Source organism: Actinoplanes sp. NPDC051861 (assembly GCF_040681145.1).
GTDB lineage: Bacteria > Actinomycetota > Actinomycetes > Mycobacteriales > Micromonosporaceae > Actinoplanes.
In genome coordinates this window covers 1-56,732 of sequence record NZ_JBFAYE010000012.1, presented here as the reverse complement: position 1 = coordinate 56,732, position 56,732 = coordinate 1, and the positions used below count along the sequence as shown (strand labels likewise).

53 protein-coding genes (1 of these 53 running past the window's edge) are annotated in these 56,732 nt (G+C 71.2%); 27 read left to right on the top strand and 26 right to left on the bottom strand.

The features are described from left to right. The 3 genes from AB0M02_RS27830 to AB0M02_RS27820 form a co-directional block, all read left to right on the top strand. Positions 1-101: the 3' end of a hypothetical protein gene (locus tag AB0M02_RS27830; protein WP_364231788.1), read on the top strand. Its footprint begins 292 nt before the window's first position; 101 of the gene's 393 nt are visible here — the last part of the coding sequence; its start codon lies off the left edge, out of view; it ends in the stop codon at positions 99-101. A 2-nt stretch (positions 102-103) separates the two neighbouring features. Continuing rightward, the gene (locus AB0M02_RS27825; RefSeq protein ID WP_364231787.1) at positions 104-2,209 is read left to right on the top strand and encodes a hypothetical protein; all 2,106 of its coding nucleotides are present in this window, start codon (positions 104-106) and stop codon (positions 2,207-2,209) included. A gap of 191 nt (positions 2,210-2,400) precedes the next feature. Further along, a complete protein-coding gene (locus tag AB0M02_RS27820) occupies positions 2,401-4,665 on the top strand; it encodes an EAL domain-containing protein (RefSeq protein ID WP_364231786.1) in 2,265 nt (754 codons plus the stop codon). Here AB0M02_RS27820 and AB0M02_RS27815 read toward each other — a convergent pair. Then, positions 4,591-5,187: a dihydrofolate reductase family protein gene (locus tag AB0M02_RS27815; protein WP_364231783.1), complete on the bottom strand. Its 597-nt coding sequence runs from the start codon at positions 5,185-5,187 to the stop codon at positions 4,591-4,593. The genes AB0M02_RS27820 and AB0M02_RS27815 overlap by 75 nt on opposite strands. Positions 5,188-5,241: 54 nt before the next feature. Here AB0M02_RS27815 and ligA point away from each other — a divergent pair, with 54 nt between their 5' ends. The 3 genes from ligA to AB0M02_RS27800 all read left to right on the top strand — a co-directional run bounded on the left by ligA (position 5,242) and on the right by AB0M02_RS27800 (position 8,212). Continuing rightward, on the top strand, positions 5,242-7,212 hold the full coding sequence (gene ligA, locus AB0M02_RS27810) for an NAD-dependent DNA ligase LigA (protein WP_364231782.1): 1,971 nt from the start codon (positions 5,242-5,244) through the stop codon (positions 7,210-7,212). Positions 7,213-7,276: 64 nt separating this feature from the next. Next, positions 7,277-7,834 carry a dihydrofolate reductase family protein gene (locus AB0M02_RS27805; RefSeq protein WP_364231780.1) on the top strand — a complete coding sequence of 186 codons (558 nt, stop codon included), beginning with the start codon at positions 7,277-7,279 and terminating at the stop codon, positions 7,832-7,834. A 15-nt stretch (positions 7,835-7,849) separates the two neighbouring features. Next, positions 7,850-8,212, top strand: a complete 363-nt coding sequence (locus AB0M02_RS27800; RefSeq protein WP_364231777.1) for a VOC family protein — start codon at positions 7,850-7,852, stop codon at positions 8,210-8,212. Between the two features lie 2,066 nt (positions 8,213-10,278). Here AB0M02_RS27800 and AB0M02_RS27795 read toward each other — a convergent pair. Continuing rightward, on the bottom strand, positions 10,279-10,887 hold the full coding sequence (locus AB0M02_RS27795) for a TetR/AcrR family transcriptional regulator (RefSeq protein ID WP_364231773.1): 609 nt from the start codon (positions 10,885-10,887) through the stop codon (positions 10,279-10,281). Between the two features lie 95 nt (positions 10,888-10,982). On the opposite strand from AB0M02_RS27795, the gene AB0M02_RS27790 reads away from it, so the two are divergent. Then, positions 10,983-12,011 (top strand): hypothetical protein, encoded by a 1,029-nt coding sequence (locus AB0M02_RS27790; RefSeq protein ID WP_364231770.1) that lies wholly within the window; start codon positions 10,983-10,985, stop codon positions 12,009-12,011. Between the two features lie 3 nt (positions 12,012-12,014). Here the strand turns inward: AB0M02_RS27790 and AB0M02_RS27785 are convergent, their stop codons facing one another. Continuing rightward, on the bottom strand, positions 12,015-12,812 hold the full coding sequence (locus tag AB0M02_RS27785; protein ID WP_364232232.1) for an AraC family transcriptional regulator: 798 nt from the start codon (positions 12,810-12,812) through the stop codon (positions 12,015-12,017). Between the two features lie 123 nt (positions 12,813-12,935). On the opposite strand from AB0M02_RS27785, the gene AB0M02_RS27780 reads away from it, so the two are divergent. From AB0M02_RS27780 to AB0M02_RS27770, 3 genes are read left to right on the top strand one after another with little or no spacing between them, the layout of a single operon-like run. After that, a complete protein-coding gene (locus AB0M02_RS27780; RefSeq protein WP_364231768.1) occupies positions 12,936-13,565 on the top strand; it encodes a class I SAM-dependent methyltransferase in 630 nt (209 codons plus the stop codon). Between the two features lie 19 nt (positions 13,566-13,584). Then, entirely contained in the window at positions 13,585-14,979 is a 1,395-nt protein-coding gene (locus tag AB0M02_RS27775) for a hypothetical protein (RefSeq protein WP_364231766.1), read from the top strand. A 23-nt stretch (positions 14,980-15,002) separates the two neighbouring features. Then, positions 15,003-16,430, top strand: a complete 1,428-nt coding sequence (locus AB0M02_RS27770) for a phenylacetate--CoA ligase family protein (protein ID WP_364231763.1) — start codon at positions 15,003-15,005, stop codon at positions 16,428-16,430. 241 nt (positions 16,431-16,671) lie between these two features. Here the strand turns inward: AB0M02_RS27770 and AB0M02_RS27765 are convergent, their stop codons facing one another. The 3 genes from AB0M02_RS27765 to AB0M02_RS27755 are packed head-to-tail and all read right to left on the bottom strand — an operon-like array spanning position 16,672 to position 21,261. Then, positions 16,672-20,310, bottom strand: a complete 3,639-nt coding sequence (locus AB0M02_RS27765) for a hypothetical protein (protein ID WP_364231761.1) — start codon at positions 20,308-20,310, stop codon at positions 16,672-16,674. Further along, positions 20,297-20,932 carry a hypothetical protein gene (locus tag AB0M02_RS27760; RefSeq protein ID WP_364231758.1) on the bottom strand — a complete coding sequence of 212 codons (636 nt, stop codon included), beginning with the start codon at positions 20,930-20,932 and terminating at the stop codon, positions 20,297-20,299. The genes AB0M02_RS27765 and AB0M02_RS27760 overlap by 14 nt, the downstream gene beginning before the upstream one ends. Continuing rightward, on the bottom strand, positions 20,929-21,261 hold the full coding sequence (locus tag AB0M02_RS27755) for a hypothetical protein (RefSeq protein WP_364231755.1): 333 nt from the start codon (positions 21,259-21,261) through the stop codon (positions 20,929-20,931). Before AB0M02_RS27755 ends, AB0M02_RS27760 begins: the two co-directional genes overlap by 4 nt. A gap of 65 nt (positions 21,262-21,326) precedes the next feature. Here AB0M02_RS27755 and AB0M02_RS27750 point away from each other — a divergent pair, with 65 nt between their 5' ends. Then, a complete protein-coding gene (locus AB0M02_RS27750) occupies positions 21,327-21,686 on the top strand; it encodes a response regulator (RefSeq protein ID WP_364231752.1) in 360 nt (119 codons plus the stop codon). Further along, positions 21,683-23,119, top strand: coding sequence for an ATPase domain-containing protein (locus AB0M02_RS27745; protein ID WP_364231749.1), 1,437 nt, complete (start codon positions 21,683-21,685; stop codon positions 23,117-23,119). Before AB0M02_RS27750 ends, AB0M02_RS27745 begins: the two co-directional genes overlap by 4 nt. Before the next feature lie 2 nt (positions 23,120-23,121). On the opposite strand, the gene AB0M02_RS27740 is transcribed toward AB0M02_RS27745, so the two are convergent. Then, positions 23,122-23,817: an SDR family NAD(P)-dependent oxidoreductase gene (locus AB0M02_RS27740; protein ID WP_364231746.1), complete on the bottom strand. Its 696-nt coding sequence runs from the start codon at positions 23,815-23,817 to the stop codon at positions 23,122-23,124. An 83-nt stretch (positions 23,818-23,900) separates the two neighbouring features. Between AB0M02_RS27740 and AB0M02_RS27735 the strand changes: the two genes are divergently transcribed. From AB0M02_RS27735 to AB0M02_RS27725, 3 genes are read left to right on the top strand one after another with little or no spacing between them, the layout of a single operon-like run. After that, complete coding sequence (locus AB0M02_RS27735) at positions 23,901-25,097, top strand: NAD(P)/FAD-dependent oxidoreductase (RefSeq protein ID WP_364231743.1); 1,197 nt, start codon at positions 23,901-23,903, stop codon at positions 25,095-25,097. A 23-nt stretch (positions 25,098-25,120) separates the two neighbouring features. Then, a complete protein-coding gene (locus AB0M02_RS27730) occupies positions 25,121-25,570 on the top strand; it encodes a nitroreductase family deazaflavin-dependent oxidoreductase (RefSeq protein ID WP_364231740.1) in 450 nt (149 codons plus the stop codon). Then, positions 25,567-26,139 (top strand): DinB family protein, encoded by a 573-nt coding sequence (locus tag AB0M02_RS27725; protein WP_364231737.1) that lies wholly within the window; start codon positions 25,567-25,569, stop codon positions 26,137-26,139. Before AB0M02_RS27730 ends, AB0M02_RS27725 begins: the two co-directional genes overlap by 4 nt. A 490-nt stretch (positions 26,140-26,629) precedes the next feature. On the opposite strand, the gene AB0M02_RS27720 is transcribed toward AB0M02_RS27725, so the two are convergent. Together AB0M02_RS27720 and AB0M02_RS27715 are read right to left on the bottom strand one after the other, a co-directional pair. Beyond that, positions 26,630-27,769 (bottom strand): DUF6745 domain-containing protein, encoded by a 1,140-nt coding sequence (locus AB0M02_RS27720; RefSeq protein ID WP_364231734.1) that lies wholly within the window; start codon positions 27,767-27,769, stop codon positions 26,630-26,632. A gap of 12 nt (positions 27,770-27,781) precedes the next feature. Next, positions 27,782-28,099, bottom strand: a complete 318-nt coding sequence (locus tag AB0M02_RS27715) for a hypothetical protein (RefSeq protein ID WP_364231731.1) — start codon at positions 28,097-28,099, stop codon at positions 27,782-27,784. A 70-nt stretch (positions 28,100-28,169) separates the two neighbouring features. On the opposite strand from AB0M02_RS27715, the gene AB0M02_RS27710 reads away from it, so the two are divergent. Further along, entirely contained in the window at positions 28,170-28,817 is a 648-nt protein-coding gene (locus AB0M02_RS27710; protein ID WP_364231728.1) for an HAD hydrolase-like protein, read from the top strand. 141 nt (positions 28,818-28,958) lie between these two features. Continuing rightward, positions 28,959-29,873, top strand: coding sequence for an SDR family oxidoreductase (locus AB0M02_RS27705; protein ID WP_364231726.1), 915 nt, complete (start codon positions 28,959-28,961; stop codon positions 29,871-29,873). Here the strand turns inward: AB0M02_RS27705 and AB0M02_RS27700 are convergent. Beyond that, on the bottom strand, positions 29,864-30,826 hold the full coding sequence (locus AB0M02_RS27700) for a YafY family protein (protein ID WP_364231723.1): 963 nt from the start codon (positions 30,824-30,826) through the stop codon (positions 29,864-29,866). The genes AB0M02_RS27705 and AB0M02_RS27700 overlap by 10 nt on opposite strands. 27 nt (positions 30,827-30,853) lie before the next feature. Here AB0M02_RS27700 and AB0M02_RS27695 point away from each other — a divergent pair, with 27 nt between their 5' ends. Together AB0M02_RS27695 and AB0M02_RS27690 are read left to right on the top strand one after the other, a co-directional pair. Next, positions 30,854-31,351, top strand: a complete 498-nt coding sequence (locus tag AB0M02_RS27695; protein WP_364231720.1) for an HAD domain-containing protein — start codon at positions 30,854-30,856, stop codon at positions 31,349-31,351. 197 nt (positions 31,352-31,548) lie between these two features. Continuing rightward, positions 31,549-32,046 carry a hypothetical protein gene (locus tag AB0M02_RS27690; RefSeq protein ID WP_364231717.1) on the top strand — a complete coding sequence of 166 codons (498 nt, stop codon included), beginning with the start codon at positions 31,549-31,551 and terminating at the stop codon, positions 32,044-32,046. Between the two features lie 128 nt (positions 32,047-32,174). Here AB0M02_RS27690 and AB0M02_RS27685 read toward each other — a convergent pair whose 3' ends face one another. From AB0M02_RS27685 to AB0M02_RS27635, 11 genes are all read right to left on the bottom strand, one after another. Beyond that, positions 32,175-33,767, bottom strand: a complete 1,593-nt coding sequence (locus AB0M02_RS27685) for an ATP-binding protein (RefSeq protein WP_364231714.1) — start codon at positions 33,765-33,767, stop codon at positions 32,175-32,177. A gap of 7 nt (positions 33,768-33,774) precedes the next feature. Next, a complete protein-coding gene (locus AB0M02_RS27680) occupies positions 33,775-33,915 on the bottom strand; it encodes a hypothetical protein (protein WP_364231711.1) in 141 nt (46 codons plus the stop codon). A gap of 342 nt (positions 33,916-34,257) precedes the next feature. Beyond that, positions 34,258-37,488, bottom strand: a complete 3,231-nt coding sequence (locus AB0M02_RS27675; RefSeq protein WP_364231709.1) for an NB-ARC domain-containing protein — start codon at positions 37,486-37,488, stop codon at positions 34,258-34,260. A 35-nt stretch (positions 37,489-37,523) separates the two neighbouring features. Beyond that, complete coding sequence (locus tag AB0M02_RS27670) at positions 37,524-38,381, bottom strand: STM4011 family radical SAM protein (RefSeq protein WP_364231706.1); 858 nt, start codon at positions 38,379-38,381, stop codon at positions 37,524-37,526. After that, positions 38,378-39,667, bottom strand: a complete 1,290-nt coding sequence (locus AB0M02_RS27665) for an STM4012 family radical SAM protein (RefSeq protein WP_364231704.1) — start codon at positions 39,665-39,667, stop codon at positions 38,378-38,380. Before AB0M02_RS27665 ends, AB0M02_RS27670 begins: the two co-directional genes overlap by 4 nt. Further along, complete coding sequence (locus tag AB0M02_RS27660) at positions 39,664-40,455, bottom strand: STM4013/SEN3800 family hydrolase (protein ID WP_364231701.1); 792 nt, start codon at positions 40,453-40,455, stop codon at positions 39,664-39,666. Before AB0M02_RS27660 ends, AB0M02_RS27665 begins: the two co-directional genes overlap by 4 nt. Then, positions 40,443-41,546, bottom strand: a complete 1,104-nt coding sequence (locus tag AB0M02_RS27655; RefSeq protein ID WP_364231698.1) for an STM4014 family protein — start codon at positions 41,544-41,546, stop codon at positions 40,443-40,445. Before AB0M02_RS27655 ends, AB0M02_RS27660 begins: the two co-directional genes overlap by 13 nt. Further along, a complete protein-coding gene (locus AB0M02_RS27650) occupies positions 41,546-42,463 on the bottom strand; it encodes an STM4015 family protein (protein WP_364231695.1) in 918 nt (305 codons plus the stop codon). The genes AB0M02_RS27655 and AB0M02_RS27650 overlap by 1 nt, the downstream gene beginning before the upstream one ends. Positions 42,464-42,512: 49 nt before the next feature. Then, positions 42,513-43,307 carry an MBL fold metallo-hydrolase gene (locus AB0M02_RS27645; protein ID WP_364231693.1) on the bottom strand — a complete coding sequence of 265 codons (795 nt, stop codon included), beginning with the start codon at positions 43,305-43,307 and terminating at the stop codon, positions 42,513-42,515. Next, positions 43,304-43,711, bottom strand: a complete 408-nt coding sequence (locus AB0M02_RS27640; RefSeq protein ID WP_364231690.1) for a VOC family protein — start codon at positions 43,709-43,711, stop codon at positions 43,304-43,306. The genes AB0M02_RS27645 and AB0M02_RS27640 overlap by 4 nt, the downstream gene beginning before the upstream one ends. A gap of 17 nt (positions 43,712-43,728) precedes the next feature. Next, positions 43,729-44,280, bottom strand: a complete 552-nt coding sequence (locus AB0M02_RS27635; protein WP_364231688.1) for a CGNR zinc finger domain-containing protein — start codon at positions 44,278-44,280, stop codon at positions 43,729-43,731. Positions 44,281-44,349: 69 nt separating this feature from the next. Here AB0M02_RS27635 and AB0M02_RS27630 point away from each other — a divergent pair, with 69 nt between their 5' ends. Beyond that, the gene (locus tag AB0M02_RS27630; RefSeq protein WP_364231687.1) at positions 44,350-45,303 is read left to right on the top strand and encodes a DMT family transporter; all 954 of its coding nucleotides are present in this window, start codon (positions 44,350-44,352) and stop codon (positions 45,301-45,303) included. A gap of 100 nt (positions 45,304-45,403) precedes the next feature. Here the strand turns inward: AB0M02_RS27630 and AB0M02_RS27625 are convergent, their stop codons facing one another. Beyond that, the gene (locus AB0M02_RS27625) at positions 45,404-46,546 is read right to left on the bottom strand and encodes an MFS transporter (protein WP_364231684.1); all 1,143 of its coding nucleotides are present in this window, start codon (positions 46,544-46,546) and stop codon (positions 45,404-45,406) included. Between the two features lie 42 nt (positions 46,547-46,588). Between AB0M02_RS27625 and AB0M02_RS27620 the strand changes: the two genes are divergently transcribed. The 5 genes from AB0M02_RS27620 to AB0M02_RS27600 all read left to right on the top strand — a co-directional run bounded on the left by AB0M02_RS27620 (position 46,589) and on the right by AB0M02_RS27600 (position 50,755). Then, complete coding sequence (locus tag AB0M02_RS27620; RefSeq protein ID WP_364231683.1) at positions 46,589-47,263, top strand: FCD domain-containing protein; 675 nt, start codon at positions 46,589-46,591, stop codon at positions 47,261-47,263. A 95-nt stretch (positions 47,264-47,358) separates the two neighbouring features. After that, the gene (locus AB0M02_RS27615; protein ID WP_364231680.1) at positions 47,359-48,393 is read left to right on the top strand and encodes an agmatine deiminase family protein; all 1,035 of its coding nucleotides are present in this window, start codon (positions 47,359-47,361) and stop codon (positions 48,391-48,393) included. Then, on the top strand, positions 48,390-49,310 hold the full coding sequence (locus tag AB0M02_RS27610; RefSeq protein ID WP_364231677.1) for a nitrilase-related carbon-nitrogen hydrolase: 921 nt from the start codon (positions 48,390-48,392) through the stop codon (positions 49,308-49,310). Before AB0M02_RS27615 ends, AB0M02_RS27610 begins: the two co-directional genes overlap by 4 nt. 2 nt (positions 49,311-49,312) lie before the next feature. Further along, positions 49,313-49,930, top strand: a complete 618-nt coding sequence (locus tag AB0M02_RS27605; RefSeq protein ID WP_364231674.1) for a TetR/AcrR family transcriptional regulator — start codon at positions 49,313-49,315, stop codon at positions 49,928-49,930. A 57-nt stretch (positions 49,931-49,987) separates the two neighbouring features. After that, a complete protein-coding gene (locus AB0M02_RS27600; RefSeq protein WP_364231672.1) occupies positions 49,988-50,755 on the top strand; it encodes a hypothetical protein in 768 nt (255 codons plus the stop codon). On the opposite strand, the gene AB0M02_RS27595 is transcribed toward AB0M02_RS27600, so the two are convergent. Further along, positions 50,752-51,774 carry a hypothetical protein gene (locus tag AB0M02_RS27595; protein ID WP_364231670.1) on the bottom strand — a complete coding sequence of 341 codons (1,023 nt, stop codon included), beginning with the start codon at positions 51,772-51,774 and terminating at the stop codon, positions 50,752-50,754. The two genes, AB0M02_RS27600 and AB0M02_RS27595, sit on opposite strands and share 4 nt — an antisense overlap. Positions 51,775-51,853: 79 nt before the next feature. Beyond that, on the bottom strand, positions 51,854-52,063 hold the full coding sequence (locus AB0M02_RS27590; RefSeq protein WP_364231668.1) for a dodecin: 210 nt from the start codon (positions 52,061-52,063) through the stop codon (positions 51,854-51,856). Positions 52,064-52,133: 70 nt separating this feature from the next. On the opposite strand from AB0M02_RS27590, the gene AB0M02_RS27585 reads away from it, so the two are divergent. After that, positions 52,134-53,288: a PP2C family protein-serine/threonine phosphatase gene (locus AB0M02_RS27585; RefSeq protein WP_364231666.1), complete on the top strand. Its 1,155-nt coding sequence runs from the start codon at positions 52,134-52,136 to the stop codon at positions 53,286-53,288. Here the strand turns inward: AB0M02_RS27585 and AB0M02_RS27580 are convergent. Beyond that, positions 53,241-54,491 (bottom strand): MFS transporter, encoded by a 1,251-nt coding sequence (locus AB0M02_RS27580; protein ID WP_364231664.1) that lies wholly within the window; start codon positions 54,489-54,491, stop codon positions 53,241-53,243. The genes AB0M02_RS27585 and AB0M02_RS27580 overlap by 48 nt on opposite strands. Positions 54,492-54,564: 73 nt before the next feature. Here AB0M02_RS27580 and AB0M02_RS27575 point away from each other — a divergent pair, with 73 nt between their 5' ends. Further along, entirely contained in the window at positions 54,565-55,569 is a 1,005-nt protein-coding gene (locus tag AB0M02_RS27575) for a LacI family DNA-binding transcriptional regulator (protein WP_364231661.1), read from the top strand. 94 nt (positions 55,570-55,663) lie between these two features. Here AB0M02_RS27575 and AB0M02_RS27570 read toward each other — a convergent pair whose 3' ends face one another. Further along, positions 55,664-56,572, bottom strand: coding sequence for a WD40 repeat domain-containing protein (locus tag AB0M02_RS27570; RefSeq protein WP_364232229.1), 909 nt, complete (start codon positions 56,570-56,572; stop codon positions 55,664-55,666). Positions 56,573-56,732: the final 160 nt, after the last annotated feature.

Below are 56,732 nucleotides of genomic sequence, written 5' to 3'. Positions count from 1 at the left end.
TCCGGGCGATGCGCAGGCTCGGCGGGATGCTCGACGGTGTCGCCGGGCTGGGCGGGCTCGCCGGCGCGGTGATCGCCGCGATCGAGGGCCTGTCCTCGTGAACATGTACCACAACTCCGCCGACGGCGACGCGCACGTCGGGCTGCAGGTCGGCGTGCTGCACGGCAACGCCTACGTCTATCAGGCCGCGCCGGCCGCCCCGCCCGAGCAGAAGCTGCGGGTGGCGATCCACTACCTGCAGGGCGGCTCGCCGGGTGAGGCCCGCCGCCGGCTGCAGGCGCTGGTCGCCGAGGACGGGATGAGCTCGGCCGAGATCGCGTACTACTGGGTGCTGTCGCTGCTCAGCGGGCGGTCGCTGACCGGCCTCGGCGAGAGCGACGTGCGCCTGCTCGACGAGGCGTTCGCGATGGCCGACCGGCATCCGAGCGGGCGCTGGTGGCGGTGCGTGGCGATCCTGCGGATGCTGGTGAACGCGCTGCTCGACGTCGGGCCGGACGGTCAGCCGGCGGCACACGCGCTGAGTGCGGCGCTGCACGAGTACGCGGGCCTGCCGGACAGCGACCGGCAGGACATCGAGCGCCACCTGAGCCACACGCTGTCCGGGATGGCCCAGGACCACGTGGAGGGGCTCAACGCCGAGCACGTGCGGGTCGAGCGGATGGCCTACGAGCGGGCGGTCCGCGTACCCAAGTTCTTCGAACCCGACCCGGTGCCGCCGGTCGCCAAGATCGCCCGTCCGGCCGCCGCCGAGTCGACCTGGCTGCAGCTCGCGGGTGGCGGCGCGATGGTGCTGGCCGGTGCGGCGATGCTGATCCAGGCCGCCGCGGCGACCAGCGTGATCGCCGCCATGGTGGTCTTCGCGCTGCTCGCCGGCGGTGGCTGGGCGGTGATCCGGCACGGTCTGGAGCGGGCGTTCCTGAGCCGGCGCCGGGCCGCGAAGGAGGCCGAGTTCGGTCAGGGCAGCCGGCCGGCGTTCCTCGGGCCCGGCGGCGACTCGCTGCGCCGCGACTTCGCCGGCTCGATCACCGAGATGATCGACGCGGCCTTCTCCGGCCAGCAGCCGCGCGAGCAGCATCTACGGGACGCTTTCTGGCGGGACACGCATGGACTCCGGGTCGCCCTTCAGGGCGACATGATTGATTTGTACGGAGTACGCGGCACCCGCGCCGACGCGGTGCGATGGCTCGTGCACCACCACGCCGACGAGATCGCGTGCCGGTGGCGCGAGGGCACCCTCGACGACTTCCGGCGGCGTCACCAGCCGGGGAGCATGTCACCCGCGCTGCTCGGTGGCCTCGCCGCGCTGGGCGCCGCCGCGGTCGTGGTGCTGCTGACGATGAACGCGCTGACGGTCTGCTCGCTCGTGGTGGCCGGCCCGCTGCTCTTCTTCGGCGGCCGGTACGCGCATCGTGGCGGCATCGCGCTCTACGGCGAGCGCCGCCGGATCGCGCTGGACACCGCCGAGTTCGACGAGCGCCACCGGGGCGAGTGCGCGGCACACGAACGCTGGACCCAGTGGCTGGCCGACCGCCCGACCGACGTCGAGATGGGCCGCTGGCTGAGCCTGGACATCGCGTTCTGGAAGCGCGCGGTGATGGGCGACTACCGGCTCACCAACCGCGACATCCTGGCCCACCTGGCGCTCACCGAGGCGGCACCGCGCAGCCGGCGGGCCCGCGACGTGGGCGGGCCGTTCCGGCACTCCGCGTACACGGTGCTGCTGTTCCTGCTGACCGAGGGCGGGGTGCGGCAGGTGCAGGCCCGCATCGACTTCGCCACCGGTGTCTTCTCCGCGGAGCGGCGCACCACGTTCCGCTACGACGCGATCGGGTCGGTCCAGGTGACCGAGGTGGGCCTGCGGTTCGACGACGGGCGGGAGACGCCGGTGGTCGACGACTACGGCCGCCCGCTGCCCCAGAAGATCGTGACGCGGCAGGCGTTCCAGCTGGCACTGGTGAACGGCCAGACGATCCGGGTCCTGCTCGACGACTTCGGGGACGAGCCGATCGATCACGTACGGGAGAGCGCCGAGCGCCTCGCCGAACTCGCGTCGGACGCGGCCGGGGTGACCAGCGCGCTGCGGATCCTGGAGGCGGTCGCGGCGGACGGGCGGGACTGGATCGCCCTGGAACGGCAGCGGATGTACCGGCGGCTGCCCCGCCAGCAGCGTATGCCCGCGCCGGTGACCTACCCGCAGCTGCCGACGTAGCCGGCGGCTGCGATGCGGCCTTGACCACCCACGATGAACGACGGCCGGGACCACCGACTGGGCGCGTGAGCCGCGCTGCGGCCCGGACCCGGCAGGTGGTCGCGAGTCGTTCCGGAGCGGGACGCGATCTCGCGTACCCTTGCATGGGTTTTATGCCTTAGGTCCGGGAAGATCGGACCGATGAGACCGCGGTGATACGTCAGCAGCGGCTGTTGATCGCGCTGGTTGCGTTGTGCCTCGCGACCGGTGTGCCGATCGTCGTGCTCGCCGGTGGGCCGATGGCGCCCTACACGCAGCTGGTCAGCAGCGCGATGGCGTGCCTTGCCGCGATACCGTGTCTCGCGGCAGCACGCCGCGCCGCCGGAACCGGGCGTCCTGGCTGGGCGTTGCTCGCCGGAGGCAGTCTGAGCTGGGGTCTCGGCAACCTCTATTGGTCCTGGAACGAACTCGTCGCCCACGCCGAGGTGCTGTTCCCCTCGATGGCCGACGTCGGCTACCTGCTGTTCCCGGTGCTCGCGACGGCCGGGCTGTGGCTGATCTCGGGCTGGACGTCGATGGGCTCGCGGCTGACCGTGCTGCTCGACGGCATGGTCGCCGGGTGCGCGCTGTTCGTCGTGGGCTGGGCGCTGACGGTGCGGCAGGTGTGGGAGGCCGGCGCCGACTCGAAGCTGGCGTTCGTGGTGTCGCTGGCCTATCCCGTCAGCGACATCGTGCTGGCGACGGTGGCGGTGCTGCTGGCCGCGCGGACCCGGCGGGGCGGGCGCGGAATCGGCCTGCTGCTGATCATGGGCGTGCTGGGGATGACGGTGGCGGACACGCTGTTCGCCCTGGACACGTCGGCCGGTACGTACGTCACCGGCCAGCCCTCGGACAGCGGCTGGTTCATCGCGTTCGCGTCGCTGGCGGCGGCCGGCTGGCTGGCGTCGCGGCGCCCGATGGCGTTCGACGACAGCGGTGTGATGGCGGTCTGGCAGATCGTGCTGCCGTACGTGCCGTTCGGGCTGGCCGCGACGGTCATCGCCGTGCTGACGGTGGCCGGCGTGCACATCGACGCGGCCGAGGCGGTGCCGCTGATGGCCGGCATGATCCTGATCCTGCTGCGGCAGCTGTCGACGCTGCTGCACAACTCCACGCTCACCCGGCGGCTGCGGCACCAGGCGTACCACGACCCGCTCACCGGGCTGGGCAACCGGGCGCTGTTCACCGAGCGGCTGGACGGGGCGCTGAGCTCGGGGGAGCCGGCGGCGATCCTCTACCTCGACCTCGACGACTTCAAGATGATCAACGACTCGCTCGGGCATGACGCGGGTGACGTGGTGTTGCGTACGGTCGCCGGCCGGCTTCGGGCCTGCTTCGCCGAGCCGGACACCGTTGCGCGGCTGGGCGGGGACGAGTTCGCCGTGCTCACGTCCCGTGTCGACGGGCTGCCCGAGCGGGCGCACCGGCTGCTGACCGGGTTGCACGAGCCGTTCCCGGTGGGCGCGCGGACAGTCCAGGTGCGGGCCAGTGTCGGCATCGCGGTCGCCGACGGGCCGACCCGGTCGGAGGAGCTGCACAAGAACGTCGATCTGGCGATGTACGCGGCAAAGGCGCGGGGGAAGAACGCGTACGCGGTGTTCGAGCCCTCGATGCGGCAGGGCTTCGACCGGGAGCTGCTGCTGCGGGCGTCACTGCAGCAGACCGTGGCCGAAGGTGCGATGGACGTCGCGTTCCAGCCGATCGTCCGGCTCGGCGACCACGCGGTGGTGGGTGTGGAGGCGCTCGCCCGCTGGAACCATCCTTCACTCGGCGTGGTGGCTCCGGAGGTGTTCATCCCGGTCGCCGAGCGTGCGGCGCTCATCGGCGACCTCGGCATGCTGGTGCTGCGGCGGGCCTGCGCGGAGTTCGCGACGTGGCCGGGGAGCCGGGAGGCGTACCTGTCGGTGAACGTCTCGGCGCTCCAGCTGGCCGACCCGCAGTTCCCGGGCCTGGTCGCGGCGGCGCTGGCCGAGGCGCGGCTGCACCCCCGCCAGCTGGTCCTGGAGGTGACCGAGAGCGCGATCGCCGACGAGTCCGAGGTGATCGCCACCCTGGTCCGGCTGCGGGCCGGCGGGGTGCGGATCGCGATCGACGACTTCGGCACGGGCTACGCGTCGCTGCGGCACCTGCACCGGTTCCCGGCGGACATTGTCAAGATCGATCGGACGTACGTGCAGGACATCGCGCGCGACCCGGCGGCGGTGCACATCCTCGGCACGCTGTGGCAGCTGTTCGCCGCCGTCGGGCTGACCGCGGTGGCGGAGGGTGTCGAGGACCCGGCGCAGGCGGAGATGCTGATGGAGCTGGGCTGCTCGGTGGGGCAGGGCTTCCTGTTCGGCTATCCGGGCGCGCTCGACGCGATCTCAGCGCACCACGCGGTAGGTGATGTGCGTGGCCAGGCTCACGGGGCGGACCTTGATCTGCTCGAGTCGCAGTGACGGGACACCCTCGAACAGGCGCTGCCCGGCGCCCAGGGTGACCGCCGTGACGGTGAGCGTCAGCTGGTCGACGAGCCCCGCGGCGAGGAACTGGTTGAGGGTCGCGGCGCCGCCGGCGATGGCGATGGTCCCGTCGCCGGTGGCCGCGCGCGCCTGATCGAGGGCGTCGTGGATGCCGCCGGTGACGAAGTGGAACGTGGTGCCGCCGGCCATCGCCAGGTCCGCACGCGCGTGGTGGGTCAGCACGTAGACGGGCTTGTGATACGGCGGCTCGGGTCCCCACCAGCCCTCCCAGGACAGGTCCCACTCGCCGCGGATCGGGCCGAACATGTTGCGGCCCATGATGAACGCGTCGGCCCCGACCAGCTCGTCGATGATCTCCTTGTTCTCGTCGGGAGTCTCGAACATCCATCGGTGCAGCTGGTCGACCGGGCCGTCACCGAACGGCTTGTCGGCGCTCAGGTTGATCCCGGCGGCGTAGCCGTCGGCGGAGACGGATATCGCGGCGGTTACGAAGGCCATGTCGCTCCCCTGACTGGTGGTGAAAGTGTCGCACCCCGGTCGTAGTCTCCCGGCATGACACTCTCCACGCGCGAGGAGTTCGACAAGGCTGTCGACGAGGCTCGCCGGGCCGCCCAGGCCTACTACGACACCGGCGACGCGCTGATGACCGACGCGGACTACGACGCTCTCGCCGACCGGATCGCGGCCGCCGTCGCGGCGCATCCCGACTGGGACGACCAGGGCATCACGACCGCGGTGGCGGCCGGGGCGTCGGCGGGTGGGGACGTGCGGCACCCGACGGCGATGCTGTCCCTCGACAAGATCAAGACTCCGGAGGAGATCGCGGCGTTCGTGGCGACCCTCGGCGGTGACGGCTGCCTGGTCGAGGTGAAACTGGACGGCCTGGCCATCCGCGCAGAGTACGTGGAGGGCCGCCTCGCCCTGGCCGCGCTGCGCGGCGACGGCACCACCGGCGAGGACGTGACACCGCAGGTCAGACGGGGTGTCGCGGGCCTGCCGGCGTCGCTGGGCACGTCGTGGAGCGGTGAGGTGCGCGGCGAGGTCTACATGACGGTGGGCGACTTCGAGACGGCCAGTGCCAACCGGGTCGAGGCCGGCGGCAAGGCGTTCGTCAATTCGCGCGGAGCGGTCGCGGGGGCGATCCGGGCGATCGACCGGAACTACGAGGCGCCGATGACGTTCGCGGTCTACGAGATCAGCGGGACGTTCGGCAGCCACGTGGCGGCCATGGATCAGGCGGCGGCGCTGGGGTTCCCGCCGGCGAGCACGCTGGTGGCGGACGCGGCGGGCGAGTGCTTCACGGCCGAGGAGGTGATCGCGGCCGTCGAGACCATCGGGGCGCACCGGTCCGACCTGGAGTTCCCGATCGACGGCGCGGTCATCAAGGCGAACGCGGAGGGCACCCGGCGGCGGCTGGGCCTGGCGAGCCGCACGCCGTATTGGGCGGTCGCCTTCAAGTACCCGCCGGACACCGCGTCGACCGTGCTGCGCGACATCGAGGTCCGGGTCGGGCGGACCGGGCGGATCAGCCTGCGGGCGATCATCGACCCGGTCATGGTGGGCGGGACCACGGTCACCAGGGCCACGCTGCACAACCCGCAGTGGGTGTCGGAGCAGGGCCTGGCCATCGGTCAGACGGTCGCGGTGTGGCGGGCCGGTGACGTGATCCCGCGGGTCACCTCACCGATCGGCGAGCAGCCGCACGGTCTGACCCCGTGGGTGGCACCCGAGGTCTGCCCGCAGTGCGGCGAGCCGTGGGACAGGACGAGCCTGCTTTGGCGCTGCCACACCGCGTCCTGCGCCGCCGCCAACGCGCTGGCGTATTGGTGCAGTCGCGACGCCCTCGACGTCGACGGCGCGGGTGACGCGTTCTGCGACGTGCTGGTCGAGCAGGGGATCGCGCGGACCGTGGCCGACCTCTACGACCTCACCGTGGACGGGATCGCCGAGCTGGCGGTGGGCAAGACCGTGGCGGGCGGGACGGTGACGCTGGGCCGCTCCAACGCGGAGCGGATCATCGCGGGGCTCGAGGCGAGCAAGAGGCAGCCCTTCAACCGCGTGGTGACCGGGCTCGGGATCCGGATGACCGGGCGCAGCGTGGGCCGGTGGCTGGCGGCCCGGTTCAAGTCGATGGACGCGCTGCGGGCGGCGACCGTCGAGGAGATCGCGCAGATCGACAAGATGGGCACCATCAAGGCGCAGCACGTGGTGGACGGCCTGGCCGCGATGGGCGACGTGATCGACCGGCTCGCGGCGAGCGGGCTGACGATGCGGGTCGAGGACGACGGCGGCGAGAAACCGCTCGCCGGCAAGACCTATGTGGTGTCGGGCTCGGTGCCGGGCTACACCCGGACGACCGTGAGCGAGCGGATCGAGGCGCTGGGCGGTTCGGCGAGCAGCAGCGTGTCGGCCAAGACCACGGCGCTCGTGACGGCGGAGACCACGACCACCAAGGCGAAAAAGGCGGCGCAGCTGGGCATCCCGGTCATCGGCCCGGAGGAGTTCGCGAAACTGCTGGCGTGACCGATGAGTTCGCGGCGGCCCCGAGGTCTGACCCTCGACGTAACTCCTTCGGAAGGTGACGCGGATGCGCAAGGTCGTGCTCTACTCGCTGCTGTCCATGGACGGCGTCGCGGAACATCCCGATCAGTACATCCTGGATTGGGACGACGCGATGGACGCCCACCTGGCCCGCGTCATCGAGTCGCAGGACGCGGTGCTGCTGGGGCGGGGCAGCTACGACGACTGGGCGCCGTTCTGGCCGACGAGCGAGATCCAGCCTTTCGCCGACTTCATCAACGGCGTCGAGAAGTATGTGTTCACCTCGACGCCGCCGGCCGAGCCGTGGGCGAAGACGACAGTGGTCGGAACCGACGCGGTCGAGTTCGTCCGGGAGCTGAAGACGCAGCCCGGGCGGGACATCGGGCTGCACGCGAGCATCAACCTGAGCCGGTCGCTGCTGACCGCGGGCCTGGTCGACGAGATGCGCCTGGTGATCGCGCCGACGGTGGCGGGGCGGGGACGCCGGCTGTTCCCGGACGCGGCGGAGACGCAGCGGTGGCGGCTGGTCGATGTGGAGGGCACGTCCAGCGGGGCGGTGCTCGCGCACTACTCGGGAAAGCTCGCGCATCTGTCGGGAGAGTGAGATCGGGTGGCTGGGATGGCGCAGATCTCGCTCGGCGTGGCGGATGCGCAGCGGGCGGGGGAGTTCTGGATGCGGGCGCTGGGCTGGGTGCGGCGCCCGCCACGCTGGGACGGCGACGACTGGTTCGTGGTGGAGCCGCCGCCGGGGGGTCGGGGGACGCCCATCGCTCTTGACGTCAGCGAGAGCCCGGCCCCCGAGTTCCCCCGGATCCACCTGGACCTCACGGCCGACGGTGACCTCGCGGCCGAGGTTGCGCGGCTGGTGGGGCTGGGCGCGCAGCGGGTGGACTGGCCGTTCTATCCACCACCCACGCCGGGGGAGAAGCCGTTCGTCGTGCTCGCCGACACCGAGGGAAATCGCTTCTGTGTCGAGGGGTGAGCGGGCAGTCCTGGTGACGGGTTCGTCGGGGTTGGTGGGTTCGGCGGTTGCGGGGGGCTCTCGGCGGGCGGGTGGTCCGTGCGTGGGCGGAGGGGTTCGGCCTCGGGGGTGAGGGTTGCCTCGGTCGCTTGATCGGGTTTATGACTCGGGGGCGGCGGTGCGGGCGCTGGGTTGTCGGCCCAGCTTCGGGACACTCGACGCCCTCTCAGCGGCTTGGGCCGTGCCGCGCCTTGAGGTCCGTGCCGCGCGTCGGTCCGCGTCGCGCTGTGCCTGTCCACGTGCTGCGGGCCGCGCCTGGCTTTCCGCGCCGGGCGTCGTGGATCCTTCTGCCGCGTGTGGGCTCTCGGGCGCCGCTGTGGCTGACCTGGCCACCCTCCGCCACCCAGGTGAGGTGGACCGGCGCCAGCCGACGGGTCGGCTGCCGGGGCAGCCGGCGTTGTGCCGGCCGAGCGGTCCGGGGGTGTGAGGTGCGCGGCCGGGCGCTTGTCAGGACGGCACCTGCCGACTAAACGCTGGTCGCGAAATCCGCCGGCGCACCGACGTTCCGCGATCACTGGGGTAACCGTCGTCGGTATGGGGGTCCGAGCAGCGCGTGGGCGGCGCGCTGCTCGGATGCGGCTCGGCGGCGTCGTGCCCGGCCAGCGTGCTGCAGGCGGTTGCCATCGCCATGAGCAGGGCGGTTGGCGTCATCGGCACCTGCGGTGATCTCACGCCGCGTGTGATAAGTGATCACCGCCCGGCGCTTGATTGCCTGAGCCGGTGGAGGAGCCGATACGACCGGAGCGCCTTTGACAAACGCGGGCCGATCGGATGGAGGGCACACGCTCGTCGGCCCGGACAGGCGGATCGAATGGTGGCGAGATCGGCCCGGGCCACTCGGTCGGCCAGGGTTGCCGGCAATCTCCGACGATAATTTTTCACGGGCCGGTCAATGTCGTGGTCCCGAATTTCCGGATCAACGGGACTGGGCAATCAGCACGGCACCTCGGGATCCAAAATAGGTGCGGCGAGGGCTGGACTCGCGGTCGTCATAACCGTGACCGAAGTCGAGCCAGTGTCGAATGCCACGGCGATACTGATCCTGCTGATATTGATTGTACCAATCCCCGGTTAATTGCTCGGCTGTGGGATGCGTCGATCAGTCGCGGGAGCTCTCCCTGGGATGGTCAGCCGCACAAGCGGCGCTGTAAGCTGCCCTGCAGCCCCTTTCCGTCCACGGGCCGAGCCCGGGGGCCTGAGAGGCGACGAATTCCTTCAGCGACTCACAATTGGTCACTCCCCGGGATTCACAGGCGGCCCGGTCGCGGTCAATCTGAGCCTGCTGGTCCCGCTCGTGCCGGCTCTGACTTTCTGCAGACTCACGGGCGCCCTGGATGCGATCCGGGTCGTCGGGATCATAAGCCGGTGCGGCGAAAGATGGACTCGCCGTCGTTAGCACCGCGACTGAAGTCGAGCCAGTGCCGACCGCGATGGCGAAACCTGCCGCTACAGCCAATTTGCGAACATTCACTCTGATCATCCCCCGATCGATTGCTCCGCCGCGGTAACAGCGGAGGTCCATAACGAGAGTACGCACGGTAATTGCACGGCTACTCGGGGTTCAGACTGCAAGAGCCGTCGTCAACCCGACAGTTTGCTGGCGTAGCGCTTGAGATGTGGCGCCTGAAGAGCAGGAATCCGCCGCCCGGTACAGGGTTGTCGGGATCATCCCGAACCCGACGCGATCATGCCCGCTTCGCCGGCACTGCTCATGACTGGTCACCTCTCAGGGAAGAAACAGTGGGAATGCAGTCAATCCAGACCAACCACCGAGGTGCGAGCGCATCGGCTGGCCAGAAACGGGCACGCCTGACGCGAGCGCGGATGATCCGGCGAGGTCATCAAGGTGATGGTTGCCCAGGTGATCTGAGCCTTGAAGTGTTCGGGGACAGGTGCCTCTGCCGGCCGTCGATCAGCTTTCGCACCGGCTTCTCCGCCGGGGCCAGAGCCGCACCGGACGGTTGCGGTGCCGGCGACAGCCGGCCCCGAGCGCACCCTGACCCGATCGTGGGTGGCGAGACAGGCACTCAGCCCGCGGTGAGCAGGGCCCGGACTCCCGCCGCATAGGCTTCCGGGTTGAAGTCCTTGAGCAGTAGGTGCTGCAGGACGTAGCCCTGCGCCAAGCTCAGCATCGCCCCGCCCACATCCTCGGGATTCACGGCCTCCGGGAGGTTGCCGGCCGCCTGCCACCGGCGGGCCACCTCGGCGCAGTGGGCGCGCAGGCGCCGCAATGTGTGGTCGGCGCGGGCCGAGACCTCGGGGTTGCGCAGAGCCTCCGCCCACACCTGTACCGCGATCCGGCTGATGTCGACGCCCGTCTCGGAGTCCTTCATGAGGCGTTCGGAGACCGACGTGATCATCGTGACGACGGCGTCGGCGGGGGAGGGGGTGGCGCCGCCGGCGAGGAGTTTGCCGAAGACCTCGTCGGCGGTGGAGAGTGCCAGGTCGGCCACGGAGCCGATCAGCTCTTCCTTGCTGCGGAAGTACCGGTACACCGCGCCGGCGGACAGCTGCGACTCGGTGATGATGTCGGCCATCGAGGTGGCGTGGAAGCCGTTGGCGGCGAAGAGCCGGGCGGCCGCGGAGAGGATCTCGGCGCGGCGCCCGGCCAGGTACTCGGGGCTGACGCGTGGCATGGAGCCGACAGTAAAGCGAACGCTCGTTCTTGACAACCGGCCACGCCCGCGCGCAGACTCGGTAAAGCGAACAACCGTTCTTTTAAGGAGTCGTCATGGCCACGAGCGCAGCCGGCACCGAGCCGTCGCCCTGGGCGGTGGTGGCCGGATCGGTCGCCCTGCTCACCGTTCTCATCAGTGTTCTGCTGACCGCCTTCGCGTGGCCGTCCGTGCGGTCCTCGGTCCACGACGTGCCGATCGCCGTCGCCGGGCCGGCCCCGGCAGCGGCGCAGGTGACCGCGACGCTGGGGCAGCGCCTGCCGGACGGGTTCGACGTGACGGTCGTGGCTGACACGGCCGCTGCCGAGGCGCTGATCCGGGACCGCGAGGTCTACGGCGCGATCGACCTCACGAACGGCACACCGCAGGTCATCACCGCCTCGGCCGCCAGCCCGGTGGTCGCGCAGACCCTGCAGGGCATCGCCGCCGCCATGGCACAGGGCGAGACCGGCAGTGCGCCGGCGGTCCGGGACATCGTCGCGCTGCCCGCCGACGACCCGCGCGGCGCCGGGCTGGCCGCGGGTGCGCTCCCGCTGGTCCTCGGCGGGATGCTCGCGGCCGTCGTGCTGACCACTCGGGTGCGCGGCATCGCCCGCCGCGTCGTCGGTGCGCTCGCGTTCGCGGTCACCGGCGGGCTCGCGATGGCGGCAATCCTGCAGTTCTGGCTCGGCTCGATCGACGGCTCCTACCTGGCGAACGCGGGTGCGATCGCCCTGACCATCGTCGCCACGTCACTAACGCTGGTCGGCCTGGAGTCGCTGCTCGGGATGGCCGGGTTCGGCCTCGGCGCGGCGACGATGATGCTGCTGGGCAACCCGCTCTCGGGCATGACCACCGCACCGCAGATGCTGCCGGGCTGGTCGGGCGCCCTGGGTCAGGCCCTCCCGCCGGGCGCGGGCGGCTCGCTGCTGCGCTCGACCGCGTTCTTCGACGGCAGCGGCGCCACGCACTCGCTCATCGTGCTGGCAGTGTGGTTCGTGGTCGGCCTCGCCCTGACCGTCGCCGGCGGCCTGAAGGCGCGGCGCCAGGTGGGTGCACCGGCCGCCGGGGCACCCGCGCAGCCCGCGGTGCCGGCAAGCGTCTGACAATCATCCCGCGCTGCGCCAAGCCGTCGGCGTCATGCCATGGTCGATGCGGAAGCGGCGGATGAAGTACCCGGGATCCGGGTAACCCACCCGCCGCGCCACCGCCGCCACCGTCAGATCCGTCTCCGCCAGCAACCGCCGGGCCTGCTGCATCCGCCGCTGCGTCAGCCACTGCTGCACCGTCCGCCCGGTCTTGCGCCGCACCACCGTCGTGAGATGACCCGGCGACAGCGCTACCTCCGCCGCGATGTCCGCCAGCGACACCGGCTCCTGGTACCGCCGCTCCATCACCTCGAACACCGCGGCCAGCACCGGCTCGTCCGACGCCCGCAGCGCGTCCACCACGTCGGCGGTCAGCCGGGACACCGCCACGAGCAGCAGGGTCAGGTGGGCGAGCGCGGCCTCCCGATACCCGTCGTGCCGATCGCGCAACTCGACATCGAGGGCGGCGAAGCGGCTCAACCAGCGGGACCGTTCCGGCTCCGGCACGTGCAGGCGCTGCGCGCGGTCGGCGCCGCGGGCGAAGGGGAAGAGGAGAGGGTGGCTGCGCCACGACGGGTACGCCTCCGCCGCCCGGATCACGTCGGCCGGGAACCACACCGCCCAGCCGTCGCGGACCGCCACGCCGTCCGGGCCGGTGAAGCGCACCACCTGGCCCGGCGCGATCACGAACAGGTCGCCGTCGTTGACCGTCCACGTCCGCCCGTCCAGCTCGACCCGGCTGTCGGCGCGGTGGGCGTAGAACACCACCAGGAACTCGTGCGCGTGCGCGCGGGTCACGGCGGGCTGGTCGCCACGCATGCGGGCGGCGACGACGGGCGGCGCCCCGGGCCGGCGGTCGAAGCCGACCACGCCCGAATTTTGTCCTACCGGAACCACAAATGCGCCATGGTGACCTTCTGGATGCCCCACGATGCTCATCGTATGACCGAAACAAAGTCCCACGACTACCTGCCCGCGATGGGCAAATCATGGCTGCTCTTCCTCTACGAGCCGCTGACCCGCCTCTGGGGCGTCCCGAAGGTGCGCGCCGAACTGCTCGACCGCGCGAACATCGAGCCGGGACACCGGGTGCTTGAGATCGGCTGCGGACCGGGAGACCTCCTCCTGGCTCAGGCCGCGCGCGCGTCCGGCGTACATCTCATGGGTATTGACCCGGATCCGGCCGCGTTGCGCCGCGCAAAGCGCAAGGCCCGCCGTGCGCGCGCCGAGATCAAATTCGAGCGAGCGTACGCGAGAAGCCTCCCCGTCCCCGACCGCAGCGTCGACCGGGTGCTCTCCTCGCTGATGATCCACCACCTCGACCCGGCGGAGACCGCGAGCGCTGTGGCCGAGATCCGGCGCGTGCTGCGACCCGGCGGCGAGGTGCACATTCTCGACATCGCCGGTCTGCCCGAGGGGCACCGGGCCGGCCGCAAACACCCGTATCTGGTCGGTGACCTGCCCGGACGCGTGCTCGCGGCGCTGCGCGACGGCGGGCTCACCGACGTGGCCGAGAACGGGCGCGGGCATGCCCGGTTCGGCGACTACGTGCTGTACCGCGCGCGTGCCTGAACATCGATAAGCTTCCCCGATGTTCGTCAGTTACTGTCAGTACGAGGTGTTCACCACCCGGTTCATCGGCAGTCGCCTGGACATCTACACCGTCGGTGACGACCTGGTGCATCCCGGCGGGCCGTCCGTGTGCACCGCGTTCACCGGCGTGCACACCGGCGACATCGAGATCGACGTCGTGGTGCACGACGGGCCGCCGCCCGACCCCGACCGGGACGAGTGGGACGCGGCCAGCGAGACGACACTGTGGTCACCGGACGGCCGGCTCTTCGTGATGGGGCTGATGGGCGAACGGTCGCACGACGTCACGTCGCGCCCCGGCCTGGTGCGCGTGCGGGTGCTCGCCCGTGACCGGATCCACGAGTCGGTGCGCACCGACGACGACCCGCCCGAGCAGCACGAGGTGCACATCTGGCCGGTCGACGAGGAGACCGGGCTGCGGACGATCTTCGAGGACGGGAGCCGTGGCGGCTGGGTCACGAAACCGGGCAAGGCGGCGGAATGGGCGATGACCGGCCTGGTCACGCGGCAGCGCGAGGCCGGGCCGGATCTCGCCTCGGCGCCGCGCGTGTCCGTCGTCCGTCCCGCTGTGATCGAGCTCGGCGACCGGGTCCTGCCGGCCGGCGATCTGGAGATCCACGTGCGGGCGGTCGCCGAGGACGAGTGGACCTGGGAGTGGCGCCGCGCGCCGGAACCCATCTTCCCGGACCCGCTGATCGAGCTCCCGGACGACCGTCCCACGACGATCCGGCTACAGCGCGACACCGACGGCGAGCTGACCCTCCGTCACGAGAACGTCCCCGGCCCGCACGCCGTCACTCTCGGTCTCATCTGGGACCACCTGCTCGACGACCCGGCCCGCCCGGCCTGGGAGGCGCCGCTGATCGCCGAGGCCGCGAAGGCCACCGCGCTCGCCGAGGACTACCGCCGGCGCAACGAGGAGAGGCTGGCGCGGATGTGGAGCGGACCGCCGCCCAGCCAGCGGGTCCGTTCGCTGGTCGCCCGGGCGCGCCCGCTCGCCAAACTCGACCGCCGCCTGCTGGACCGGCTCGCCGACCTGCCGCCGGAGCGGCAGCGCGAGATCGCGTACTGGTCCGCCCGCCGCGCCGTCCACATCGCCGGCCTCGACCGGATCGAGTGGATCACCGAGGCGCTCGACGCCGACGAGATGCCGCTGACCGATTTTCACGCCGCCTTCAACCGCCTCCTCGCCGACCCCCGCCTCCCTCCGGCCACGGTCGCCATCCCCGGAGGCCCGTCGAACATGCTCCAGGCGGCGGCCGCGTTCCCGGCCGTGCTGGCCCTCGCCAACGCCGATCCCCTCGCGGCTGCGGTGGACGCGACCTACACCGCCGCGATCTCGCACGGGGCGGACTACCCGGCTTTCCTCGCCGAGGTGGCCACGCTGTTCTAGTCTGCGACGATCCGGGAGGTCGAATGTTCGACAGCGAGCGTGGCGCGCGGACCAGCGCCGGGATGCGTGACTTCTACGTCGGGCAGGGGCCGGGCCTCGATCCGCTCACCCTCTTCCGGCGCATGGCCGCCGACGTGCCGGCTTACGCCGCCTTTCTCGCCGAGAACGGCATCCAGGCCGAGGCGGTCCGCTCACTCTCCGAGATCCCTCTCACCACAAAGATCAACTACCATTCACCGTACGGGCTTGAGCACCGCTGCTGGCACGGCTCCCTGAACGGCTGCGACATGGTGGCCGTCTCGTCGGGGTCGTCGGGCCGCCCGACCGTCTGGCCCCGCTCGGTGCTCGACGAGCGAGCCGTCGCCGCCCGTTTCGAACAGGTCTTCGCCGGCGGTTTCCAGGCCGCCACCCGCAGCACTCTCGCCGTGGTCTGTTTCGCGCTCGGCAACTGGGTCGGCGGCATGTACACGACGGCCGCCTGCCGCCACCTCGCCGCCAAGGGCTACCCGATCACGGTGGCCGCGCCCGGCAACGACATCGCCGAGATCCTGCGCGTCGTGTCGGAACTCGGCCCGCTCTTCGACCAGGTCGTCCTCCTCGGCTACCCGCCGTTCGTGAAGAACGTGATCGACGCCGGTTCCGGCTGGGAGGCGTACCGCATCAAACTCGTCCTCGCCGGCGAGGTCTTCAGCGAGGCATGGCGCGACCTGGTCAGCGCCCGCGCCGCAATCGCCGACCCGGTGACCGATGTCGCCTCCCTCTACGGAACCGCCGACGCCGGCGTACTCGGCAACGAAACCCCACTGAGCGCCCGGATCCGCCGCTTCCTGGCCGACCAACCCGCGATTGCCACCCCACTGTTCGGCGACGCCCGCCTGCCCACCCTCGTCCAGTACGACCCGGCCTCCCGTTTCTTCGAGGACGTAGACGGCACCCTGGCCTTCACCGCCGACGGCGCACTACCCCTGATGCGCTACCACATCGCCGACGAGGGCGGCCTGATCAGCCACTCGTCGATGCTCGACCTGTGCCGCGCACACGGTTTCGACCCGGGGGAGGGGCCGGACCTGCCGTTCGTCTACGTCTTCGGGCGCTCGCTGTTCACGGTGTCGTTCTTCGGCGCCAATGTGTACCCGGAGAACGTGACCGTGGGCCTCGAGCGCCCTCACGTGGCAGGCTTGGTCACCGGCAAGTTCGTGGTGAGCAGCGTGGAGGACGCCGACCGTGACCGGCGGCTGTCGGTGGTCGTGGAACTGGCACCCGGCGTGGAGGGGTCACCGTCCCTGGCCGCGACGATCGGGGAGTCGATCCGCGCCGAGCTGGTGCGGCTGAACAGCGAGTTCGCCCACTACGTGCCGCCGGACTATCAGGTGCCGCTGGTGACACTGCGCCCCGCGGGAGATCCAGAGCACTTCCCGCCCGGCGTGAAGCACCGCTACACACGCGCCTGACCCCTCCCCGCGTGTGGATTTCCGCCCCGCTCCACACCCGTACTCCACACGCCGTTTCTCGCGCGTTGACGTGTGTGGATTTCGGCCCCGCTGCGCACCCGTACTCCACACGCCGATTCTTGTGTGTTGGGGTGTGTGGAGTTCGGCCCTGCTGCGCACCCGTACTCCACACGCCGATTCTTGTGTGTTGGGGTGTGTGGAGTTCGGCCCCGCTGCGCGCCTCAACTTCACACGCATGGGGTTAGGGGCAGATTGGGTGGGGGGTGATGCCTGGGGCGTGGCGTTGCCAGAGGGTGGTGGGTAGGTCGTGGCCGGCGATGTGGCAGGCGGCGGCTACCGGGTCGGTGACGGCGGTGAGGATCGGGGAGACGTTGCGTAGTTGGATGATGGACTCGTTGGTGTACTGGCCCACGACGCCCTCCGCCCACTGGGCCGTCGCCAGCAGGCCGGTGGGGGAGATCGCCAGGTGCTCGTGGAAGATCGACTTGTCGTCGGTGGCGAACACGGCCACTTCGGCGGGGAGCGTCGGGTCGGTCATGTCCCAGACGTCGATGGCGCCGGTGGCGCTGAGGACCAGGGTGTTGCCTGAGGTCGCGGTGGCGAGGGCCTGGCCGTCGTGGAGCGACACCTGACTGTGCACAAGGCGCGGATCCGACATGTCGGAAATGTCCCAGCTGACACCGGGTCCCGTCTCGGAAGTCACGAACATGCGACGACCATCCGAGGAGAACGCGATCACCCCCGGGGCCTCGATCGCGAACCGCCGCGAGGCCAGGGTGACAGGCCGCCGCGGATCGGCCACGTTCCACCAGGTGGCGACGGCGTCGCCGGACGTTCCCGCACGCACCACCGTCACCAAGCGTCCGTCCGGCGCGAACGCCACCTCCGGATCGCTCACAGCCGGCAGCGTCGCAACCGGTCGGCTCTCGGCTGGTGTCGTGCCGGGTGGTTGGCTCTCGGCTGGTGTCGTGCCGGGTGGTCGGGTCTCGGCTGGTGGTGTCCCGGGTGGTTGGCTCTCGGCTGGTGGCGTTCCGGGTGGTCGGGTCTCGGCTGGTGGCGTTCCGGGCGGTCGGGTCTCGGCTGGTGTCGTGCCGGGCGGTTGGCTCTCGGCCGGTGGCGTCGCCGTTGGCTGCGTCCCCTCCCGGACGGCCCAGAGGTGGATCCTCTCGTCGCGTAGTTCGCCCTGCTGGAGGCCGTTGCTCTCGTGGTTCCGGGTCACCAGCAAGCCGCCGTCGGCCGACAGCGCCAGCGGCACTACCTCATCGTCCCCGCTCCGTGGAACAGTCATCACCCGCCGCAGCCCCTCGACGGCCCACACCCCGGCACCACCGTCGTCATCGGCCGCCGCGAAGAAGCGGCTGTCGCCGCTGAAGACCGATGCCGCGGAGGATCCGCCTCGGGTGCCCCGCCCCTCACGCGGGCCGACAGCGCGAAGGTGGACCGGACGGGCCGGATCCGCCACGTCCCACAGCGCCGCCGCGCCTCCGGCTGCCGTCACCAGCATCTGTGTGGTTCCCGGCAGGAAGCGCACCCCGGACACCGTCCCGCCCGGGAGGGTCACCACCGCCCGCGGCCAGCCGTGCGAGTCGACCCGCCACAGCGACGGTGGGCGGCTGCCGAAGGTGACCAGCGCGGTTCGCCCGTCGGGTGCGAGGTCGGCGCTGCCCACCTGGCTGTCCACCGGCGCCAGCGCGCGCAACCGCCGCGGATCCTCCGAACCGATCTGCCACACGTGACTCGAGGCGTGGGAGGCGACGACCAGCGTCCCGTTCGCCCCGAAGCCCAACGACGATGCGACGTACCCCGTCGGAGCCTGGTACCGCAGCACATCGGTCCGGCGTGGAGGCCGGCCGGTGTCCCAGAGTTCGGTGAGGCTGTCGGTACGCCCGATCGCGAGCACCCCGCGCGGCGAGAACGCCAGGCTCTCCGCGGAGACCGGCAGCCGCGCCCGCACTCGGAGTCGCGCCAGGTCGGCGATCACGACGTTCGGCCGGTCGATGAACGCCATCATCCCCGCGTGGAACGCCACCGGCGGTTGCCGCTGACCCTCGCTGACGTCCGCCCCGATCGACCCCACCAGGCGCGGAGTGCCGGTGACCGACCACAGCCGAAGGGGCTGGTGATCCCCGATCGCCGCGAGCAGCCCGTTCGGCGCGAACTGGACCTGCACCGCCTCCACAGTTGTGAGCACCGGCTGCGAGGTGGGATCGAGAACCGGTAGCTGCGCGAGCCGCCCGCCCACCGCGATCGCGAGGGTCAGCCCGTCCGGGGAGAAGGCGCACCCGGTGACGTCGTCGTGCATGGCGACAGTTCTCACCAGGGACCTGCTCGCGGTGTCCCAGATCCGGACCTCGTCGGTGGCGGGACGTATCGAGGCGATCAGGCGCCCGTCCGGCGACCACGTCTGCCGTCCGCCGCACGGATCCTCGATGCCGGCGAACCCGTCGAAGGCGCCCGCGAACCGGTTGTCCACCACGCTCTGGACCAGCACTGGCCGGGCACCGGGTGCGCCCAGCCGGACCGCGAGGGCTTCGAGGAGGAGCGCGGTCGCCGGGTCGGTGCGGCGGACCGAGGCGGCCGCGGGGATCAGGCCGACCGCGATCTCACGTTGGTGGGCGGCGCGGGATTCGCGAGTCGCGGCCACGGCGCCTCCGGCGATGCCGGATGCGGCGAGGAGGACAGCTGCGGCAAGTGCCACGAAGGCGGGGTTCATTTTCGTACGGCAGGAGCGCACCGCCGCCGCCAGGTCCACCGCGAACCGGACCCGGGCGGCACGCAGCAGTGCTTCGGGGAGCGTGTCCGGGTCGCGCGCCGGAGCCAGCACGACCCGCCACCGTTTGCGTACCGCCTCCTCGAGCTTGTTGGGGACACCGCCGGCCTCCGCGAGCCGCGTGTCCGGCTGCAGTTCGGCCGTGACCGCGCACCGCCGGTCGAGGCGTCGTGCCCGCAGCAACCGGGGCGCCAGGTCGGCAAGTCCCACCCCGAACGCCGCGCCGAGCGACCCACCCGCGATCTCGTCGCAGGGCAGCCCGTCCGTGGTGAGCCGCCAGATCACGCACCGGTCGTGGAGCCGAGGTCCGGCCGTGCGCCACGCCGTGTCGAGCGCCTCCGCGAACCGCCGGTCGGCCACGAGGAACAGCATCGAACGCGGGTCCGGGTAGAGCCCGGGCGGCCCGTCGTCGAGCAGCGTCAGGCGGAGTACGCCGTGCCCACCCGTCGACCGGCGGTCGAACAGCACCGGCAGTTCCGCCTCACGTCGCTTGCGGGGGAGATCGCGTGCGAAAGCGCGTACGCAAATCGCCAGAAAGCCCAGCCCCGCACGGTCCGCAGCCGCGGCATCGTCGGTGAGCACCGCCAGGCGCCGCGCGATGGGAGCCGTGGGCGAACCGATGCCGGCGCCGGTCAACGGCAGCGTGGGCAGCACGTTCGCCCGGCGCCAGTGCGCCGCCGCGGAGCGCAGGAGATCGTTGGCGCCGGGCCCACCGTCCATCGCGGCGAGAACGTCGGAGGCCGCCTTCGCCGCCGACCAGGCCGAGCCGGCACCCGGCGCGGGCGATTCCGGCAGAAGAGATGATTCCGGCAGGGGAGACGGTCCCGGCAGGAGAAACGATGCCGGCAGAAGGAGGGAGTCGCCGGAGGCGGAACCGGGATCCGGTGCGGGCGGTGTCTGCGGGAGGCGGGATTCGCCGGGCCAGCTGCTGCGGGTCGCGAACGCCTCCGCGGCGTCGGCGCCCGGGGCCAGGCGGGCGCGGAGGCCGGCGATCGCGCTGGGGGAGCCGGCGGCGTCGCGGCAGAGTTCGAACCAGGTGCCGGGGCCGAACAGCAGGCGGCTGCACAGCTCGTAGCGGTCGGCGGCGGGCGCCGGGTCAGCCGGCGGCATCTCTGATCACCCGGGCGATCGGGTCGTCGGCGGGGCGGCCGGCGACCAGCCGGGCCCAGCCGGACATGCCGGGGTCGGGGGTGGCGGCGACCGAGCGGGTGATCGTCGCGGGGTCGGCGGTGTCCAGGGCGGCCGACGGCTGCACGGGGCCGGTGGCCACGTCGAGGAAGGAGGCGCTGAGGCGCAGCGCGGCGACCGAGCCGTGCGGGTCGTCGGGGACGAAGACCAGAAGGTACGGGTGGGTGCCGCGATCGGTGGTCACGTCGGCCGGGAGGAGCTCGGCGGTGGCGTCGTGGTCGACGTGGACCAGCAGCTCGATCTCGCCGGGGCCGGATTCGCGGACGGTGTACGCCCGATCGCCGGATGTCCAGCCGGTCGTGAGGCGCTCGGGGTCACCGGAGGCGGCGAGCCGGAGCGCGGCCCGGTCGAACCGGGGCAGCCGCACGAATCCCGCGCGGGTCGGCGGCGCTGGGGCGCGCGCGGGATCCGGGGCGTCGAGGGGTGGCAGGTGGATGCCGAGCAACGCGGACCAGTAACGGCGCCACAGCCCGTACCCCTGAATGCCTCTGGGTCTGCTCGGCCCGGACCCGATCAGAAGCGTGAGGTAACGCCCGGTGCTCATGATGCCGCCTCGCTCTCGGCGGGGTTGACCACCGCGCCCAGCTGGGCCAGCAACGCCGGCGCCGACGCACCCACCGCGATCGCTGTCAGCGCGCCGGAGATCTGGCTGTGCAGGATCACGGCGGCGGCCGCACCGAGCCCCAGCCGGGTGATCGCGACGAGCGTGTCCGCCGCCGGGTCGATGTAGCGGGTGACCGCCGGCAGCCGCCGCCCCCGCAGGCGCGCGGCGTGGCGGGCCTTCTGCCAGGCCGCCAGATTTCCCCACACGGCGACGACCTCGACGACCCCGCCGCCGATCATGCCGAGCGCCGCCGCGACACCCCAGTCCATCGATATAAATTAGCGGATCGTCGAAGTGGGTGAAATACCGCGAAACGGTCGATAGGGTGGGTTCGATGGCCAGGGTCTTGGTAGTCGACGACGAGCCGGATCTGCGGTTCCTGCATCGCCGGATCCTCACGCGCGCCGGGCACGACGTGACCGAGGCGAGCGACGGTGCGGCCGCGCTGGAGTCCGTACGCTCGTCGCCCCCCGACCTCGTGGTGACCGACGTGATGATGCCGCTCATGGACGGCCTGGAGTTCATCCGCCGGTTGCGTGCCGACCCCGCCACCGAGGCGATCCCCGTCCTGGCCGTCAGCGGGGACTGGCAGCTGGTGACCGACGCCGACGTCGCGCTGGCCAAACCGTGTCAGGGCCGGGATCTGCTCGTCGCAGCCGAGGACCTGCTGCAGAAGGGACGTGGTGGGCGGTGAAGCGACTCTCGACCGGGCAGCCGGATCTGGACCTGGTGCTCGGCGGCGGCCTCGAGCCGGGATCCATGGTCGTCGTGTCCGGGCCGCCGGGATCCGGCAAGACCATCCTCGCGCAGCAGATCTGCTTCGCCGCCGCGAGCGACGAGCACAAGGCCGTCTACTACACCACCCTGTCCGAGCCGCACTCCAAGCTCGTCGATCACCTGATGGACTTCACGTTCTTCGTGCCCGAGCGCCTGGGGCCGCAGGTCGAGTACGTGCACCTGGGCGACATGCTCCGCGACAGCGACGCGAGCGCGCTCGGCCCACTGATCGACGAGGTGGTCCGCAAGGTCTTCGACGACCGGCCGGCACTGGTGGTGATCGACAGCACGAAGATGCTGCGGGACTTCGTCAGCGAGCAGGACCTGCGCCGGTCCCTCTACGACCTCTCCAGCCGGGTCGGGCACAGCGGGACGGTGTTGCTGCTGATCGGCGAGTACACCCTCGACGAGTCGCAGACGAACGCGGAGTTCACCCTGGCCGACGGCATTCTGCAGATGTCCTACCACCCGCGCGAGCCGATCGACCGGCGCGGGCTGCGCGTGGTGAAGATGCGCGGCACCCCGCACCTGCAGGGCACGCACACCGTGCACATCACGCGCGACGGGGTGCAGGTCTACCCGCGGATCGAGTCGCTGCTGCCCGAGGCGTTCCATCCGGAGCCGGGCCGGATACAAACCGGGATCCGGGGACTCGACGCGCTCATGGGCGGCGGCGTGCCGCGCAGCGACGCGACGCTGGTGCTCGGGCCCTCCGGCGTCGGCAAGACCCTCGGCTGCCTGCAGTTCATCGCCGAAGGGCTGGCCGGCGGCGAGCGCTGCCTCTTCATCAGCTTCCAGGACTCCGCGGAGGAGCTGATCGGTACGGCCGCCGCGCTCGGCCACGACTTCGACTCCGCCCGCCGAGCCGGCCGTCTCGTCATCTCCCACGTGCCGGTCGGCAACCTCGACCTGGACGGGCTGGCGTCGGTGGCCCGCCAGAACCTCACCGGTGACCGGCCGATCCGGATCGTGATCGACAGTCTCGCCGAGATGGCGAACACGGCACGCGAGACCGAGCGGTTCCCGGCGTACCTGCGCAGCCTGCTCGGCCTGATCCGCACCGCCGGCGCCTCGCTCTGGGTGACCAGCGAGACGCGGACCATCGGCCCGATGGACGAACCGCTGGCCGGGCTGATGTTCCTGTTCCACAACGTGATCCAGATCCGGTACATCGAGCACCGCTCCGAGATCGGCCGCGCCGTCAACATCCTCAAGATGCGCAACAGCTCGCACAACCACGCCATCCACGCGTACCACGTCAGCGCGGAGGGTGTGGCCGTCGGCGACCCGATCGAGACGGTGGCCGGCATGCTCGGCTGGAGCGCCCTGCGGGACTGCGGGGGGACCTGAGGTCATTGAGCTCCGGGAGTCCGGTGCCCCACCGCGATCGACTCCCCGCTGATCGCGGCGGCGTGGGCCGAGGTCAGGAACGTGACCAGGGCGGCGACCTGATCGGGGGTGGACTCGCCGATCTCGCTAGCGTCCGGCTTCACGAACCCTGGGTTGACCACGTTGATCGTGATGCCACTACCGGCATATGCGTCGGCGAGCGACTTCGACGCCACGATGACGGCCGCGTTGCGGACCGAACCGGTGACCGACCGGGTCAGGAACGCGTTCTGCCCGCTGACGTTGACGATCCGCCCGAAGCCGGCGTCGCGCATGTGCGGCAGGACCGCGTTCATGGCGCGCAGGTATCCGACGGCCTTCGCGTCGAACGCGTCGAGCACCTGCTCGGGGTCGCTGTCGCGGGACGGGTCGAGACTGCTGGCGGGCGGTGCCGCGGTGTTGACCAGGATGTCGATCGGCCCCTCGGTGGCGATCAGGCGCTCGATCGCCGCGTTCACCGAGTCGGCGTCGCGGGTGTCCAGGGTGAGTATGCCGGTCTGGCCGTCCACCTCAGCGGCGGCGGCCGCGAGCCGCTCTGCCGACCGCCCGGCCAGGAAGACGCGTGCCTTCTCCCGGACCAGCGCGGCGGCGACCGCCCGCCCGATCAGGCCGCTGCCACCGACGACCAGGGCGGTACGTCCCGCTATGCCGAGATCCATCCAGCACTCCCTTCTCTTCGATGGGCATTGTAGGCCCGGTTCGGCGGATCGACAGGGCGCCCTTGATCGTCCAATATGGCCGTGTGACGGATCCGACGTACGACGTCATCGTGGTGGGGGCGCGCTGCGCCGGAGCCCCGCTCGCGATGCTCCTGGCCCGCCGTGGTTACCGGACACTGCTGGTGGACCGGGCCACCTTCCCGAGTGACACGGTCTCCACCCACGTGATCCATCCGCCGGGCGCATCCGCCCTGCAGCGCTGGGGGCTGCTCGACCAGATCGCCGCGACCGGATGCCCGCCCGTCGGACGTTACTCGTTCGACTTCGGGCCGGTCACGGTCGCCGGTGCGCCCGGCACTCCCGACTCGCCGTACGCGTACGCACCCCGCCGCACCCTCCTCGACAAGATCCTGGTCGACGCCGCCGCGGCCGCCGGAGCCGAGGTCCGCGAGGACTTCACCGTCGACGAGGTGCTGCTCTCCGACGGCAAGGTCAGCGGCATCCGTGGCCACGACCGCAGCGGCCTCGCCGTCGTGGACCGCGCACCGGTCGTCGTCGGCGCGGACGGCCGCAACTCCGTCGTCGCCAAGGCCGTCTCGCCCGCGGTCTACGAGGACCACGACCCGCTGACTGTGGGGTACTACGCGTACTGGAGCAACCTTCCGACCGACACGTTCGAGGCGTACAGCCGGCCGGGGCGGGGCTGGGCGGTCTGCCCGACGAACGACGACCTGACACTGGTCATCGGCGGCTGGCCGTACGCCGAACTCGCCACCCACCGCAACGACGTCGAGACCCAGCTGCTCAAGACGTTCTCGCTGTCACCCGAGTTCGCCGACCGGATCGCCGACGCCAAGCGGGAGACCCGTCTCGCCGGCACGTCGGTACCCAACTACTTCCGCGTCCCGTACGGCCCCGGCTGGGCACTGGTCGGCGACGCGGGTTACAACAAGGACTTCATCACCGCGCAGGGCATCACCGACGCGTTCCTCGACGCGGAGAACCTCGCGCTCGCCCTGGACCAGACGCTCGGCGGTGGCGTCCCGTACGCCGACGCCCTCGCCGGATATCAGGCCCGCCGCGACAATCGCGCCATGCCGGTCTACCAGATGACCCTCGGCATCGCGTCGCTGCAGCCACCGGATCCGCAGATGGTCGGGCTGGTGTCCGCCATCGCCGGCAACCAGGCGAAGATGGACGCGTTCGCCCGCCTCAACTCGGGCGTGACGTCGCCGGTGGAGTTCTTCGCCCCGGAGCACATGGGCCGCCTGATGAGCTAGCCTCCGCCGCCTACTTTGGAGGCGTGGCGAAATCTGTGAGGGTTCCACCACGCTGGGTCGTCCGCACCGCCTGGGCGATCCACCGTGGCATCTACCGCGTGACCGGTGGCCGCAGAGGGCTGTGGCCACCGCGTCCCGGCCGCTGGGGCGCGCTGCGACTGACCACCACCGGTCGTCGCAGCGGCCAGCCGCGCAGTGTCATCCTCGCCTACTTCGAGGAGGGCCCCGACCTCGTGCTGATGTCCATGAACGGCTGGGGCGAGGGCGAGCCCGCCTGGCAACTCAACCTCGCCGCGAACCCCGAGGCCACCGTCGAGTTCCGGCGGGGGTCACGCCAGGTGCGCGCACGCACCGCCACCGGCGAGGAGCACACCAGGCTGTGGGCACGCTGGGCGACAATCGACAAAGATCTTGATGGGTACGCGCAAAAGCGCACCACCCCGACGGTGGTGATAGTCCTGGAGCCCCGATGACCGCGAAGGAAGACCTCCACACCTACCTGCGTCAGGCGCGCGAGGCCCTCGTGTGGAAAATGGACGGCCTGTCCTCCTATGACGTCCGCCGCCCCCTGGTCCCCACCGGCACCAACCTGCTGGGCCTGGTCAAACACGTCACCGGCATCACTTCGGGCTACTTCGGCGTCACGTTCGGCCGTCCCTTCCCCGAGCCCGTCCCCTGGTTCGGCACCGGCGCGGAACCGAACGCCGACATGTGGGCCACCCCCGACGAGTCCCGCGAACACATAGTCGGCCTCTACCACCGGGTCTGGTCCCACGCCGACGCCACCATCGGCGCCCTGGACCTGGACGCGGTCGGCCACGTCCCGTGGTGGGCCCCCGGCAACGAGGTAACCCTGAACCGCATCCTCACCCACATGCTCGCCGAACTGAACCGCCACGCCGGCCACGCCGACATCCTCCGCGAACTCCTCGACGGCGACGCGGGCTGGCGCTCCCCGGGCGACCACCTCGCCTCCACCTCACCCCAGTGGTGGGCCGAGCACCGGGCACGCTTGGAGGCGGCCGCCCAAAAGGCCGCCTAGCCACCGTCGAACGCCACACCGGCCCGCGCAAGCCCTCGCCCGGGCGCACCCCGGCGGTTGCTCAGCCCCGGCGGTTGCTCAGCCCCGGCGGTTGCTCAGCCCCCGACGGCGATCGAGGCCGCAAACCAGACCGGGGCGGCCCTGATCCACCCGACGCCGTCTCCCGTCGGTGGATGAGCGCCAGCCGAGCAGACCTGGCTGGCAGGTATCCACCCTTCGCCGCCGGGGTGAGGTGGACCGGCGCCAGCCCGCGCCTGCCGCTCAGCCCGCGCCTGCCGCTCAGCCCGCGCCTGCCGCTCAGCCCGCGCCTGCCGCTCAGCCCGCGCCTCCCGCAGCGTGCCCCGAACCCGCACCCACGCCCGCCCGGCCCACCGGCCCGCCAGCCGCAGCGTGCCCCCGGCCCCGCACCTCCCGCCCAGCCCGCACCTCCCACACCCCCGGCCGCCCGCCCCGGCCCGCCCCGCTCACCCCGTGACCCGCCACCGAACCCTCACGTCTGGACAACCGGCCGATACTCCTCAGCCGTCAACCCGAACGTCCAAGCCACCCCCTCCCGAGCCGACCCCGTCCGCGGCGGCACCCGCAGCCAATAGACCCGGCTTGTCCCGTCCGGTTCCGGTGTGGAGTTCACCACCTCCACCATGACCAGCGGTTCGTCACCGGGGAGGTCCAGCCACCACAGGGTGCCGGTCTCGTCGGAGCCCATCCTGCGGGCGCCCGCGTCGCGCAGGTAGCGGTCGTAGCCGTAGTGCTCCAGCATGACGCGGCGGATTTCGGCGTTCTGTTCGGTGCGGATGCGGTCCACCGTGAGGGTGGGGAGTTCGGCGACCAGGTCGGTGGGGATCGGCATGCCTCGCCAGGCCCACAGGCCGTAGCCGTCCGGGAACTCCATGGCCGCGCCCTCGCCGCGGTGCAGGCGGCCGACGTTGTCGCGTTCGAGCAGCAGTGGGCGCTCGGTCAGGACGGCGGCGTGCTCGTTGGCCCACCACCAGCCGCAGTGTCGTGCCACCTGGGCCAGGCCGGTGAGGCCGTTCATCAGGCCGGCCTCGGGAACCAGCCTGTCGGCGGCCTCGAACGTGCTCAGCCAGGTCCCGTCGTGCTGGCCGTAGACCGCGTCGAGCACCGGTGTCCGCGGCACCCCGGCGGCGGCCAGGTCCTCGCCCAGGCGCAGACGGAGGCGGCCGGCGATCAGGTCCATCACGAGGGCCCACGACCGGCGGCCGGCGGCGGCGCTGAGCTGGGCCCAGCCGTCCGTGCCGAGCGTCTCGGCGGCGGCCTTGCGGGCGGCGGCCCACGGCTCGGTGCGCACCCGGCGGCGCAGCGAGGGCCCGGCTGTCGAACCCGGCTCCCAGCCCTGCGCGATCAGCCCGGCGTGCACGTCGCGGAACCAGGACGGCGCATCCGGGCCCGGCTCCGGTGCTCCGGACAGCAGCGCGACGGCCGCCGCGCCGGCGCGAGGTGACCCGAACCAGTAGATCCGGCCGGGTGGACGGGCGCCCGTAGCGCGGTACGCGACGCGTACCCCTTCCTCTGCGGCCTGGTGATCCGCTGAGCCGGTCGTGACCGCGGCGGCCAGCCACTGATCCTCGATGGCCGCGGCCATCGCCTCCTGAGCGTGAGTGAGCCTCATGAGAAGTCCCTCTCAGTCCGCGACCGGCCGGAACGCGCCCGGGATGTACTCCCTCTGGCGGACCACGCGGTAGTGCCCGGCGGGCAGCGAGATCGGGCCGTGCTCCTCGTGGGTGACCCGGCCGTGCGTCGGCACGTCGACGAACATCCGCTCCGGATCGTCCAGATCGGCGAGCAGCTGCAGACCCGGACCGCCGACGACATGTGCGTGACCCGTCGCCTCACCGCGCGCCAGGACCATCCGGCCGCGCCGGTCACGCGGCACCGGTGCGCACGCGGGCACCTCCGCCCGCGCAACCGGGATGATCAGGACATCGCCCTGCCGGTACATCTCGCCTCCCAGAACTCGTCTCGGTCAGGGCGCACGCTACCGCCGGGGTACGACAATTTAGGCTGACGCCGTGCTCAAGGCTGTGATCGTTGACGTCGATGACACGCTGTGCCTGACCGAGGCCGCGTCCTTCGACCTGGAGAACGAGGTCCTCGCCCGGATGGGCCGGCCGCCGATGTCCCGCGAGATCCACCTCGCGACCTGGGGCGAGGTGCTGCTGGACGCGATGCCCCACCGATCACCCGGCCTCGATCTTGACGTTTTCGCACGACTTTTCCCGATATATCATCAGCAATACCTGGCCGACGGCCGCCTCGACGTCATCCCGCCGGAGAATCTCGAGGCCCTCGACCGGCTGGTCGAATCCGGTCACACGATCCTGCTGCTGACGTCGCGGGCGGAGGCGGAGATCCGCCACATGCTGGAGCCGGACCACGTTCTCGCGACCCGCGTCACCCACGCTTATCACCAGGGCAACACGCAATTCCGCAAACCTGATCCGCGCGCTTTCGACGAGCTTCTCGCGGAGACCGGATTCCGTCCCGACCAATGCGTCTATGTGGGCGACTCACCCGGTGACGCGCTGGCCGCGGGCGGTGCGGGCATCCGGTTCGTGGCATGCCTGCAGAGCGGGGTCCGCCGCCTCGACGATTTCGACGCACGTTTCGTCACCGCCGCGGTGGAGACCTTTCCGGAAATAGCGTCACTCTCTTTTTAACGTACGGGTGAACGACGGCCCCCGAGAGTCGGCGCGGCCTGACCGCATGGTCACGGCCGCAGCGCGGCCGCCGGGACACGGCGCGGGGTTTCTCCCAAAACCAGACACCACCTGTCAGGTTTTGGGGACAGCATCGGCGGCATGACACAACCATTGACGGGAAAGGTCGCGCTCGTCGCGGGGGCCACTCGCGGGGCGGGACGGCAGATCGCGGTGCAGCTCGGCGCGGCCGGCGCGACGGTCTACGCGACCGGGCGCACCACCCGGGAGCGGCGGTCGGCGATGGACCGGCCGGAGACGATCGAGGAAACGGCCGAGCTGGTCACGGCGGCCGGCGGCAACGGGGTGGCGGTGGCCGTCGACCACACCGACCGGGAGCGGGTGAAGGCCCTGGTCGACCGGATCGACGCGGAACAGGGCCGGCTCGACGTCCTGGTGAACGACGTCTGGGGCGGCGATCCGCTGACGACCTGGAACAAACCGGTGTGGGAGCAGTCGCTCGACGCCGGGTTCAAGCTTCTGCGGCAGGCGGTCGACACGCACATCATCACCAGCCACTACGCGCTGCCGCTGCTGATCCGGCGGCCGGGCGGGCTGGTCATCGAGGTCGGTGACGGCACCACCGAGTACAACTCCACGAACTACCGTCTCTCGGTCTTCTACGACCTGGCGAAATGGTCGGTGAACCGGCTCGCATTCGTCTGGGCGAAGGAGTTGTCCGAGCACGGCGGCACCGCGGTCGCGCTCACTCCGGGATGGCTGCGCTCGGAGATGATGCTCGACCACTACGGCGTCACCGAGGAGAACTGGCGGGACGCCACGGCGAAGGAACCGCATTTCGCCATCTCCGAGACGCCGGCTTTCGTGGGGCGCGCGGTGGCGGCACTCGCGGGTGATCCGGATCGGTCCCGGTGGAACGCGAAGTCGGTGTCCAGCGGGGAACTGGCGAAGGTGTACGGCTTCACCGACGTCGACGGGAGCCGGCCGGACGCCTGGCCGTACGTGGTCGAGGTGCAGGACGCCGGCAAACCGGCCGACGTGACCGGTTACCGGTAGAGGCCGTCCATCCGCCGGGCGGCCTCGGCGAGGCGGGCGCGCAGCTCGGGCGGGTCGATCACCTCGGCCTCCGGGCCCAGTCGCAGCACGTACGTGTAGGCGACGTCGATCGACTCCACCGGCATGCGCGTCTCGACCCAGCCGTGGCCGTCCGGTTCGCCGGCCGCCGCGGTCGCCTCCTGCACGGCCACCGGCTCGGCGACGAACCGCAGGTTGCGCAGTGCGGCCGGGCTGAGCCGCAGGGTGATCGTCTCGCGGAGCATCTGCCGGACGAACTCGGCGGCCCGCCCCGCCCAGAAGCCCGGCAGGTCGAAGCCGGCTTCACGGTCGAACGTGCCGCCGGTCTCCTCGACGGCGGTGATCCGGTCCACCCGGTACGAGCGGAGGTCCGCACCCACCCGGCCGACCAGGTACCAGACACCGTTCTTCAGAACCAGCCCGTACGGATCGACGGTCCGGGTGACGTCCTGACCCCGGTGATAGCTCATGGCGACGGTGCGGTCCTGCCAGACAGCGTGGGCCAGATCCGCCAGCAGGGGCGGCGGTTCGGTGTCGGCGAACCAGCCGGGCGCGTCCAGGTGGAACCGCTGCCCGGCCCGCTCCGACGCCTCCCGCAGGCCGGGCGGGAGCGCGGCGAGCACCTTGCGGCGGACCGTCCGGACCGGCTCGGCGAGTCCCATGTCCCGGGCCGGTCCGGGCAGCCCGGCCAGAAACAGTGCCTCGGCCTCGCTGCGGCTAAGCCCGGTGAGCCTGGTGTGGTACCCCCCGACCAGCCGATAACCGCCGGCGCGGCCCTGCTCGGCGTAGACGGGCACACCCGCGGCCGAGAGCGCCAGGACGTCGCGATAGACCGTACGCTCGGATACCTCCAGCTCAGCGGCGAGTTCGGCGGCGGTGAGGGTGCCGCGGGACTGCAGCAGGAGCACGAGGTTGATGAGGCGGGCCGCACGCACCTGTCCATTGTCGGATACCGTTCCCGCGTGCCGCCCACCCTCCTGTTCCTGGACGTCGACGGACCGCTGATACCGTTCCGCGCGCGCCCGCACACCCGGCCCCGACCATCCTCGCCCGGGGACTCGGGTGGCAACCCGCTGCTCGACCGGCTCCAACCGGAGGACGGCCGGCGGTTGCTCGCGCTGGGATGCGAGCTGATCTGGGCGACCACCTGGGGCGCCGAGGCCAACCGGGTCATCGCGCCGCGGCTCGGGCTCCCGCAGCTGCCCGTGGTGGAGTGGCTGGACGAGGACGCCGTGGAGCGCGGCCTGCACTGGAAGACCGTCGCACTCACACGATGGGCGGCGGGCCGGCCGTTCGTCTGGCTCGACGACGAGCCGACCGAGCGGGACCAGCAGTGGATCGCGGACCACCACAGCGGCACGGCGCTGGTCCGCCGGGTCGACCCCCTGACCGGCCTGACCGACGATGACTTCACCGCCGTCCAGGACTGGCTCCGCGACGACCGGATCGTGGTGGGTTGAGGGGCGCGCCCGGAGACTGACAGGGCTCGACATGGCCCCTCAGCGTGGCCCGGCCGCCGGTTGGGCCACCGGTCGACGCCGGCAACCACCCCACGGCAGTGCCGGGGAAGCCGCCGCGTCACAGAGCTGGATCCCTCGGTGCCGGGCGCGCCCGCCAGAGAATACGACGACTTGACCGCGGTGATGATGATGGCGGCGTGACGAACAGCGAGCCGGTGGTCTGGTATGCGAAGACCGACGATCCCCAGCACGCACTGGTGCAGGGCGCGGGCATCGTGGCCGCCTCCTTCGTGCCGGCGCTGCTGATCCTCTGCGCGGGCGGCCTGGCCGGCAGCGTGGTGGGCGCCTTCTATCTGGCGCTGCTGCTGGTGCCGGTCGCCATCGGGTACGCCGTCTGGACGATCCTGCGCGACCGGAAAGCCGTGATCACCATCGAACTGGCCGGCGACCGCTTCACCCTGATCCGCAACGACCGGAGCCGCAGCACGTTCGCCGCCCGCGAGGTGAAGCAGATCGACGTGATCCGGTGGGTCTACGACGGCACCCCGGAGTACACCCGCATGCGCCTGCACGTCGGCGGAAAGATCGAGCGCACACGCAACGGCCCGGGCCGCATGCCGGACGGCTGGGACGAGGCCGTCCGCGTCACCGAGGTCGACGTCAAGTACGTCACCAGACGCCGGCGCAACAGTTAGCTCGTCGATCAACCACCCGGCTCGATCCCGACGTCGCAACGGACTGGACCGCTGCGCCATCAAGGGTGACCAAAGCGAGTGCCTGCCAGAGGCCGATCTCGACACTGCGGTGAGTAGTGAAGGGGCCTTCAATCGCGCATTGAACAGGTAGGCAAAGTGACCCGGAAGGTGGCTCCACGGCCTCGTTCGCCGATCACTTCGACGGTTCCTTGATGCGCCCGCACGATCGCCGCCACTATCGCCAACCCGAGCCCGGTGCCGGTCGCCGCCCGGTCGGTATGCCGGGTACGCGCCCCGTCGGCGCGGTAGAAACGTTCGAAGACGTGCGCTCTCTGCTCCTCAGACAGGCCCGGGCCGGTGTCGGCGATCTCCACCACCGCCCGGTCGCCCGGCTCGGCGAACAGCCGCAGCGTGACGGCAGCGTCCGGCGGCGTGTGCACGAGCGCGTTGGTCATCAGGTTGCCGATCACCTGCCGCAGCCGCGCATCGTCACCGTACGCGACGAGCTGTTCGGGTTCGTCCCGGACCTCGAGCGTGATCTGGCGATCAGGCGCTATCGCTTCGGCCGCCTGCACCGCGTCCAGCGCCAGCACCGGCAGCTCGACCGGACCGAGTGTCAGCGGCCGTTCCCGGTCGAGCCGGGCGAGCAGCAGTAGGTCCTCCACGAGCAGGCCCATCCGGGCGGCTTCGTCCTCGATCCGGCGTACCAGCTTGGCCATGTCGTCGCGGTCGGTGACGGCGCCTTGGCGGTAGAGCTCGGCGAAGCCGCGGATGGTGGTCAGCGGGGTGCGCAGCTCGTGCGAGGCGTCGGCCACGAACTGCCGCATCTTCGCCTCTGATGCCAGCGCCCGGGCCTTGGCGGACAGCGCCTGCGCCTCGGAGTCAAGCGCTCTCGCCTCGGAGAGCTGGGCAGCCTCGGCTGCGTCCCGGGCCACCTGCTCGGACTGCGCCCGCGCCATGAAGGCCGCCTCGATCTGGGCGAGCATTGCGTTCAGCGCCCGCGACAACCGGCCCAGCTCGGTGTTGGGCTCGACGCCCTCGTGGTCCTCAGGGTCGGGCACGCGCTGGGTGAGGTCGCCGGTGCCGATCGCGGCGGCCGTGCGCTCGATCTGCCGCAGCGGGATCAGGCTCTGCCGCACCAGGGTTGCGCCGACCGAGGCGAGCGCGATCAGCACCCCGACGCCGACCAGCACGTCGGCGCGGACCAGCCAGGCGATGGCATCGTCGATGCCGGTCATCCGCTGCCCGACGTGCAGCACCGAGCCATTGCCAAGGCGGATTACCAGCATTCTCCACACGTACTTGCCGTTGGCCGAGCGCGCCGTGTAGGGCATGTTCGCATGGGCGTTGATCTCGTCGAGGTCGGACAGTCTCCTCGGCAGGTCGGTGGCGGTCAGCTTGCCACCGGCGTAGACGTCGCCCACACCGGAGACCGAGGTCACGGCGGCCAGATAGTCCGGTGGCACGACCACCCAGTAGCGGGTGAGCGCACGATTGTTCGTGGTGGCGGTCTCTACGGAGGTGGCCGCGAACGAACGGAGTTGATCGTCCATCCGCGAGATCAGGTAGCCGTGCAAGGCGTACGCGCTGGCCAGACTGATCAGCGAGAGCGCCGCGAACACCAGGATCAGCACGGATGCGACCAGCTTGGTGCGCAACGATACGCGGCGCAGGTTGAACTGCCGCGGGATCGACCTGCGAAACCGCTCGGTCAATGTCACCGCGGGCTCAGACAAAAGGATGGCGCAGTACGCACCCAACGCCGCGCAGTGTGTAGATGCTGCGCGCCTGAACGTCGCTCTCCCTGGGCTCGACACGAACTGCCATTTCGACATTTTTCATCAGCCCGCTGCGCCCCTGCTGCGTCATAGCTGCGAACTGTCTGGCAGTACGCCGCTCACTCACTGGCCATCCGCTCATCGGCTAGTTTCGTGTTCTCGTAGGGTTCGTCTTCGAGCCGACTGCTACAACTGAGCGTCATGCGGTTCCTTGGGTAGTTGATGCTTGGCATGCTTGGGTCGCGGAGCCGTGTCCGTGCCTGTCGAGGATCGTTGTGGCGGCCAGGGCTTACGCATGGCCAAGCGGGCTGCCGCCGCGTTCGAGCCGGCCGACTCACTGCTCTGCACCGACGGGTCGGTTGTGCCTGGCTCCGGAGCACCGGCGCCGCCACTGCACGATGAATGACGCGTTCCTTGGCCGAGGGTGGCGAGGCTAGCTTGGGGCGCCGGGCACCAGGTCGAAGCGGTGGGCTCCGCGGGACGTGCCGACGACGAGGCTCGTGGTCCCCGGGATCCAGGACAGCGCCGCCGGGTAGCCGTCGAGGCGCATCATCGCGACCCGGCGGCCCTCACCCACCTCCCAGACGTAGATCTCGGTCTCGCCGTCCTCCAGCTGCCCGTCGCGGCCCATACCGCCCAGCACCGCGAGGTAGGCACCCTTCGGGCTGAACGACAGGGCGACGGCGTACAGACCGGTCTCGAAACTGGCCCGGCGCCGCACGTCCGGCATGTCGTAGACCTCGACGCCGCGCCCGCTGATCGCCGCCATCCGGGTGCCGCCCGGGTCGAAGGCGACCTGTTCGGCGTCCTCGACGGAGGCGAGCACAGCGCCGCGGGGGACTCGCAGGACGGTGGTCCCCGAGTCGGAGTCGGCGGCGATCCACGAGCCCGTGGGCCCGGGTGTCAGGCCGACCGGCGACCGGTCGGTTACCGGTACACGCAGGACCGACCATCGCTGCCAGGTGGGTATGCCCCAGAACCGGATGCCGCCCGTCGTGTCCCTCGCCGCGAGCCAGGCGCCGCGCGGATCCACCGCCAGCGACACCACCATCTCCCCGTCGCCGTGGAGAACCCGCAGGACGTCGCCGGTTGCGGGATCGCCGACCCGCACGCCGCCGTCCAGGTGTGCCGTGAACAGCCAGGCGGAGTCGGCACTGATCGCCACCGCGCCGACCGGGTCGGCGGTGGTGTCGCGAAGCGTCCGCGTCTCCCCGGTCCCTGGATCGTGCCGGAGGAGCCGCTGCGCGACCAGGTCGTCCTCCTCGTCGAACGTGGTCTCGACCAGGATGAGCCACGTCTCGTCGGGGCTCATCGACACATCCGTCACCTGCGGATGCCGGCCCCCGAGCATCCACGAGAGCGCCGAGGCGGCCCCGAACTCCGACTGCTCGGCCAGGGTCGCCTCCGGCGGCATCGCGTCGTCGTCCGGGTCCGGTTCTGGTTCGGGTGCTGCCGCGTGCCGCAGCAGGTCGCTGTCATCGGCGGGCGCCGCGGGCTCCTCGCCGTCGAAGATGTCGTCGAAGATGAAGCCCATGCCCCCGGCCAGCAGCACATACATCTCTGCCTCGGTGGGCGACCCCGGCTCCTCGGGGTAGCCCGCGGCCCCGGCCAGGCCGGTTCGATCCAGCTCCGTCGCGAACGCGGCGATCGCACTTGCGGCACCGTCGGTTCCCTGCGCGAGAACGGCCGCTTGCAGCGCTGCCCAGACCTCGGCGAGCTCGTTCGCGCCTTGGGGGCCTGCCAGGCGGGTTCCGGGCGGCCCGGCGGTGAGGTCCCACAGACGGGCGGTGCCGTTGGGGGAGAGGGTGAGCATTGTGCGGCCCGATGTGCCGACCGTGAGGTACACGACCCCGTCGTTCCTGCGGAACCCCATCTCCATCGGGCTCTCGAAGGCACCGGGCATGCCCCAGGCGAGGACCAGTCGTGGGCCCGGACTCTCCTGCCGCAGCGCGTGGACCTGCGGGCCCCACACCGGATGGCCGGCGAGCCGGGAGTGGAGCACGTCGACGACGCACCGCGGTGGGTCGGTGGGCGCCAGCAGGCGGCCGCTCTCCTCCAGCAGCTCCCGCAGCGACCGCGTCGAGGGCGTGCCGACCCGTTCGGCGTCGGCGAGCAGACCGGTGAGGCCGCCGTGGCGCAGTTGGGCGCCGGCCCAGCGCAGATCGTCCACGAGGGCCTCGGCGGCCGTCCGGTCACCGGCGGCCAGCAGGTGCTGGATCAGGTGCGACCAGAGGTACGCGCTGTCCGGCGGTAGCCGCCACCAGGCCGTCTCCACCGTGCGGTCGGGCCCCGGTATCGGAGGCGCCGCCGGGAGCTCCGCGGACAGGGCGGTCAGCAGAGCGCGGTGGGTGGCGCGCACCCCGTCGACGCCGAGGTCCTCGGCCAGGACCTCGCGGACGGCGTCGTGCAGGCCCACCGTGGCGCCGTTGAGGCTGACCAGGGCGAAGTCGGCGAGCCGGGCGCAGAGCTGCTGCGACCGGAGCGGGTCGTATCCGGCCGTCGCTCGCCAGAGCGTCTGGATCAGCGAGACCGGAATCGGCTCGGCGGCGGCGAACACCGCCAGCTCACGTAGGCGACTGCGGTCCAACCCGGTGATCATGCCGGCGCCGGCCTCGACCGTGGCACGGACAGCGCCGGCTCGCAGGCTGGTCCGGCTGACGTCCAGTCCGCGGTCGGCGGCACCGGTGAGATCGTCGACGACGTGCGGACCGCCCGCGCGGACCTGCCGGCAGAGCTCGGCGCCCGCCGCCGACACGTCCTGGCCGGTGCGAGCCGCGTTGCGCAGGACGTCGTTCGCGATGCGCAGCAGCAGCGGCCAGCTGCCGGTGACCCGGGTCAGCTCGCTGACCATCTCGTCGCTCGGCGCGGGGCTCAGGTCCCGGAGGATGACCTCGCGTGCCTGGCTCGCGGGCATCGGTCCGATCTCGATCGTCGTCGACGCCTCGGCGACCGACGGCAGCCGTGACGTCATGAGCCGAGCACAGTGGGCGCCGCCCTGCAGGAACGGGTGGGCCTGCTCGGGATACCAGACGTCGTCGAGGACGAGCATCCAGGCGGGTCCGTCGTCCAGCGCCCGTGCCAGCGCCCAACCCGCGGTCTCCGGGTCGGTCAGCGTGGACGCCTCACCGGTGATCACCTGGATGGCGTCGTTGACCTTGCCGAGGATCGCGGCTGCCGGGACGTCCCGGCCGATCGTGAGAAACAGGACGCGGTTTCCGAAGTGCTGCTGGACGGCCGGTTCGGAGCAGGCCATCCGGGCCAGCGTCGTCTTGCCGAAACCCCCGTTGCCGGCCAGCAGGAGTACACCCGGCTCCGGTGTGGTCAGTGCGGCGACGATCCGATCCATCTCGGCCGGGCGTTCGACCATCCATCGTGACCGCTGCCGCCGTGCCGGAGCCGGCTGTGACGGAGCGGCCGGCGGGGACACGGGAGCCCGCAAAGGCCCGGGATGGCGCTGCTGCAGCCACCAGGTGATCGCGCCGAGGAGGACGGCCAGGAGGGTGAGCCCGGCGGACCACCGGAAGGGGTGGGTGCGGATGACGTCGAGGCCGAGCGGCCAGGGCGACTCCACATCGGTGGCGGCGTTGATGGCGATCGCGCCCAGGTTCGTGGCCACGACGGTGATCACCAGCAGGATGGGGATCAGCCAGGCTGTGCGCCGCACCCCGTCACGATCTCAGGCCGGGCGTGGGGCGTGCATCAGCCGACGGGCCAGGCTGTGGGGATGCGTTCGAGTAGGCCGTCGGCGTACACATCGCGCAGTTGAAGTGGCTTGAGATGCACGTAGCCGATGTGGCAGTCGCAGAGTGAGTTGCTGCATGCCCGCGGCCGTAAGGCCGTGCGCCAGGTGCCGTCGTAGAGGTTGCCGATCGGGGTGGGGATGAAATGGCAGCGGCGCACGGTGCCGTCGCCCAGCACCGAGATGGCGGTCTCGCCGGCGTGGCAAGGCAGCCCGAGGGAGGCGTGCGGGCGGACGCTGTCGCCGAAGCGGGGATCAAGAGCGGTCCAGCGGCGTTCCTCCTCGGCGGTGTAGACATGGCCGTCGGCGGCGTTGATCCAGAGGTAGACGGAGGCCGGGAGTGCCTCGCGCAGCGCGACCGCCTCGTCGTGGTGCGCGGGCAGGCCGACCACGCCGACGGAGTACCGGATGCCGAGGGCGTCGAGTTCGCGGCAGCGCTCCAGGAAGCGCTCGCGGGTCACCTGGCCGGGATGATAGGTCGCCCAGAGTGCCGCCACCTGGGGATTCGCGTCGGCGAGCCAGGCCGTGCGGGCGGCCAGGTTGGTCTGGATGGCGACCCGGGCCACGTGCGGGAGGTGGGAGAGACCGACGATGGTGTCCCGGTACCAGGAGCGGGTCAGGCCCTCGCCCCACGGTGTGAACAGGACGGACAGGCGGCGGTCGGTGGTCTCCCGCACCCAGCCGGCGAACCGTTCCAGATCGGCCCGGTCGGCGCGCAGGAGTTCCGGCGGGTCCACACGCTTGGCGAACGGGCAGTACGGGCAGTCATAGTTGCAGCTCGCGAGCGGTCCGCGGTAGAGCACGTAGAGGTCGTTCATCGCGGGACCCAGGTTCCCATCGCCTCGCGAACCGGCCCGGAGACCAGCCACGGGCCGACCGCGTCGGAGTGGGCGAGACCGTCCGCCGTGAGGACGGTGCGGTCGTCGTTGAGCCAGCCGCGCTCGACGAGCTCGCCGAGCTGCGCGAAGTCGTGGACGTGGGATGTTCCGAATCGGTCCCGGTACGCGACCGGGTCCACCCCGTCGGCCCGCAGCAGAGACTTGAGCAGCCACCGCCGCCGCTGCTCGATCTCGTCCAGGTGGAACCCGATCTCGGCGTAGCGGAAGTCGTCCTCGTCCCGCGACAGGTAGTCGTCGATCACCGCGCGTACCTCGGAGACGGCGACCGCGTAGTCGAACGAGTAGTGCAACTCGGTCGTGTAGGACCGGGCGCCGCAGCCCAGCCCGACCATCCCGTCGTCCTGGCAGCAGTAGTCCGGGCCGTCCGGCTCCGGCGCGCCGGCCCGGCGGAACTGGCGCATCGAGTGCTGTTCGTAACCGGCCGCGGTGAGCACGTCGACGGCCTGCCGGTAGAGGCCCAGTCGCTGCCGGTCCCAGTCCTCGCGGGCGTGGGCGCGCCGGCCCAGCCCGGTGAGCGGCCGCACGTAGAGCGGGTAGAGGTAGAGCTCCTCCGGATCCCAGCGCAGCGCCTCGTCGAGTGAGTGCTGCCAGGTCTGCTCGGTCTGGCCGTCGATGCCGTAGATCAGGTCGATGTTGAGGACCGGGATGCGGGCGTCGCGGATGGACCGCAGGGCGGCGTGCACCTCGGGCAGCCGCTGCGGCCGTCCGGCGGCGTGCGCCTCGGAGTCGAGGAAGCTCTGCACACCCATGCTGATCCGCGTGGTGCCGTGCGCGGCGAGGACGGCGAGGCGGTCCGGCGTCGCGGTGGCGGGGGAGGTCTCCACCGACAGCGGCAGCCCGGTGCCGAACGTCTCGCCGACGATGCCGAAGAGGTCCTCCAGCTCGGGCGCCGTGAGATACGTCGGCGTTCCGCCGCCGATCGCGAGACGGGCGAAGACCGCGTCGTGGTCCAGGCTTTCGCGGACGGCGCGGGCTTGGCGTCTCAATTGGGAGAGGTACGCGGAAACCTGCTCGTCCGGCGGGTTCGCCCTGGTGAACAGGTTGCAGAACCCGCACCGCATCTCACAGAACGGCAGATGGACGTAACCGAAGAGGGCGTCCTGCCGCTCCTTGGCCCACACGTCGCTGAGCAGCGGTCGCGGGTCCAGCCGCCGATATGCCGTCTTGTGGGGATAGGCGTAGAGGTATCCCTGATATGGGTTCACTGTGCTTCCAGAATGAAATCGGCGTACGGGACGGTCCAGACAGCCTCGTGCGCGACCCGGTGACCGATGTGGCCGTCCTCGCCGTAGAGGGTGCCGTGATCCGAGCAGATGATCACCTGGCAGGGCCGGCCCCGGCTCGTGACCAGGTCGAACAGCCTCGGCAGCCGGCTGTCGACGTATTCGAGGGCGGCGGCGTGGCTGTCCCTGTCGTCCTGTCCCGCCCCCGGGACGTAGTGCCTGTTCGGCTGGTGCATCGCCGCGACGTTGACGAACGTGAAGAGCGGCCCCCGGGTCCGGCCGATGATCAGTTCCAGACGGTCGAGCTGGGCGCCGAAGCAGTCCGGCGCGGTCACCCCGAACGCCGGCTCCCAGTGCGCCTCGGCGAACAGCCCCGGCAGCACGCGGCCCAGGGGAGTGGCCGGGTTGAAGAAGCCCACGCCGCCGAGACAAACGGTGTGATATCCGTCGGCCGTGATCCCCGCCGGGAGGTCCGGGGCGTCGAAGACGTACGTGCCCGGCCCGCTGGTCTCGCTGCCCCCGAACCGGGCCGCGAACATCCTCTCGTGCGGCCCCGGCGTCACCGGTGTCGGCAGGAAACCGGCGAAGAACGCGTGGTGCGCCGCATAGGTGAAGCTGGCGGGGGTGTGCCGGCGCTCCCAGGAGCCGCCCGGCAGGACCTTGGCGAGCTGCGGCGTCCGTCCCTGCTCCAGACACTCGGCCGCCACGTCGTAGCGCAGCGTGTCCAGGGTGACGAAGAGCAGGTCATGGCTCCCGATCAGGTCGCGCACGCCGCACCCGCCCAGCCGTTGACGATCGCGGCGGCCTGCGACTCGTAGGTGTCCCGGCCGTCCGCGACCACGCCCGGCAACAGGTCACCGAACGCGTTCACCTCGGCCACCGCGTGACCGCGCCATCCGGCACGGAACATCAGGTCAACACCGACATGCAGGGTACGCGGAAACAGCCGCGCAACCTCGGCACAGGTCCGCATGGCCCGCGCCCAGGCTGTCTCACCGGCCGCCGCCCGCACCGCCGCCACGTCCCCCCGCGCGTTACCCAGGTGAAGATTCGTCATCGGCGACCGGCTCGTCCGAACCACTGTGTGGCGCGGCTCCCCGGCGATCACCACCACGCGCAGGTCGAGCACCCGGTTGCCGAGTGAGGCCTTGGGATACCACCGCTCGACGTGCAGCCCGTCCGGCGCGAGCCGGTCCACGATGGCCGCCACCTCGGAGGCGTTCTCGTAACGGCGTACCCTCAGGCTGTTGAAGATCTTCTCCCCACTCAACTCCACCGAGGTGATCGCCAGAACCCGCCGCCCGTGCACGGCGAGCGCGATGACCCCGGACGCCGACGAGCCGTAGGCGGGCTTGACGAAAACCCGCCCCCAACCGGCCTCCCGCATCCCGGCCAGCAGTGAGCCGTAATCGCTCACCGGCGTGGTCAGCGCCGGCGGCACCGGAATCCCGGCCGCCTCCAACATCGCGTGACAGCGGGCTTTGTCGGTCATCGCGAGGATGTCCGCCGGCTGGTTGAGCAGCGTGCCACCACCAGCCTCGATGCGCGCCAACCCGTCCCGGAGCCCTCCGAACGCCGCCGCCAGCCCGAGAATCTCCCCGTGCTCAGCGGCCGGGGCGCCCGGCCCACGCAGCAGCCGGTCCACCGCGGCATCCTCACCGGGCGAATCGATCCGCACGAGCCGGCCGGCGCCGGGAACGCGCCCGGTGGAGAGCACGTCGTGCCAGGGCCAGACCTCGACACTCAGCCCGGCGGCCCTCTCGCCGGCGCCCGCCCGCTCCGCCGCGCCGACTCGCTCGGCCGCGGCCTGGAAGCGGGCGACCCGGCGGTTCGACGGGTTGCCGACGACTGCGACGCGCACTACTCCGAGACCGCGGTGTAGCGGCCCCACTCCTCCTCCCGCTGCTGATCCGACACGTCGACCGCCACTCCCGGGAGCTCGTCGACCACGCGCTGGGCCATCTCGGTCGACATGAAGTGGTGGGAGAGGTCGAGGGACTTGAGGTGTGTCAGGGGCTGGCCGGCGAGCAGGGTCTCGGCGCCGGTGTCGCCCAGGACACCCAGCGACAGGTCCAGCGAGGTCAGGCGGGCGACGAGGGGAGCCGCGGCGACTGCTGCCGCGACCTCCTCGGCGATTTCGGCGTTGCGGAGGCCCAGGTGGGTCAGGGCCGGGAACGCGCGGCCGGAGAGGATCGGGGTCAGGTCATCGGCGCGGGCGTCGCCGCCGTAGTTGTCGACGCCGAGCCACAGCTCCAGGTGGGTCAGGTTGGGCAGGTCGCAGGTGCTCACCGCGCGGATCACCTCGGCGGGCAGGCCGCCGGACTGGAGCACCAGCTCGCGCAGGCCCTCGTGGCGCAGCGGTGTCAGCTCCAGGCCCTCCGAACCGCGCACCCAGAGGTGCTCCAGCGCCGGGAACGCCGCCAGGATCGGGGTGATGTCGCCGTGCTGGATCCACGAGATCTCGCACTGCTCGCCGCTCATCTCGCCGATGAACAGCGCCCGCAGCCCGCTCAGCCGCTCGGCCCGGCTCACCAGCACGTCGGTGGGGAAACCGGAGTCGTAGGCCGAGCCCCACTCGCCGACGATCAGCGCTGTGGGCCCGGCCGGCCCGGCCCGGTCGAGCACGCTGTCGAGCGCCTCCACGAACGCCGACTCCTCGGCCTCGAACTCCAGGTCGATCCGCCACGCGACGGCCGCCGGATCGTCCGGCCGCGGATCGTCTGAGAGGTTGACCACCGGGAGACCGGCGAACGTCGTCAGATAGTCGTGGATGCTCACAGGACTCCCTCGGCCGAGCATTCGAATGGAACGGGAACAGGCCGAGACGCTAGCAAGCCCCTCCGACACTTTCGCGGGCTCGCCTCAACAACTCCGGATCGTGGGCGTTGACGATCATCAGGTCGGGGTGTCCGGCCGTCCACAGCTCGCGCAGCCGCTCATGGTTGCCGGCCACCCGGGGCCGGGAGTGCGCGATCATCATCTCCGAGCGGACCAGGGCTTTCGGGGCCGATCCGGTCCCGTCGACCTCGCCTCGGTGATAGAACGCGTCGCCCGCGTGCAGCACCCAGCGTGAGCCCGCTGACACGGCCACGGCGGCGTGTCCGCGCGTGTGCCCCGGCAGCCCGACCAGCACGACTCCCGGCAGGATCTCGGTCGCCGCGGCGAAGCCACGCCACCAGTCGCCCCGGCCCGGGTCGTGGGTGACCAGGTCGGGGCCGTGCGACCGGACGGCAGCCAGATATCGGTAGCGCTCGGTGAACGTCCGTGGCGCCGTGACCGCACTCGCCTCGGCGGAGGTGACGTGGACCCGGGCCCACGGGAAGTCGGCCAGGCCACCCGCGTGGTCGCCGTCGAAGTGGGTGAGGACGATGTCGCGTACGTCCTCTGGCTTTTGACCCAACGCCCGGATCTGGTTGATCGCCGCCTCGGCCGGGTCCAGCGCCGGGCGGATCAGCAGCCGGGCCATGCCGACGCGGCGCCAGGGATCCGCGGCGTCCCGCAGGCCGTAGCCGGAGTCGACCAGAACGAGGCCGCCCGGCGTCTCCACCAGCAGCACATGGCACACCAGCCCGCCCGGAGTCCCCGGCGGGCGCAGGGTCCCGCAGTTCAGATGATGGATCATGACGCCACGCAGAACTCGTTGCCCTCGGGATCGGCCATCACCACATGATGCCCGTCGAAGGTCGCCAGGACCCGCCCACCGGCGCCCACCAGCTCGTCGGCTTTCGCGGTGATGTCGGCCCACGCCGTGCTGCCGACGCGGACGTCGATGTGCAGGCGGTTCTTGGCGGTCTTGGGTTCCGGTACGTCGAGCAGGACCAGCCGCGGGCCCGCCCCTGACGGATCGCGCAGCCAGGCGCCGCCGCCCTCGTCCTCCTCGGGCTCGCCGAAGGAGGCCGCCCACTCCGCACGCGTCGCGAACGGTGCCGGTGGGGGCTCGTCCTCATAGCCGAGCGCGAGCTTCCAGAACGGCGCGAGCCGCTCGGCGTCGGCGCAGTCGAGGGTCAGATCCAGTCGCAGGGTCATCCACGGAGTAAACCGCGTCAGGTGCCGGACCTGCGCGCCCGGAAGGCGACCATGTTGACCCGGTTGCCGCAGCGGACGCTGCAGAAGCGCTTGGAGCCGTTGCGGGAGAGGTCCAGGAAGAGCCCGGTGCAGTCGTCGGCGGCGCAGACCCGCAGCCGGTCGGTCTCGTTCATGCGGATCACGTCGATCAGGGCTAGGGCGGCCTCGACCCGGATGCGCTCGGCCAGCGGGGCGCCGGGGTCGGTGGCGTGGATGTGCCAGTCGGAACCGTCGTGGCGGGTGAGGTAGGGCAGCGCCCGTGCGTCGCGGAGCATGCGGTTCACGGCCTCGACGGCGGCGTCACGGTCCAGGGTCCAGACGTCACGCAGCAGAGACCGGGCCTTGCGGACCGCGCGCAGCTCGGCGTCGTCGTGGTCGCGGCGTCCCGAATACGTGTAGCGGTCCAGAAGCCTACCCAGCTGATCGACGGTGGCGAGCTCGTCGTGGCCGGTGCGGCTGGCGCCGGGCGCGGTGTTGGCCAGCGCGACCACGAACTCGAGCGCCTCCTCCGTGTCAGGGGCAAAAAGCAATTTGACTCCTTATCCGGGGCGGCCTAGCGTCAGGGTTGTAAAGACTTTAGCCCATGACGGGAGTGTGTCGTGAGGTTCTCGCCGCAGTCAGCCGGGTTCGCCGCCGCGGTGGTGTCGGCCGCCAGCTTCGGCACGTCCGGGGCGTTCATCAAGCCGCTGCTGGAGTCCGGCTGGTCGCCGGCGGCCGCGGTGACCGTGCGCGCGCTGGCCGGTGGTCTCCTGCTGCTGCCGTTCGTGCTGTTCTCCCTGCGGGGCCGCTGGGACGCGCTGTGGCGTGCCCGGTGGCGGATCGCCGCGATGGGCGCGGTGGCGGTCGCGTTCACGCAGTTGGCCTACTTCGCCGCGATCAGCCGGATCCCGGTGGCGACCGCGCTGCTCGTGGAGTTCCTGGCGCCGGTCCTGCTCGTGCTCTGGGCGTGGGCGTCCACCCGCCGCGTGCCGAAGCCGATGGTGCTGCTCGGCTCGGTCCTCGCGATCGGCGGCCTGGTGCTGGTGATCGGCCCGGGTGCGCTGCAGGCGGTCGATCCGCTCGGCCTGGCCATGGCGTTCGCGGCGGCGATCGGCTGCGCGGTCTACTTCGCGGTCGCCGCGCGCCCCTCGGACGGCCTGCCGCCGGTGGCGCTGGCGGGCACCGGGCTGCTGCTCGGCGGCATGGTGCTGGGAATCGCCGGCGCGATCGGGCTGGTGCCGCTCGCCGTCAGGTTCGGGGACGTGCCGCTGCTCGGCTCGCCGGCGCCGTGGTGGGTGCCGCTGTCGGTGGTGGCGGTGTTCGCCACGGCGCTCGCCTACGCGTCCGGCATCTTCGGATCCAGCCGCCTCGGGTCGCGGCTGGCCTCGTTCGTCGGGCTCCTCGAGGTCGTCTTCGCGTCGATCTTCGCGTGGGTCGTGGTGGGGGAGCAGCTCACGCCGCTGCAGATGGCCGGTGGCGCGCTGATCCTGGGCGGCATCGCCTCCATCCCCGGCGAGTCCCCGGTCACCGCCGCCGAGGACAACCCGCTCCCACAACCCCAATCCGTGTGTTGATTTCGGCCCCGCTCCGCACCCCAACTTCACACGCAATGGTCTTGGCGCGGACCCGCAGAGCTGTTCCGTGTGGAGTTCGGCCCCGCTCCGCACCCGAACTTCACACGCGATTTGGTGCTGGTGACCGGGCGGCGGTGTAGCCGGCGGCTACCTGGAGGAGGCCGAGGACGAGGATCAGGGTGAGGGACGCCGTCCAGTCGCCCGTCAGCTCGGCGAGGACGCCGGCTGCGATCGGGCCGGCCGCGGCTAGCAGGTAGCCGAGTGATTGCGCCATTCCTGACAGGCGGGTCGTCTCCGCCTGGGTGCGGCCGCCCAGGCTGATCAGCGTGAGCGCGGTGACCAGCGCCGCACCCTGCCCGAGCCCGCCGATCCCCGCCCACAGCACCGCGAGCGACGGCGCGCCGAGCAGGCCCAGCACCGCGATCAGCACCGGCACGCTCGACACGGCCGCGCCGAGCGGGCGCCGCGACGGGTCCCGCAGCAGGGCCGGGATCGCGAGCCCGCCGAGGATGCCGAGACCCTGGAAGACGAACAGGTGCACGCCCGCGGTCCGCTCGCTGACCCCGTTGGCGATCTCGATCGTCGGCAGCCAAGTGATCATGAGATAGAAGCAGGTCGACTGCAGGCCCATGAAAGCCGTGATCAGCCACGCACGGGGCTGGCGCCACACGTTCACCGTGACGCCGTCGGGCGACGGTTCGACCGGATCCGGAGCCGGCCGGGCGCGTGGTAGCCAGACCGCCGCGACGATCAGGGCGAGCAGTGACCAGACGGCCAGGGCCAGGCGCCAGTCCACCGCGAACGCGATCGGCACCGCCACCGCCGACGCCACCGAGGCGCCGATGGTGATGAACGCCGTGTACACCCCGGTGGCCCGGGACACGTTCGACGAGTAGTCGCGTTTCACGATCGCCGGGACGAGCACGTTGCCGACCGCGATCGCGCACCCGATCACCAGCGTGCCGATCCACAGCCCGGCGTCACCGGTGTACGACCGGACGACCCCGCCGAGCGCCAGCACCAGCAGTGCGCCGAACACCGCGCGCTCGGCGCCGTACCGGCCGGACGCCCGGTGGACCTGCGGGGAGACCAGGGCGAACGCCAGCAGGGGCAGTGCGCCGAGCACACCCTGTGCGGTCTCGCCGAGTCCGAGCGAGGCACCGATCTGCGGCAGCAGCGGGCCGACCGTGGTGATCGCCGGCCGCAGGCACAGCGCCACGAGAAAGATGGTCGCAGCCGTCATCGCACCCCCACACGCAGATGTCCAACATTTACACTAGACGGCGTGACCCAGCCCGTCCGCCAGGTCCCCCTGGTCCTGCAGGTGTCCGAGCAGTTCCGCCGCTTGATCGCGACCGGTGCCTGGCCGGTCGGCTCCAAGATCCCAGGCGAGAACCACCTGGCCGGTGAGCTGGGCGTCAGTCGCGGCACGGTCCGCGAGGCGCTGCGCTCGCTGAGCCTCACCGGCCTGCTCGAGCCGCGGGTCGGCGACGGCACATATGTACGCGCCACCGACGAGATCGCCGGCGTCCTCGTCCGCGACGAGCCCGACGCCCTGACCCACGTCCTGGACGCCCGCGCCGGTCTGGAGGCCGCCGCCGCCCGCCTGGCCGCCCAGAACAGCTCCGCCGGCGACCTCGCGCTCCTGGCCGCCGCCGCCCGCGACCGCGACACCGCCCACGACGCCGGTGACCTGGCCGCCTACGTCGCCGCCGACGCCGAGTTCCACCGCGCGCTCGTCCGGGCCAGCGGCAACCCGCTGCTGATCCGGCTCTACGACGCCGTCGCCGAGGTCGCCGCCAAGTCCATCCAGGACACCGCGAGTCTGCCCGAGGACCCGCGCATCATCGGCGCGCACGACGTCCTCACCGCCGCCGTCCTCAGCCACAACCCGGATGCCGCCGTGCAGGCCGCGTACGCCCTCATCGACGCGGTCAAGGCGACACGGAGGCTTCCATAACCGAATGGCATTCGGTTAACCTGACGCCATCAACGGCGGCACCACCCCGATATTTCTGCAAATATCGGGTGATATTGGTGTGAGGAGGGGGTCTGATGGCGAACAGAATGCCGGCCGAGTGGGAACCACACGCCCGGACCTATCTCGGATGGCCGACCCCGAACGCCACCTTCCAGGACCCGGAGGAGCTCGCGGCCGCCCGGACCGCCTGGGCCGTGGTGGCGAACACCATCGTCCGGTACGAGCCCGTCTCCGTACTGGTCAACCCCGGCGACGTCACCGGCGAGCTGCTGGATCCACGGATCGAGCACGTCGCCGTGCCGCTCGACGACGCCTGGCTGCGCGACAGCGGGCCCACGTTCGTCCACGGCGACGACGGCCTCCTCGCCGTCGACTGGATCTTCAACGGCTGGGGCGCGCAGTCCTGGGCGAAGTGGGACCTGGACAGCGAGATCGCCCGCGGTGTCGCCGTGCACGCCGGAGCCGGCGTCGTCTCGTCCCCGCTGACCCAGGAGGGCGGCGGCTTCCACGTCGACGGCGCGGGGACAGTGTTGCTGACCGAAACTGTGCAGTTGGACCCGTACCGTAATCCGGGCTGGACCCGGACCACCGTGGAGCGTGAGGTCCACGCCCGGCTCGGCACCCACCGGGCCCTGTGGCTCCCTCGCGGCCTCACCGCGGACTACGGCGAGTTCGGGACGCGCGGCCACGTCGACATCGTCGCGGCGTTCACCCCCTCCGGCCGGGTGCTCGTGCACACCCAGACCGATCCCGGGCATCCGGACTTCGCGGTCAGCCAGGAGGTCACCGCCTTGATCAGAGATGCGGGCCTGGAGGTGACGCCGCTGCCGGCGCCGGAGACCACCGAGGTGGACGGCGAACTGGTCGACTGGTCCTACGTCAACCACTACGTGGCGAACGGTGTCGTCGTGCTCTGCGCCTTCGACGACCCCCGGGATCAGGAGGCGCTGCGGATCCTGCGGGACGCCTACCCCGGGCGCGAGGTCGTCCTGGTCGACGCCCGGGACATCTTCCGCTTCGGCGGCGGTATTCACTGCATAACCCAGCAGCAGCCCGTTTTCCCGGCGGCGCCGGAAGAAACCCAGCAGCAGCCCCTGGAGAACCGATGAAGTTGATCACGGCTGCGGCCACCGGCTCGCCCGCCCGCGTCGACCCGCCCGTGCGCGGTGTGCTGACCGCCGGTCTCGTGCAGACCCGATGGCACGCCGACCCGGACGAGCACGCGGCCGTGCTCCTCGACGGGATCCGCACCGCGGCCGGCGCCGGTGCGGAGGTCGTCTTCCTGCCCGAGCTGACCCTCTCCCGCTACCCGGCGGACACCCGGCCGTCCGGCGACGCGACCGCCACCGCGGAGGACCTCACCGACGGCCCGACGATCACGTTCGCGCGGGCGGCGGCGTCGGAGTCCGGCGTCCACGTGCACGCGTCGCTGTTCGAGCGCAGCCCGGCCGGCGACGGACTCGGGTTCAACACGGCGATCCTGGTCGCGCCGGACGGCACGCTCGTCGGGCGGCGCCGCAAGACGCACATCCCGAGGACGGCGGGCTACTACGAGGATCACTACTTCCGGCCCGGCCCGGCGTCCGAGGACGCCTATCAGCCGGTCGAGCTCGGCGATCGGGCCAGGATCGGGATGCCGACCTGCTGGGACGAGTGGTTTCCCGAGGTGGCGCGGGCCTACTCGCTGAACGGGACGGACGTCATCGCGTACCCCACGGCGATCGGCTCGGAACCGGACCACCCCGACTTCGACACGGCACCGCTCTGGCGCCAGGTCATCGTCGCCAACGGCATCGCCAACGGTACGTTCATGATCGTGCCCAACCGCTGGGGCGAGGAGGGCCTGATCACCTTCTACGGGAGCTCGTTCATCTCCGACCCGTACGGCCGTGTCCTCGCCGAAGCGCCGCGCGACGGTGACGCCGTGCTGGTCGCCGCGCTCGACCTCGACCAGCGGCGGGACTGGCTCACGCTCTTCCCGTTCCTTCAGACCCGCCGCCCGGACACCTACCAGCCGCTGCTGTAGACGTGCCCCGCCCCGCAGCGCCCCTGCTGTCGCGCGACCAGATCGCGCACGCCGCCCTCGCGCTGGTCGACGAGACCGGCACGTTCACCCTGCCCGGCCTGGCCGGGGTCCTGGGGGTGAGCGCGTCCTCGATCTACCACCACTTCCCGGGCGGCCGGGAGGCGATCATCGAGGCGATCCGCGGGCACCTCGCCGCCGCGGACCTGCCGACCGTGCCGGACGACCGGGACTGGCAGACGTTCACCGAGGCGTGGGCGCGGGCCTATCGGCGTACGTTCGCCCAGCACCCCCGCATGGTCCCGATGCTCACCGCCCAGGTGGTCAGCGATCCCCGCACGCTGGCCGGCTACGAGGCCCTGGCGAAGGTGCTGCGCGCGGCCGGCTTCCCCGACGAGGGCCTGCTGCACGCGGTGACCATCCTGGACTGCTTCGTCCTGGGATCCGCCCTGGACGCAGCCGCCCCGCTCGGCGTCTGGGCCGAGTCACCCGACCCGGACTCGGCGCTGGGCGGCGCGATCCGTGCCGCCCGGGTGGATCCGGAGCTGCGGTCGCAGCGCTCCTTCGAGATCGGCCTGGGCATCCTGATCGACAGCCTCGGCCGGCTGCGGGTGGGTCTCTGAGCGCCGGGCTGGCAGCATGTCAGTGCATGAGCATCCCTCCGACGGTGTCGCTCTCGGGTGCGTAGCGCGTACTGGCTGGGCGTGGCGACAGCGGTTGCGGTCAACCTGGCGACCGCGGGCGCCTCCACCGGTGTGCGGGTCCTCGGCGCCTCGGTCGTTCTCTACGGCGTGTTCCGGGCCGCGGAGTCGATCCGTGGCTGGCATCCGGGGTCGTCGCTGCGCCGGGTGGTCGGGACGGTGGCCGCTGTGCTGGCGTTCGCGCTGGTTCTGGTGGCGCTGCTCGGGACCTGGGGCGGCTATGTGATGTTCCTGGTGGCGGCGCTGGCGGCCCTCGTGACGTCGACGGCGGTCGATGCTCGATCCGCTGTCGTGACGCTGGGTGGGATGGCGCTCATCGCCGCTGGTCCGGGCACTGTAGAGGCGGCCCTCCGGAGCGACACTGTCGTGGGCGTGTGGGTGTTCGTCGTGGGTGTGGCGGAGTTCGCGGCCGGGGTGTTCCTGGTGCTGCGGGCGCGGGTGCCTGAGGACAGGTTTCTTCGGTTCTTCTGGTCGTTCAGCCCGCAGCGGGCACCACATTTCGTATTTATCGGGTTTTTCGCCTTGTTCGGGGCCATCGTTGAGGCGGGGCCTCGGGAGATCGTCGGGGATGTGGGGTTCCTGCCGCTGGTGGGTCTGTGTGTCGCGGTGTCCGCCGGCGGTCTGCTGATCCTCTTCCCGCCTTCGCGGCAGGAGCTGATCCGGTCCCGGTTCCGCTCGTTGACGACGGAGCCTTCCGAGCGCTCGTTCGGGCAGACCATCACTTATCTGTTCGGGCGTGAAGGCTAGCCGTTGCCGGCTCCGCGGGTCATCTCCAGCCGGAGCATGACGGCGCCCTGGTCCGGGCCGTACTTCGCGGCATACAGCGCCGCCACCCGCTCACGGACGTCGTCCGGTGGCTCCTCCAGGACGTATCGGGCGGCGCCATCACCCGGGCGGGAGACCCGGTGTTCCGGGTGGAAGGCGTAGGGCAGCGCCGCCGGGTTCACGTTGACCCAGTGCTCGCCGTCGGCGACCACATAGGGCAGGTCGTGGTCGGCGGACTTCTCGCCCGCGGAGAAGCGGAGCGGCATGCGGTAGTGGTCCGCTATCGCCAGCAGGCCGGTGCCGTTCCAGCGGGCGTCGAAGGCCTCCAGGGCCAGCTCGCCGATGTCGCCGCGGACCGGGACCTCGCGCTGGGAGCTCTCGCTGACACGGTGGTTGCGGAACAGGCCGTAGGACATCCAGTCGTCCACGCGGTAGAGGGCGTGTGCGGGGCCGACGGAGCTGATCCGTACCTCGAAGAGCTGCCGGTGCAGCGGGGACAACTCGCGGATGAAGGCGTCGAGGCGGGACACGTTCTGGCGCATCAGGGCCAGGGCGTCCAGCGGTGCGACCTGGTGAGCGCGTTCGGCGGCGTCGGGGCAGGACGGGTCGGTGAGCATGATGCGGAAGTGCACGCCGCGGTCGAGGGCGGCGCGGACGGCGGCCAGGAAGCGGGGCTCGTGGGAGTTCTCCAGGAGGCCGGTCCAGTGTTTCCAGATGTCCACCTGCTCGGAGGAGCGCGAGACGCGGCGGATCACATCGGTGTAGTCGAGGCGGTTTCGCCAGCGGACCGCGTTGCGGCTGAAGAAGAGCACCAGGGGCTGCAGGACGATGACGGCCAGGACGATGTCCAGGAGGTTGGCGCCGATCGCCAGGCGCAGCTGCGTGCCGAAATCCTCGGTGTGGCGGATCGGGTAGAGGAGCAGGAAGGCGCCGACCAGCAGGACAGCACCGATGACGGCGTAGATGGCGGAGAGCCAGAAGCGGTGCCCCCGTAGGCCCATACGGCCATCGTTACATAGATGGATCTAGCTGGACATCTCCAGGACCGGGGTGCCACTTCGGTGACACCCCGGCGGCATCTCAGTCGTCCACCCGGAAGCCGATCTTCAGCGTCACCTGGAAGTGGGCCACCTCACCCTCGACGACCTGGCCGCGTACCTCCTTGGTCTCGAACCACTCGATGTTGCGGACGGTCCGGGCGGCCTTGCTCACGGCGGTCCGGATGGCGTCGTCGATGCTGGTCGGGCTGCTGCCGACCACCTCGGTGAGCCGGTACACGTGATGGGTCACGACATCCTCCTCGATGCTGGTCACCCCTAGCCTGGTGCATCGGCGCCCGGGTGGCTGGAAGATGAGGGGGATGCTTTCGTCGATGGAGGCCGTGCGCCGGCTCATGGATCTGAGGCACCGCGGCCGGGCCGAGGACCTGCCCGCGGTGCTCACGTCGGCCGCGCCGCTGCTCGCGGCGGAGACGATAACCGTCCTCCTGGTCGATTACGGGCAGGTGGCGCTGCACCCGCTGCGGGGAAGCGGCGCGGCCACCGTCGTCGTGGAGGGCTCGCCGGCCGGCCGGGCCTTCACGACCGCCGAGCACCAGTGGCTCGACGGGTTCCTCTGGCTGCCGCTGCTGCACGGGGCTGAACGGCTCGGTGTCCTGGAGTTCCGGCTCAAGGACCATCCGGACGGGGCGGATCTGCGCGATCTCGAGGTGATCGCCGCGCTGGTGGCGGAGCTGATCGCGAGCCGGCGGTTCTACGGCGACGCGGTGGAGCACACCCGGCGCCGGCTGCCCATGCAACTCGCGGCGGAGATCATTTGGAACCAGCTCCCGCCACTGACGTTCGCGGTGGACGGGACGATGGTGACGGCCGTGCTGGAGCCGTGTTACGACGTGGGCGGGGACGCGTTCGACTACGCGGCCAACGCGGACGTGCTGCATGTGGCGCTCTTCGACACGGTTGGTCACGGGATCAGTGCCAGTGCGCTGACCACGTTGACGCTCAACACGTACCGTAATGCCCGGCGCTCCGGGCTCTCCCTGGTCGACACCTCCCGCTCGATCGACAAGTGGATCCGCGCGCAGTATCCCGGCGCCTTCGTCACCGCGCTGCTGGCCGAGCTGGACATGGCGACCGGGGTGTACCGGCGGATCAGCGCCGGTCATCCCGCCGAGTTGTTCCTCCGGGACGGGCGCGTCCTGCCGCAGCTGCCCACCCCCAACGCTCTGCCGCTCGGCCTCGGGCACATGATCGAGCGACCGCCCGGCGTGGTCGAGTGGCAGCTGGAGCCCGGGGACGCGCTGGTGCTCTACACCGACGGGATCATCGAGGCGCGGGATTCGTCGGGTGGGCTGTTCGGGGTGGAGCGGCTCGGCGAGTTCATGCTGGACGCTCTGCGGCTGGGGATGTCGGCACCGGAGACGATGCGGCGGCTCATCCAGACGATCGTGTCCTATGAGGAGGGGGAGCTACGCGACGACGCTACCGCTGCGATGCTCCAGTGGCGCCGTCACTGAGTCCTCGGCCCGCGCCGCAGTCGTCCGGAAGCTCAGCACCGCCAGCCCGAGACCCACGACCGTCAGGCCCACTCCGAGCCACGCCGACGACAGGAACCCCCACCCCGCCGCGATGACCGCCCCGCCGAGCGCTGCACCCAGGCTGTTGGCCAGGTTCAGCGACGACTGGTTGACCGCCGCGCCCATCAGCTGGGCGCCCGGTGCCGCCGCGATCAGCTGCGCCTGCAGGGCCGGCACGATGAACAGGCTCGCCGCCCCGACCAGGAACGCGCCCACGAACAGCCCGGCCACAGTCCCCGCCGCCACCGCGAACAGGGCCACCGAACCGAGCAGGCCCGCGAACCCGTACAGCACACTGCGCCGCAGGTCACGGTCGGCGGCCACCCCGCCGACGGCGATGCCGACTGTCATCCCGAGACCCATCACCGCCATCACCCACGGCACGGCCCCGGCCGGCAACCCGGTCACATCGGTCGTCACCGGCGCCACGTAGCTGTTCACCGCGAAGAACCCACTGGTCCCGATCGCCACGACGGCGGCGACCAGCCAGACCTGGGGTGACCGGAACGCCCGCAACTCCGCCCGCGGTGATCCACCCGGTGCCGCGGCCACCGCCGGCACGGTCACGAAGACAGCAACCAGCGTGAGCGCGAAGACCGCCGCCACCGCCAGATACGCGATTCGCCATCCCGCGCTCTGCCCCAGCGCGGTGATCACCGGAACCCCGACGAGGTTCGCCGCGGTCAGCCCACCGATCACCAGGGCGACACCCTTGCCGTGGTTCCCCGGCCCGAGCAGGTTCGCCGCGAGGATGCCCGCCGCCCCGAAGTACGCACCGTGCGCCAGCGCCGCCACGAACCGCCCCGCGAGGACGAGTTCGAAACTCGGCGCCACCGCCGAGGCCGCCGTCCCGGCCACCATCAGCCCGAGCAGGCCGATCACCAGTCCGCGCCGGGGCACCCGGGCCGTGAGCGCCGCGATCGTGGGCGCACCCGCCACCACGCCCAGCGCGTAGATCGTGATCATCCAGCCGGCGGTGGCGACCGCGTCCGGTGCCGATCTCGCATAGTCCGCCGGCAGAAGGTCCCGCGCGATCTCCGGCAGCAGCCCCATGGCGAGGAACTCGGTCAACCCGAGCCCGAACCCGCCCAGCGAGAGGGCGAGCAGGGCCGCCCAGCGGCGGCCGGCGGTCAGTGTGTCCACGGCTTGCGACTCTAGAACGTTCTAGTTGCTGACACGATAGAACGTTCTAGTAATCACAGGTTACGATGCGGCGGTGCAGTCAGGGGACCGGCGTACTACCCTCGCCGACGTCGCGGCCGAGGCCGGCGTCTCCGTGGCGCTGGTCTCCATCGTCATGCGCGGCGCACCCGGCGCCGGCGCCGCCACCCGCGAACGCGTCCTCGCGGTCGCCAACCGCCTCGGTTACCAGCCCGACAGCCGCGCCCGCCTCCTGCGCAGCGGCCGGAGCCGCCTGCTCGGCGTCGTCTTCGACGTGCGCCACCCGTTCCACGACGACCTGCTCACCGGCCTCTACGCCGCCGCGGGCAACGCCGGATACCAGCTCACCCTCAGCGCCGTCACCCCGCGCCGCGACGAGCGCACCGCCGTCGACGACCTGCTCCAGGACCGCTGTGAGGCCCTCATCCTCTTCAGCCCGCGCCTGCGCACGTCCGACCTGGGCACCCTGGCCGCCAAGCTCCCGCTCATCGCGATGATGCGCAACGTCCGCCACCGCAACGTCGACGCCGTCCACAACGACGAGCAAAAGGGCTCCCACCAGGCCGTCGACCACCTGGTCGCGCTGGGCCACCGCCGCATCGCGCACATCGACGGCGGCTCCCAGCCCGGCTCTGCCGAACGCCGCGCCGGCTACATGGACGCCATGACGCGCCACGGCCTGACCGATTTCGTTCAGGTCCTGCCCGGCGGCCCCGGCGAGGACGACGGAGCCCGCGCCGGCCAGCTCCTGCGCCTCGACCCATCCACTGCCGTGACCGTTTTCAACGACCTCAGCGCCCTGGGTGTCCTGGCCGTCCTCCGCCGCCGGGGCGTCGACGTCCCGGGCGACATCAGCGTGGTCGGCTACGACGACAGCAGCTTCAGCCGCCTCTCCCACATCGACCTGACGACGGTCGCCCAGGACGTGGACGCGATGGCCACACATGCGGTGAGCCGCGCCGTCACCCGCATCGAGGGCGGCGCGGTGACCGAACGCGAGGTGGTCGTCGCCCCACGCTTGATCCCGCGAGGCACGTCCGCGTCAGCATCCGCCGGATAGGGTACGCGACTCGTGCTCTGACCGATCTAGACCCGCGACCAGGTGCCGCTCAAGGCCGCAGCGCGGCCGCCGGGACACCTGCCGCGAGACCTCCTCACCCCCGCGTCCAGGTTCCCGCTACCGCCCCACCCCGGACCAGCACCGGCCCCCGGGACCCGTTCATCGTGATGAGGTCGCCGCGCCACGACACCGACCGCAAGGTGCAGTCCAGCCGCAGCCGGGCTGTGAGCCGGCCGCTCGCCACGTCCCAGATGTCCAGCGAGCCCGCCGCGCGCACCGCCGCCACGCGGGTGCCGTCCGGCGACCAGGCCACGGCGGCGATGAGACCGCCCTGCCTCGTGTTGAGCATCCTGACCAGCGATTTGTCCTCGACACGCCAGATCACGACGTCGCTGTCCGCCCCGAACGCCACCAGGGAACCGTCCGGACGGGGCGCCGCACATTCAATCGCGGCGCCGTGAAGCGGCATCGACGACTCCTCCAGCGTGCGCATGTCGATCGTCCGGACGCAGCCCCGCACATCGCCGGCGACAAGCCACTCGCCTTGCGGATCCGCGACCAGAGCGGAGACGACATTCCGGTCCTGCCCGCTGAATACTGCGATCCATGAAGGGTCAGAGGTCGACCAGACGCTGACGTTCCCCCACCCATCGTGGTAATCGTTGCCGGTCGATGCCAGCCACCTGCCGTCCAGCGGCGACGCGAGCATGCTCACGTTCCCGACTCGGGCGTCACAGCGGAACAGCCGCACCGGATCGGCTGCGACATCCCAAATCTGGATGTGGTTCTCGTCGACAGCCGCGAGTCGCCGGCGGTCGAGGATCTCGATCGTCCAGTTCCCGGCGAAGTCCAACAGCAGACCGCGAAGACTCTCGCCCGGCCGCCACAGGAAGGCGCGCTTGTTCGCGCCCAGCACCGCCCATTCGCCACTGTCCTCGCACCACAACCTCTTTGGGTAGGAGTCAGTTTCCGCGTCGTCGACCGCAATGCCGTCCATGTTCATTCTCACGAGCGTTCCACCGTCAGTCACCATGATCGACTGCGTGTGACCGCACGATTCGGCTAGAGCCCAATGCCGCGTAGCTTAAGTTGATCTTGCGGGTTGTGGGAAGGCGTGCAGGCGGATCATGGCTGGTGTCTGGTGGCGGATGCTGGCGGGTTCG

Bases quoted from the DNA above. Each gene is read 5' to 3' on its own strand.
- AB0M02_RS27825 (WP_364231787.1), top strand. From the start codon at position 104: ATGTACCACAACTCCGCCGACGGCGACGCGCACGTCGGGCTGCAGGTC.
- AB0M02_RS27815 (WP_364231783.1), bottom strand. From the start codon at position 5,187: ATGGCCTTCGTAACCGCCGCGATATCCGTCTCCGCCGACGGCTACGCC.
- ligA (WP_364231782.1), top strand. From the start codon at position 5,242: ATGACACTCTCCACGCGCGAGGAGTTCGACAAGGCTGTCGACGAGGCT.
- AB0M02_RS27805 (WP_364231780.1), top strand. From the start codon at position 7,277: ATGCGCAAGGTCGTGCTCTACTCGCTGCTGTCCATGGACGGCGTCGCG.
- AB0M02_RS27800 (WP_364231777.1), top strand. From the start codon at position 7,850: ATGGCGCAGATCTCGCTCGGCGTGGCGGATGCGCAGCGGGCGGGGGAG.
- AB0M02_RS27795 (WP_364231773.1), bottom strand. From the start codon at position 10,887: ATGCCACGCGTCAGCCCCGAGTACCTGGCCGGGCGCCGCGCCGAGATC.
- AB0M02_RS27790 (WP_364231770.1), top strand. From the start codon at position 10,983: ATGGCCACGAGCGCAGCCGGCACCGAGCCGTCGCCCTGGGCGGTGGTG.
- AB0M02_RS27785 (WP_364232232.1), bottom strand. From the start codon at position 12,812: ATGCGTGGCGACCAGCCCGCCGTGACCCGCGCGCACGCGCACGAGTTC.
- AB0M02_RS27780 (WP_364231768.1), top strand. From the start codon at position 12,936: ATGACCGAAACAAAGTCCCACGACTACCTGCCCGCGATGGGCAAATCA.
- AB0M02_RS27775 (WP_364231766.1), top strand. From the start codon at position 13,585: ATGTTCGTCAGTTACTGTCAGTACGAGGTGTTCACCACCCGGTTCATC.
- AB0M02_RS27770 (WP_364231763.1), top strand. From the start codon at position 15,003: ATGTTCGACAGCGAGCGTGGCGCGCGGACCAGCGCCGGGATGCGTGAC.
- AB0M02_RS27765 (WP_364231761.1), bottom strand. From the start codon at position 20,310: ATGCCGCCGGCTGACCCGGCGCCCGCCGCCGACCGCTACGAGCTGTGC.
- AB0M02_RS27760 (WP_364231758.1), bottom strand. From the start codon at position 20,932: ATGAGCACCGGGCGTTACCTCACGCTTCTGATCGGGTCCGGGCCGAGC.
- AB0M02_RS27755 (WP_364231755.1), bottom strand. From the start codon at position 21,261: ATGGACTGGGGTGTCGCGGCGGCGCTCGGCATGATCGGCGGCGGGGTC.
- AB0M02_RS27750 (WP_364231752.1), top strand. From the start codon at position 21,327: ATGGCCAGGGTCTTGGTAGTCGACGACGAGCCGGATCTGCGGTTCCTG.
- AB0M02_RS27740 (WP_364231746.1), bottom strand. From the start codon at position 23,817: ATGGATCTCGGCATAGCGGGACGTACCGCCCTGGTCGTCGGTGGCAGC.
- AB0M02_RS27725 (WP_364231737.1), top strand. From the start codon at position 25,567: ATGACCGCGAAGGAAGACCTCCACACCTACCTGCGTCAGGCGCGCGAG.
- AB0M02_RS27720 (WP_364231734.1), bottom strand. From the start codon at position 27,769: ATGAGGCTCACTCACGCTCAGGAGGCGATGGCCGCGGCCATCGAGGAT.
- AB0M02_RS27715 (WP_364231731.1), bottom strand. From the start codon at position 28,099: ATGTACCGGCAGGGCGATGTCCTGATCATCCCGGTTGCGCGGGCGGAG.
- AB0M02_RS27705 (WP_364231726.1), top strand. From the start codon at position 28,959: ATGACACAACCATTGACGGGAAAGGTCGCGCTCGTCGCGGGGGCCACT.
- AB0M02_RS27680 (WP_364231711.1), bottom strand. From the start codon at position 33,915: ATGACGCAGCAGGGGCGCAGCGGGCTGATGAAAAATGTCGAAATGGCA.
- AB0M02_RS27670 (WP_364231706.1), bottom strand. From the start codon at position 38,381: ATGAACGACCTCTACGTGCTCTACCGCGGACCGCTCGCGAGCTGCAAC.
- AB0M02_RS27645 (WP_364231693.1), bottom strand. From the start codon at position 43,307: ATGATCCATCATCTGAACTGCGGGACCCTGCGCCCGCCGGGGACTCCG.
- AB0M02_RS27640 (WP_364231690.1), bottom strand. From the start codon at position 43,711: ATGACCCTGCGACTGGATCTGACCCTCGACTGCGCCGACGCCGAGCGG.
- AB0M02_RS27625 (WP_364231684.1), bottom strand. From the start codon at position 46,546: ATGACGGCTGCGACCATCTTTCTCGTGGCGCTGTGCCTGCGGCCGGCG.
- AB0M02_RS27615 (WP_364231680.1), top strand. From the start codon at position 47,359: ATGGCGAACAGAATGCCGGCCGAGTGGGAACCACACGCCCGGACCTAT.
- AB0M02_RS27610 (WP_364231677.1), top strand. From the start codon at position 48,390: ATGAAGTTGATCACGGCTGCGGCCACCGGCTCGCCCGCCCGCGTCGAC.
- AB0M02_RS27595 (WP_364231670.1), bottom strand. From the start codon at position 51,774: ATGGGCCTACGGGGGCACCGCTTCTGGCTCTCCGCCATCTACGCCGTC.
- AB0M02_RS27585 (WP_364231666.1), top strand. From the start codon at position 52,134: ATGCTTTCGTCGATGGAGGCCGTGCGCCGGCTCATGGATCTGAGGCAC.
- AB0M02_RS27570 (WP_364232229.1), bottom strand. From the start codon at position 56,572: ATGAACATGGACGGCATTGCGGTCGACGACGCGGAAACTGACTCCTAC.